Source organism: Cellulomonas sp. T2.31MG-18 (assembly GCF_964266755.1).
GTDB lineage: Bacteria > Actinomycetota > Actinomycetes > Actinomycetales > Cellulomonadaceae > Cellulomonas.
Genome location: NZ_CAXWGW010000003.1, coordinates 228072 through 285548, shown reverse-complemented (window position 1 = coordinate 285548; position 57477 = coordinate 228072). Strand labels below are relative to the sequence as shown.

Annotated in this window: 51 protein-coding genes, 4 tRNA genes and 1 pseudogene (2 of these 56 running past the window's edge); 27 read left to right on the top strand and 29 right to left on the bottom strand. The window is 71.7% G+C overall.

All coding sequences use genetic code 11. From position 1 onward, the window contains the following. The 12 genes from sigK to ACFQTY_RS13430 all read left to right on the top strand — a co-directional run. Window positions 1-537: the 3' portion of an ECF RNA polymerase sigma factor SigK gene (gene sigK, locus ACFQTY_RS13485; RefSeq protein ID WP_378101224.1), read on the top strand. Its footprint begins 57 nt before the window's first position; the window shows 537 of its 594 coding nt (coding positions 58-594); the start codon falls outside the window, past its left edge; it ends in the stop codon at window positions 535-537. Next, window positions 534-1298, top strand: a complete 765-nt coding sequence (locus ACFQTY_RS13480) for an anti-sigma factor domain-containing protein (protein ID WP_378101221.1) — start codon at window positions 534-536, stop codon at window positions 1296-1298. The genes sigK and ACFQTY_RS13480 overlap by 4 nt, the downstream gene beginning before the upstream one ends. Before the next feature lie 155 nt (window positions 1299-1453). Continuing rightward, window positions 1454-2464: a LacI family DNA-binding transcriptional regulator gene (locus ACFQTY_RS13475; RefSeq protein WP_378101218.1), complete on the top strand. Its 1011-nt coding sequence runs from the start codon at window positions 1454-1456 to the stop codon at window positions 2462-2464. Beyond that, window positions 2461-3399, top strand: coding sequence for a carbohydrate ABC transporter permease (locus tag ACFQTY_RS13470; RefSeq protein WP_378101215.1), 939 nt, complete (start codon window positions 2461-2463; stop codon window positions 3397-3399). Before ACFQTY_RS13475 ends, ACFQTY_RS13470 begins: the two co-directional genes overlap by 4 nt. Further along, window positions 3396-4232 (top strand): carbohydrate ABC transporter permease, encoded by an 837-nt coding sequence (locus ACFQTY_RS13465; protein ID WP_337972716.1) that lies wholly within the window; start codon window positions 3396-3398, stop codon window positions 4230-4232. Before ACFQTY_RS13470 ends, ACFQTY_RS13465 begins: the two co-directional genes overlap by 4 nt. An 82-nt stretch (window positions 4233-4314) precedes the next feature. Continuing rightward, entirely contained in the window at window positions 4315-5604 is a 1290-nt protein-coding gene (locus ACFQTY_RS13460) for an ABC transporter substrate-binding protein (protein WP_378101211.1), read from the top strand. A 72-nt stretch (window positions 5605-5676) separates the two neighbouring features. Further along, window positions 5677-6852, top strand: a complete 1176-nt coding sequence (locus ACFQTY_RS13455; protein ID WP_378101208.1) for an ADP-ribosylglycohydrolase family protein — start codon at window positions 5677-5679, stop codon at window positions 6850-6852. Beyond that, a complete protein-coding gene (locus tag ACFQTY_RS13450) occupies window positions 6849-8204 on the top strand; it encodes an ADP-ribosylglycohydrolase family protein (RefSeq protein WP_378101205.1) in 1356 nt (451 codons plus the stop codon). The genes ACFQTY_RS13455 and ACFQTY_RS13450 overlap by 4 nt, the downstream gene beginning before the upstream one ends. Continuing rightward, a complete protein-coding gene (locus tag ACFQTY_RS13445) occupies window positions 8201-9103 on the top strand; it encodes a ribokinase (protein WP_378101202.1) in 903 nt (300 codons plus the stop codon). Before ACFQTY_RS13450 ends, ACFQTY_RS13445 begins: the two co-directional genes overlap by 4 nt. Continuing rightward, window positions 9100-11127, top strand: a complete 2028-nt coding sequence (locus tag ACFQTY_RS13440) for an SUMF1/EgtB/PvdO family nonheme iron enzyme (RefSeq protein ID WP_378101199.1) — start codon at window positions 9100-9102, stop codon at window positions 11125-11127. Before ACFQTY_RS13445 ends, ACFQTY_RS13440 begins: the two co-directional genes overlap by 4 nt. Continuing rightward, on the top strand, window positions 11124-12332 hold the full coding sequence (locus tag ACFQTY_RS13435; protein WP_378101196.1) for a CaiB/BaiF CoA transferase family protein: 1209 nt from the start codon (window positions 11124-11126) through the stop codon (window positions 12330-12332). Before ACFQTY_RS13440 ends, ACFQTY_RS13435 begins: the two co-directional genes overlap by 4 nt. Then, entirely contained in the window at window positions 12329-13162 is an 834-nt protein-coding gene (locus tag ACFQTY_RS13430; protein WP_378101193.1) for an HpcH/HpaI aldolase/citrate lyase family protein, read from the top strand. The genes ACFQTY_RS13435 and ACFQTY_RS13430 overlap by 4 nt, the downstream gene beginning before the upstream one ends. 90 nt (window positions 13163-13252) lie before the next feature. Here the strand turns inward: ACFQTY_RS13430 and ACFQTY_RS13425 are convergent, their stop codons facing one another. Together ACFQTY_RS13425 and ACFQTY_RS13420 are read right to left on the bottom strand one after the other, a co-directional pair. Further along, complete coding sequence (locus ACFQTY_RS13425) at window positions 13253-14209, bottom strand: helix-turn-helix domain-containing protein (protein WP_378101190.1); 957 nt, start codon at window positions 14207-14209, stop codon at window positions 13253-13255. A 442-nt stretch (window positions 14210-14651) separates the two neighbouring features. Beyond that, entirely contained in the window at window positions 14652-15041 is a 390-nt protein-coding gene (locus tag ACFQTY_RS13420) for an HNH endonuclease (protein ID WP_378101187.1), read from the bottom strand. A 133-nt stretch (window positions 15042-15174) separates the two neighbouring features. On the opposite strand from ACFQTY_RS13420, the gene ACFQTY_RS13415 reads away from it, so the two are divergent. The 4 genes from ACFQTY_RS13415 (at window position 15175) to ACFQTY_RS13400 (ending at window position 18753) form a co-directional block, all read left to right on the top strand. After that, window positions 15175-15831, top strand: coding sequence for a DNA-3-methyladenine glycosylase (locus ACFQTY_RS13415; protein ID WP_378101184.1), 657 nt, complete (start codon window positions 15175-15177; stop codon window positions 15829-15831). A gap of 36 nt (window positions 15832-15867) precedes the next feature. After that, window positions 15868-16440 (top strand): DUF488 family protein, encoded by a 573-nt coding sequence (locus ACFQTY_RS13410; protein ID WP_378101181.1) that lies wholly within the window; start codon window positions 15868-15870, stop codon window positions 16438-16440. A 75-nt stretch (window positions 16441-16515) separates the two neighbouring features. Beyond that, the gene (locus ACFQTY_RS13405; RefSeq protein ID WP_378101178.1) at window positions 16516-17070 is read left to right on the top strand and encodes a PadR family transcriptional regulator; all 555 of its coding nucleotides are present in this window, start codon (window positions 16516-16518) and stop codon (window positions 17068-17070) included. Between the two features lie 3 nt (window positions 17071-17073). Beyond that, entirely contained in the window at window positions 17074-18753 is a 1680-nt protein-coding gene (locus ACFQTY_RS13400; protein ID WP_378101177.1) for an ABC1 kinase family protein, read from the top strand. Window positions 18754-18802: 49 nt separating this feature from the next. Here the strand turns inward: ACFQTY_RS13400 and ACFQTY_RS13395 are convergent, their stop codons facing one another. Continuing rightward, window positions 18803-19321 carry a hypothetical protein gene (locus ACFQTY_RS13395; RefSeq protein ID WP_378101175.1) on the bottom strand — a complete coding sequence of 173 codons (519 nt, stop codon included), beginning with the start codon at window positions 19319-19321 and terminating at the stop codon, window positions 18803-18805. A 592-nt stretch (window positions 19322-19913) separates the two neighbouring features. Between ACFQTY_RS13395 and ACFQTY_RS13390 the strand changes: the two genes are divergently transcribed. After that, window positions 19914-21119 (top strand): EAL domain-containing protein, encoded by a 1206-nt coding sequence (locus ACFQTY_RS13390; RefSeq protein ID WP_378101173.1) that lies wholly within the window; start codon window positions 19914-19916, stop codon window positions 21117-21119. Window positions 21120-21196: 77 nt separating this feature from the next. Here ACFQTY_RS13390 and ACFQTY_RS13385 read toward each other — a convergent pair whose 3' ends face one another. Together ACFQTY_RS13385 and ACFQTY_RS13380 are read right to left on the bottom strand one after the other, a co-directional pair. Beyond that, on the bottom strand, window positions 21197-22978 hold the full coding sequence (locus ACFQTY_RS13385; protein WP_378101171.1) for an oleate hydratase: 1782 nt from the start codon (window positions 22976-22978) through the stop codon (window positions 21197-21199). Between the two features lie 40 nt (window positions 22979-23018). Further along, window positions 23019-23669, bottom strand: a complete 651-nt coding sequence (locus tag ACFQTY_RS13380; RefSeq protein ID WP_378101169.1) for a helix-turn-helix domain-containing protein — start codon at window positions 23667-23669, stop codon at window positions 23019-23021. 214 nt (window positions 23670-23883) lie between these two features. Between ACFQTY_RS13380 and ACFQTY_RS13375 the strand changes: the two genes are divergently transcribed. The 3 genes from ACFQTY_RS13375 to ACFQTY_RS13365 all read left to right on the top strand — a co-directional run bounded on the left by ACFQTY_RS13375 (window position 23884) and on the right by ACFQTY_RS13365 (window position 26084). Next, window positions 23884-24393 (top strand): DUF1003 domain-containing protein, encoded by a 510-nt coding sequence (locus tag ACFQTY_RS13375; protein ID WP_378101167.1) that lies wholly within the window; start codon window positions 23884-23886, stop codon window positions 24391-24393. Between the two features lie 210 nt (window positions 24394-24603). Beyond that, window positions 24604-25188, top strand: coding sequence for a hypothetical protein (locus tag ACFQTY_RS13370; protein ID WP_378101165.1), 585 nt, complete (start codon window positions 24604-24606; stop codon window positions 25186-25188). 74 nt (window positions 25189-25262) lie between these two features. Beyond that, window positions 25263-26084, top strand: a complete 822-nt coding sequence (locus ACFQTY_RS13365; protein ID WP_378101163.1) for an alpha/beta hydrolase — start codon at window positions 25263-25265, stop codon at window positions 26082-26084. A gap of 18 nt (window positions 26085-26102) precedes the next feature. Here ACFQTY_RS13365 and rbsD read toward each other — a convergent pair whose 3' ends face one another. The 6 genes from rbsD to ACFQTY_RS13335 form a co-directional block, all read right to left on the bottom strand. Beyond that, the gene (gene rbsD / locus ACFQTY_RS13360; protein ID WP_378101161.1) at window positions 26103-26492 is read right to left on the bottom strand and encodes a D-ribose pyranase; all 390 of its coding nucleotides are present in this window, start codon (window positions 26490-26492) and stop codon (window positions 26103-26105) included. Beyond that, window positions 26489-27406 (bottom strand): ribokinase, encoded by a 918-nt coding sequence (locus ACFQTY_RS13355; RefSeq protein ID WP_378101159.1) that lies wholly within the window; start codon window positions 27404-27406, stop codon window positions 26489-26491. Before ACFQTY_RS13355 ends, rbsD begins: the two co-directional genes overlap by 4 nt. A 71-nt stretch (window positions 27407-27477) precedes the next feature. Continuing rightward, the gene (locus ACFQTY_RS13350) at window positions 27478-28455 is read right to left on the bottom strand and encodes a D-ribose ABC transporter substrate-binding protein (protein WP_378101157.1); all 978 of its coding nucleotides are present in this window, start codon (window positions 28453-28455) and stop codon (window positions 27478-27480) included. A gap of 64 nt (window positions 28456-28519) precedes the next feature. Next, complete coding sequence (locus ACFQTY_RS13345) at window positions 28520-29506, bottom strand: ABC transporter permease (RefSeq protein ID WP_378101155.1); 987 nt, start codon at window positions 29504-29506, stop codon at window positions 28520-28522. Then, window positions 29496-31010: a sugar ABC transporter ATP-binding protein gene (locus tag ACFQTY_RS13340; protein ID WP_378101153.1), complete on the bottom strand. Its 1515-nt coding sequence runs from the start codon at window positions 31008-31010 to the stop codon at window positions 29496-29498. The genes ACFQTY_RS13345 and ACFQTY_RS13340 overlap by 11 nt, the downstream gene beginning before the upstream one ends. Further along, complete coding sequence (locus tag ACFQTY_RS13335) at window positions 31000-32025, bottom strand: LacI family DNA-binding transcriptional regulator (protein ID WP_378101151.1); 1026 nt, start codon at window positions 32023-32025, stop codon at window positions 31000-31002. Before ACFQTY_RS13335 ends, ACFQTY_RS13340 begins: the two co-directional genes overlap by 11 nt. A gap of 308 nt (window positions 32026-32333) precedes the next feature. Here ACFQTY_RS13335 and ACFQTY_RS13330 point away from each other — a divergent pair, with 308 nt between their 5' ends. Next, window positions 32334-33356, top strand: a complete 1023-nt coding sequence (locus tag ACFQTY_RS13330; protein WP_378101149.1) for a glycosyltransferase family 4 protein — start codon at window positions 32334-32336, stop codon at window positions 33354-33356. 127 nt (window positions 33357-33483) lie between these two features. After that, a complete protein-coding gene (locus ACFQTY_RS13325; RefSeq protein ID WP_378101148.1) occupies window positions 33484-34161 on the top strand; it encodes a hemolysin III family protein in 678 nt (225 codons plus the stop codon). A 31-nt stretch (window positions 34162-34192) separates the two neighbouring features. Here ACFQTY_RS13325 and ACFQTY_RS13320 read toward each other — a convergent pair whose 3' ends face one another. The 16 genes and pseudogenes from ACFQTY_RS13320 to ACFQTY_RS13245 all read right to left on the bottom strand — a co-directional run bounded on the left by ACFQTY_RS13320 (window position 34193) and on the right by ACFQTY_RS13245 (window position 51098). Next, entirely contained in the window at window positions 34193-34621 is a 429-nt protein-coding gene (locus ACFQTY_RS13320; protein WP_378101146.1) for a hypothetical protein, read from the bottom strand. Further along, the gene (locus tag ACFQTY_RS13315) at window positions 34618-34989 is read right to left on the bottom strand and encodes a lipopolysaccharide assembly LapA domain-containing protein (RefSeq protein WP_378101144.1); all 372 of its coding nucleotides are present in this window, start codon (window positions 34987-34989) and stop codon (window positions 34618-34620) included. The genes ACFQTY_RS13320 and ACFQTY_RS13315 overlap by 4 nt, the downstream gene beginning before the upstream one ends. 66 nt (window positions 34990-35055) lie before the next feature. Then, window positions 35056-36546, bottom strand: coding sequence for a glycoside hydrolase family 130 protein (locus ACFQTY_RS13310; protein ID WP_378101142.1), 1491 nt, complete (start codon window positions 36544-36546; stop codon window positions 35056-35058). Between the two features lie 41 nt (window positions 36547-36587). Beyond that, window positions 36588-37604 carry a glycosyltransferase gene (locus ACFQTY_RS13305; RefSeq protein ID WP_378101140.1) on the bottom strand — a complete coding sequence of 339 codons (1017 nt, stop codon included), beginning with the start codon at window positions 37602-37604 and terminating at the stop codon, window positions 36588-36590. Next, window positions 37604-38728 carry a glycosyltransferase gene (locus tag ACFQTY_RS13300; RefSeq protein WP_378101138.1) on the bottom strand — a complete coding sequence of 375 codons (1125 nt, stop codon included), beginning with the start codon at window positions 38726-38728 and terminating at the stop codon, window positions 37604-37606. The genes ACFQTY_RS13305 and ACFQTY_RS13300 overlap by 1 nt, the downstream gene beginning before the upstream one ends. A 286-nt stretch (window positions 38729-39014) precedes the next feature. Further along, window positions 39015-40694 (bottom strand): amidohydrolase, encoded by a 1680-nt coding sequence (locus tag ACFQTY_RS13295; RefSeq protein WP_378101136.1) that lies wholly within the window; start codon window positions 40692-40694, stop codon window positions 39015-39017. A 65-nt stretch (window positions 40695-40759) separates the two neighbouring features. Further along, the gene (locus ACFQTY_RS13290; RefSeq protein WP_378101134.1) at window positions 40760-41770 is read right to left on the bottom strand and encodes a TIGR00341 family protein; all 1011 of its coding nucleotides are present in this window, start codon (window positions 41768-41770) and stop codon (window positions 40760-40762) included. Between the two features lie 333 nt (window positions 41771-42103). After that, complete coding sequence (locus tag ACFQTY_RS13285) at window positions 42104-44407, bottom strand: glycoside hydrolase family 3 N-terminal domain-containing protein (RefSeq protein WP_378101807.1); 2304 nt, start codon at window positions 44405-44407, stop codon at window positions 42104-42106. Between the two features lie 154 nt (window positions 44408-44561). Beyond that, entirely contained in the window at window positions 44562-45755 is a 1194-nt protein-coding gene (locus tag ACFQTY_RS13280; RefSeq protein ID WP_378101132.1) for a glycoside hydrolase family 1 protein, read from the bottom strand. 10 nt (window positions 45756-45765) lie between these two features. Next, window positions 45766-46620, bottom strand: coding sequence for a carbohydrate ABC transporter permease (locus ACFQTY_RS13275; protein ID WP_378101129.1), 855 nt, complete (start codon window positions 46618-46620; stop codon window positions 45766-45768). Window positions 46621-46630: 10 nt separating this feature from the next. Continuing rightward, window positions 46631-47598, bottom strand: a pseudogene (locus ACFQTY_RS13270) (carbohydrate ABC transporter permease). A 1-nt stretch (window position 47599) separates the two neighbouring features. Next, window positions 47600-48712, bottom strand: coding sequence for an extracellular solute-binding protein (locus ACFQTY_RS13265; RefSeq protein WP_378101127.1), 1113 nt, complete (start codon window positions 48710-48712; stop codon window positions 47600-47602). A gap of 299 nt (window positions 48713-49011) precedes the next feature. After that, complete coding sequence (locus tag ACFQTY_RS13260) at window positions 49012-50148, bottom strand: LacI family DNA-binding transcriptional regulator (protein WP_378101125.1); 1137 nt, start codon at window positions 50146-50148, stop codon at window positions 49012-49014. Between the two features lie 667 nt (window positions 50149-50815). After that, window positions 50816-50890, bottom strand: a tRNA-Val gene (locus ACFQTY_RS13255). Between the two features lie 15 nt (window positions 50891-50905). Beyond that, a tRNA-Cys gene (locus ACFQTY_RS13250) sits at window positions 50906-50976 on the bottom strand. A 49-nt stretch (window positions 50977-51025) separates the two neighbouring features. Next, window positions 51026-51098: transfer RNA gene (locus tag ACFQTY_RS13245), tRNA-Gly, on the bottom strand. 121 nt (window positions 51099-51219) lie between these two features. On the opposite strand from ACFQTY_RS13245, the gene ACFQTY_RS13240 reads away from it, so the two are divergent. Next, entirely contained in the window at window positions 51220-52299 is a 1080-nt protein-coding gene (locus tag ACFQTY_RS13240; RefSeq protein ID WP_378101123.1) for a chorismate-binding protein, read from the top strand. Window positions 52300-52359: 60 nt separating this feature from the next. Here the strand turns inward: ACFQTY_RS13240 and ACFQTY_RS13235 are convergent, their stop codons facing one another. Further along, window positions 52360-52788: an SsgA family sporulation/cell division regulator gene (locus ACFQTY_RS13235; protein WP_263730747.1), complete on the bottom strand. Its 429-nt coding sequence runs from the start codon at window positions 52786-52788 to the stop codon at window positions 52360-52362. Window positions 52789-53013: 225 nt separating this feature from the next. On the opposite strand from ACFQTY_RS13235, the gene ACFQTY_RS13230 reads away from it, so the two are divergent. After that, window positions 53014-53085 (top strand) — tRNA-Val (locus tag ACFQTY_RS13230). Between the two features lie 66 nt (window positions 53086-53151). Here ACFQTY_RS13230 and ACFQTY_RS13225 read toward each other — a convergent pair. Further along, complete coding sequence (locus ACFQTY_RS13225; RefSeq protein WP_378101121.1) at window positions 53152-54489, bottom strand: wax ester/triacylglycerol synthase domain-containing protein; 1338 nt, start codon at window positions 54487-54489, stop codon at window positions 53152-53154. Window positions 54490-54700: 211 nt separating this feature from the next. Between ACFQTY_RS13225 and thrS the strand changes: the two genes are divergently transcribed. The 3 genes in view from thrS to pgsA are tightly spaced (at most 4 nt apart) and all read left to right on the top strand, a layout consistent with a single transcriptional unit that may run on beyond the window. After that, window positions 54701-56701 (top strand): threonine--tRNA ligase, encoded by a 2001-nt coding sequence (gene thrS, locus ACFQTY_RS13220; protein ID WP_378101119.1) that lies wholly within the window; start codon window positions 54701-54703, stop codon window positions 56699-56701. 3 nt (window positions 56702-56704) lie between these two features. After that, window positions 56705-57280, top strand: a complete 576-nt coding sequence (locus tag ACFQTY_RS13215; RefSeq protein WP_378101117.1) for an HIT family protein — start codon at window positions 56705-56707, stop codon at window positions 57278-57280. 4 nt (window positions 57281-57284) lie between these two features. Continuing rightward, a protein-coding gene (gene pgsA / locus ACFQTY_RS13210) for a phosphatidylinositol phosphate synthase (RefSeq protein ID WP_378101115.1) crosses the window boundary here: on the top strand, window positions 57285-57477 show its beginning. The gene runs 419 nt beyond the window's last position; 193 of the gene's 612 nt are visible here — the first part of the coding sequence; it begins with the start codon at window positions 57285-57287; the stop codon falls past the right edge of the window.

Below are 57477 nucleotides of genomic sequence, written 5' to 3'. Positions count from 1 at the left end.
GTCGACGACCTGCTCGAGCGCGCCGCCGGGGGCGACCAGCAGGCCTTCGCCCAGGTGTACGACGCGCTGTCGTCCGGCGTCTTCGGCACGTGCCTGGCGGTGCTGCGGGACCGCGACCACGCCGCGGAGGTGACGCAGGAGGTGATGCTCGAGCTGTGGCGCACGGCCCCACGGTTCGATCGCCGACGCGGTTCGGCCCGGACCTGGGCGCTGACGCTGGCGCACCGACGGGCCGTGGACAGGGTCCGTTCCGTCCAGGCGGAGCGCGCCCGTGACCAACGGGTGATGGACACGCACCTCGAGCGACCGTTCGACGTGGTGGCGGAGGAGGTCGAGGGCACCATGGACCGTGCTCGGGTGCGCCAGTGCCTGGGTGGGCTGACCCCCACCCAGCACGAGGCCGTGGTGCTGGCGTACTACGGCGGGCGCACCTACCGCGAGGTTGCCGACCAGCTCGCCACCCCGGTGGCCACGGTCAAGACCCGGATCCGCGACGGCCTCATCCGCCTGCGCGACTGCTTGGGAGTGGAGCGATGACGACCCCGGACCCGCCCGACGGCACGAGCGACCCGCGCGACCTGCTCGCGGCCTACGCGCTCGACGCGGTCGACGACCTCGACCGTCGCCGGGTCGAGGACCTCGTCGCCGCCGACCCCGACGCGGCGCGCGAGCTGGAGACGCTGCGCGCGACCGCGGCCGTGCTCGGCGCGGCCACGTGCGCAGCACCACCGCCGGAGCTGCGCCGTTCCGTCCTCGACCGGATCTCGGAGGAGGGGCAGGTCACCGCGCCGGCCCCCGTCGTGGGGGAGCGCGGCACACCGCGACGCCGCCCCCGCCGCACGTTCTGGGTGGCGGCCGCTGCCGCAGCCCTGGTCGCGGTGGCGGTGCCCAGCGTGCTCGCCTGGCGTCAGACCCAGGAGGTCCACCGCGTCCAGGCGCAGCAGCAGGAGGTCGTCGACCTGCTCGCCGACCCGCTCGCCCAGGTTCGCCGAGCGGACGTGCCCGGAGGTGGCACGGTCGTCGGCGTGCTGTCCCGGGACCGGGCCCTGTTCACGGCGTCCGGGCTCCAGGAGCCGGGGCCCGGCAAGGTCTACCAGCTGTGGGTCGTCCGAGACGGTGTCCCGGTCCCCGACGCGGTGATGGCCGCCGGCGCCCGCATCGTGCGCGCGACCCCGGACGACTACGTCGTCCTCACCCACCGCTACGCGGCTGGAGACTCCCTCGCGGTGACCGTCGAGCCGACCGGGGGCTCCCTCAAGCCCACCACGAACCCGATCGTGGTGCTCGCGCCGGTCTGACCCCGCCGGTTCGAGCGGCCGCCCGCCGCCTCCCCGGCGCGCCCGCCGCCTCGCCGGCACGCCGGACCGGGCCGCCCCATTGACAACCTGCACCTCGTCTGGAAACGTATCCGCCAGCCGACGGAAACGTTTCCGTCTCGATGGAGAGGACGGCAATGAGTCGACGCCCGACGTTGCACGAGGTGGCCAACCTCGCCGGCGCGTCGCTGGCCTCGACCTCGCGGGCCCTGAACGGCATGGGCGCCAGCCCGGAGATGATCGAGAAGGTGCGGGCGGCGGCCGAGCAGCTCGGCTACCACCCGGATGCAGCGGGACGCTCGCTCCGGATGGGCCGCACGTTCCAGGTCGGCTTCGCCGTCGCCGACATCGGCAACCCCGTCTACGTGGACATGATGAAGGCGATCCACGAGGTGGTCGGGCCGCAGGGCTACCACGTCGTGGTGGCGACGACGGGCAACGACGTCGCGTCCACCGCGGACGTGATCCGTTCGCTGGCATCGGGCGTCGTCGACGGTCTGGTCATCAGCCCGCTGCGCTCCGACGACACGCTGGCCGCGCAGATGGAGCAGGCTCCCGTGCCGGTTGTCGTCGTCGGCCGGGTGCACCAGGACACCACCCTCGACTCGGTGTGGGCGGACTCCGCGGCCGGTATCGGCATGGCGGTCGACCAGCTCGTCGGTGTGGGACGGCGGCGGCTGCTGTTCCTCAACGGTCCGTTGGGGACCACCCCGGCCTCTCGCCGCCTGCAGGGTTTCGAGGACGCGCTGGCTCGCCATGACCTGACGGCGGCGGGGATGGTGGTCGCGGACGACTTCACCGTCGACGCGGGCACACGGGCGGTCGACGGTCTGCTCGACGACCCCGCTGCCGAACGTCCCGACGCCATCGTGGCGGCGAACGACCTCCTGGCGATCGGCTGCATCCAGGCGCTGCGCCGGCGGAACGTCCGCGTGCCCGACGACGTCGCGGTCACCGGCATGGACGACACGGAGATCGCAGCCGTGTTCTCGCCCAGCCTGACCAGCGTCGCCCTCGGGTCGAGGGAGCGTGGCCGGGCAGCCGCCGAGCTGCTGCTGTGCCGCATCGCGGGCGAGAGCGGGCCGGCGCAACGCGTGCACGTGGCCCCTCGGCTGGTGGTCCGCGAGTCCTCGGGCGGCCCGGTGTGAGCACGCTCACCGTCGGCGCGTCCGTCGACCGTCCCGTACGCCGACGGTCCGGGGCGGGCCGACGCCGGCAGAGCCGGGAGACGGCCGTGCTCGTCGCGCCGTCGGTCCTGCTCATCGTCGTGCTGTCGGTCGCCCCGCTGCTGGCCGGCGTCGCTCTTGCGTTCACCGACGCCAGGCTCGTGCACAACCCGCACTACTCGTTCGTCGGCGCGGCCAACTTCACCAAGCTCGCCGACAACACGATGTTCTGGTCGTCCTTCCGCATCGGCATCGTCTGGGCCGTCTCCGTCACGGTCCTGCAGCTGGTCGCCGCCATGGGTCTCGCGCTCCTGCTGAACGCCGACCTGCGGCTGCGGGGCCTGGCGCGCGTCCTGGCGCTGGTCCCGTGGGCGATGCCGCCCGTGGTCGTCTCGATCATGTGGCGGATGATCTACTCGCCCAACGCGGGACCGCTCAACGCGGTGCTCAGGGCCGTCGGGCTGCCGGGGGACACGAACTGGCTCGGCTCGTTCACCACCGCCCTGCCGGCGGTCATCGCGGTCGGTGTCTGGGTGGGGATGCCGCAGACCACCGTGACCCTGCTCGCCGGGCTGCAGCAGGTGCCGGTGGAGACCTACGAGGCCGCCGCGATCGACGGTGCCGGGGCGTGGCGGCGCTTCACGGCGGTCACGATGCCGAGCCTGCGCCCCATCGTCACGTCCATCACGTCGTTGAACTTCATCTGGAACTTCAACTCGTTCAGCCTGGTGTACGTCCTCACCGAGGGCGGCCCAGGCGGCAAGACGATGCTGCCGATGCTGTTCACCTACATCGAGGCTTTCCAGAACCGGAACATCGGCTACGCCGCCGCGATGGGCGTGGTGCTCGTCGTGGTGGTCGTCGCCCTCCTGGGCCTGTACCTGTGGTCCCAGCTGCGCAACGAGGACAAGCCGTGAGGGCGCGGGCACTCGTCCGGCCTGCGCAGTACGTCGCGCTGGCCTGCTACATCGCCTTCCTCGGGTTCCCGCTGCTCTGGCTCGTCTCGTCGTCCGTCAAGTCGTCGGGGGAGCTGAACTCCCTCACCGTCTCGTTGCTGCCGACGCGGGGCTGGGCCTGGGGCAACTACGCGGACGCGTTGGCACGGCAGGGCCTGATCCGGTCGGCGGGCAACTCGGCGGTGGTCGCCCTTGCGTCGACGGTGCTGGTGGTCCTGATCGGGATGCCCGCGGCCTACGCGCTGGCGCGGGTCCGTGGGGCGCTGCGCGCGGTCGGGACGGGCTGGATCCTGGTCAGCCAGGTCTTCCCGGTGATCCTGATCATCCTGCCGCTGTTCCTGGTCCTCCGGACGGTGGCCCTGACCGACTCGCTCGTCGGGCTGACCCTGGTGCACACCACGTACACGCTCCCGTTCGGGCTGTGGATGCTGCAGGGCTACGTGACGGCGATCCCACGCGACCTCGAGGAGGCCGGCGCGATCGACGGGGCCGGCCGGTTCACCGTGCTGCGGCACATCGTGCTGCCCCTGCTGATGCCCGGCGTCGCCGCGACGGCGATGTTCGCCTTCGTCTCCTCGTGGAACGAGTTCTTCTTCGCCCTCGTCCTGCTGCAGTCGCCGGCGCACTACACGCTGCCCATCGCGCTGAGCATGTTCGTCGGCGGCGAGGGCAAGGTCGCCCTCGGCCCCCTGGCGGCCGGCTCCGTGCTCGCCGCGATCCCCAGCATCGTCTTCTTCGTCCTGCTCCAGCGCCGCCTGGTGGGCGGGCTGATGTCCGGAGCCGTCAAGGGATAGGCCCGCGGCCCCCACTCGACAGGGCGTCGCAGCGCGCGACGCCGACCAACAGAAGGGAACGTCGATGAAGACAGTTCACCGCATGCCCCTCATCGCTGCCGCGGTGGCCGTGGTAGCCCTCGCCGGTTGTTCCAGCGGCGGCGGCAGCGCCACCGCGACCGGCTCCGGCACCTCCTCCGCCGCGGCGGCCGCACCGGTCACGCTCACGTTCCAGTCGCTCTCGGACCAGCCCGCCACCATCGCGGCGACCAAGAAGATCGTCGACAGCTGGAACGCCGCCAACCCGGACATCCAGGTCAACGTGGTCCAGGCGAGCTGGGACTCCGTCAACGACAAGCTGACCACGCAGTTCGCCGGGGGGACGGCGCCGGACATCATCCACGACGACGCCGCCTCGATCGTGTCCTTCGCCGCCGACGGCTACCTGGCGGACCTGACCGGCCAGATGTCGCAGGCCAAGAAGGACGACATCGGCAAGGGGCTGCTCGCCTCGGTGACGGTGGACGGGAAGGTCGTCGCCTACCCGACGGAGGTGCAGTCGTACATGGTGTTCGCCAACAAGACCCTCCTGGACCAGGCGGGCGTGACGATCCCCACCGGCGACTCGATGACGTGGGACCAGTTCCGGCAGATCGCGAAGGCCACCACCAAGAACGGGGTCGCGGGGGTCGGCTGGGGTCTGAAGAGCCCCGTGGCGACGTTCATGACCCTCGGCCTCGGGTCCGGCGGCACGTACTTCGACGGCACCGGCACCAAGGCGACGATCCACGTCGGGGACAACGAGCTGGCGCTGCCCAAGCTGGTGCACCAGATGGCGTACGACGACAAGTCGATCCTGCCGGTCACCCTGACCCAGTCCGGCTCCGAGGCCCTCGCCGCCTTCTACGGTGGCAAGGTGGCCATGACGGTCCAGGGCTCGTACCTGGCCGCCAGCATGGCCAAGGACGCGCCCTCCGGGTTCAGCTGGGTGGTCCTGCCGCCTCTGGCCGGCCCCCAAGGTGCGGCGCAGGCCGCGGACCCGCAGACGCTGTCCGTCAGCGCCGACTCCAAGCACGCCGCCCAGGCCGTCAAGTTCCTCGAGTACTTCACCTCCAGCGACAACCTGGAGGCCGTCAACGAGGCCGACGCGCTGATCCCGGCGACCACCTCGGCGCAGAAGGCGATGGCGACCAAGCTGGGCTCCCAGAACGGCTGGGACCAGATCCTCAAGAGCGGCAAGGACTTCCAGTCGGCACCGTTCCTGTTCGTGAACAAGTACTCCCAGTGGAAGAGCACGGTGGCGACGCCGGCGTTCCAGAAGTACCTGGCCAACCAGATCGACGACGCGGGCCTGACCGACGCGCTGACCAACGGCTGGAAGCAGCTGGGCTGAGGTGTCACCGGGGCGGCCGTGCCTGGTGGCCGCCCCGGTCCGAGCAGGGGGATCGTCGTGCGAGGAGGACGGGTGGACGGGCTGCAGGACCGCGTGACCGCGGTCATCACGGGGTCGGCCGTGGCCGACGCGCTCGGTGGGGCGACGGAGGGCTGGACGCCGCAGCAGATCGAGGAGCGCTACGGTGGCCGCGTCCGGGGCATCGTCGGGCCGTTCCACGAGAACTGGCGGGACGCGCGGCCGATCGCGCCGTACCACAAGGGCGACGGGCACGTGACCGACGACACCCTCATGACCAGGGCACTCGTGGAGGTGTACGCACGCAGGCGGGACCACCTCGACGCGTACGCGGTCGCCGAGGAGCTGGTCCCGCTGATGATCGGCGAACCCCGGTGGGTGCCGGAGCTGCAGGACACCGCCCTGCTGGTGCAGCGGGTGTTCCTCGCCGAGAAGTGGCTCGTGGCACGCCTGCACTACGGGCACGTCGACCCCCGGGAGGCGGGCGCGGGGAACATCGTCAACTGCGGCGCCGCGATGTTCATCGCCCCGGTCGGGCTGGCCAACCCCGGGGAGCCGGAGGCCGCCTACGCCGAGGCGATCGACGTCGCCGGGGCTCACCAGTCCAGCTACGGACGTGAGGCGGCCGGCGTCCTCGCAGCCGCGGTCGCGGCATCGGTGGCGCCCGACGCCACCGTCGACACCGTCCTGCAGGCCGCCCGCCGGCTCGCCCACGACGGCACCGCTGCGGCGATCGACGCGGTCCTCGACGCGGTCGCGGCCGTGCCGCCGCCGACGGACGACGACGACGAACGGGACCTGGCGCAGCGCGTGCGGGCGGCCGTCGCGCCTTTCGACACCGTCGGCGAGGACTACCGGGCACCGACGATGGACGCGCGACGACCCTCACGGACCAAGTCGATCGAAGAGCTTCCCGTCGCACTGGCGCTGCTCGCCGCGCACCGAGGGCAGTACCGCGCAGCGGTGCTGGCGGCCGTCAACTACGGCCGCGACGCCGACTCGATCGCGTCCATGGCCGGCGCGCTCGCCGCCGGCCTGGGCGGTAGCCCGGCCGTGCCGACCGAGTGGCTGGACCAGGTCGAGCAGGCCAGCCGGATCGACGTGCGGGCGACCGGTCGGCTCATGGCCGACGTCGTGACGGACCTGGTCGGTGTCGATGCCCGTCGAGCGTCCCAGCGTGCCGCGCGGCTGTCCGCGTTGGTGGAGCAGGCGGCGGGGGCGCGCCCGTGAGACTGACCTGGGCACAACCCGAGGACCTCCTCGCCCACGAGCTCGTCCAGTCGCGGGCCGAGGGCAAGGACGTGTCCGACGTGCGCGACCGCTGGGTGGCGGCCGGAGGCGACCCGAGCCCCTCCGTGTCCGGGGCTTCCGACGACCGGTCCACGCAGCGGTTGCGCTCGCTCGCCGGCGTCCTGCTCGACGAGCTGGACGCGACGCCCGCGGCCCTGGACCCGTCGCAGCCCGACGAGTGGGCCGACCTCGCAGAGATCCTGGGCCCGGTCGCCGACGAGCAGGCGGGCACCGACCTCGACGCCCGGCTGGCGGGAGCCTGGACGGGCCGGGCCGCCGGGTGCGTGCTCGGCAAGCCGGTGGAGAAGATCCCGCGGCAGGGCATCGAGGCGATCCTCCGGTCCACCGGCCGCTGGCCGCTGGACAGGTACTTCACGGCGGCGGGTCTGCCGGACGACGTGGCGGCTCGTTGGCCCTGGAACCGGCGCAGCGCGCCGACCAGCCTGGAGGAGAACATCGCCGGGGCGCCGGAGGACGACGACCTCAACTTCCCGATGCTGGCGCTGCTGCTCCTCGAGCAGCACGGCTCCGCCTTCACGACCGACGACGTGGCACAGCTGTGGCTCGACCACCTTCCCGCCGGACGCGTGTTCACCGCGGAGCGGGCGGCCTACCGCAACCTCCTCGAGGCGTACCCGGTGCCCGAGACGGCCCGACGGCGCAACCCGTTCCGGGAGTGGATCGGTGCGCTGATCCGCGCCGACGTGTACGGCTGGACGAGCCCGGGACGACCGCTGCACGCCGCCGAGCTCGCCTGGCGCGACGCCCGGCTCAGCCACACGCGCAACGGCCTGTACGGCGCGATGTGGGCGGCGGCGCTCGCGTCCGCCTCCATGGTGGCCGACTCGGTGGGGTCCGTCCTGGACACCGCCTCCCGCGTCGTCCCGCCGGCGAGCGCGCTGGCGGAGGCGATCGACCTCGGTCGCCGGGCCGGCCGTGACCCGGGCACGCTCGCCGAGGGGCTCGACCGGCTGCACGTTCGTTACGACCGGCTGCACTGGGTGCACGTGCTGCCCAACGCCGCGACCATCGCGTTCGCGCTCGAGCGCGGCCGGGGGCGCTTCGGCGACAGCGTCTGCGCCGCGGTGACCGCGGGGTGGGACACCGACTCCGTCGGGGCGACCGTCGGCGGCGTCATCGGTGCCCTGGTCGGCGTGCAGGGGATCGGTGAGCGGTGGACGGCGCCGATCGACGGGCGGATCGCGACGTCGTTGCCCGGGGGCGAGCAGCGGATCGAGGACCTCGTCGCCCGGACCGCGCGGCTCGCCGAGGACGCCGGGAGCGGTCGATGAGCGGACGGGTCGTGGTGGTCGGCTCGGCGAACGTCGACCTCGTGGTCGACGTGGCACGGCACCCGTCGCCGGGGGAGACCGTGCTGGGTGGGGACCTGCGGCGCAGCCCCGGGGGCAAGGGCGCCAACCAGGCGGTCGCCGCCGCCCGCGCGGGAGGCGCGACGACCTCGTTCGTCGGCGCGCTCGGTCACGACGACGCGGCCGAGCTCCTGCTCGAGTCGCTGCGGGCCGCGGGCGTGAGCACCGATACGGTCGAGCGGGTCGACGTACCGACCGGCACGGCCCTGATCACCGTCACGCCGGACGGGGAGAACACGATCGTCGTCGCGCCCGGCGCGAACGCCCGCGTCACGGTGACCTCCGCCGCCACCGCTGCCGTTGGGGAGGCGGACGTGATCCTGGCCCAGCTGGAGATCCCGCTCGAGGCGGTCCTCTCGGCGGCCGCGGCGCGCCGGCCCGGGTGCCTGCTGATCGTCAACGCGGCACCGTCGCGTCCGTTGCCCGACCAGCTGTGGGCGGCGATCGACGTGCTGGTGGTCAACGAGCACGAGGCCGTCGACCTCGGCCGGCACGACGGCGACGTCGACACCGCCGTGGAGCTCCTGCTCGCGAAGGTGCCGACGGTCGTGGTCACGATGGGCGAGCGCGGCGCGCTCGTTGCGCGACGCGGCACCTCGGTGGTGCGCGTGCCCTCGATCGAGGTCGAGCCCGTCGACGCCACAGGTGCGGGCGACACCTTCTGCGGCGTCCTGGCCGCGCGCCTCGCCGACGGTGACGACGTCGTCGCCGCGGCCCGGGCGGCCACGCTGGCCGGAGCCCTGGCCGTGACCCGCCGCGGTGCGCAGCCGGGAGTGCCGGCGGCGGCCGAGGTCGACGCGACCCTGGCGGCACTCGCATGAGCGACACCCTCGACCCGCTGGTCCCGCGACCGATCGACCTGCCGACCGTCGTCGACCTGCACGGACCGCTCACCGCGGAGCTGGTCGACCGGATGGACGACGCCAAGATCTTCGCCGCGCCCGACCGGGAGGACGAGGTCCAGGCGTGGCGGGCCCGCCTGACCGAGTGGCGTGCGGCGTCGCGTGCCCGGATCGGCTACGACGGGCGGATCTACGACCAGCCGGACGCCGCGTGGGCGGCCCGCTGCCACGCGGTCGCCCAGGTGTGGCTGTGGGACGAGCTGCTCTACGACGCCGAGCGGGCCACGTTCACCCCTGACCGGTTCCTCGCCGACGCGCGGGAGCGGTTCGGTGGGCTCGACGCCGTCGTGCTGTGGCACGCCTACCCGGTGATCGGCGTCGACGAGCGCAACCAGTGGGACTGGTACCGCGACGTCCCCGGCCTGCGGACCCTGGTGAACCAGCTGCACGACGCCGGCATGCGCGTCTTCGTGGACTACAACCCGTGGGACGTCGGGACGCGTCGGGCCGGTGATGACGTCGACGAGCTCGCCTCGCTGGTCGCCGACCTGGACGCCGACGGCGTGTTCCTGGACACCCTCCGGAAGGCCGAACCCGAGCTGGTGGCGGCGCTGCGCGCCGTGCGACCCGGGATCGTGCTGGAGGGCGAGTCGAAGCTGGCGGTGGAGCGGATCGGTGACCACGCGACGTCGTGGGCCCAGTTCTTCGCCGACTCGGCCGTGCCCGGGGTGCTGCGCGCGCACTGGTTCGAACGGCGCCACATGCAGCACCACACGCGCCGCTGGCACCGGGACCACGCCGAGGAGCTGCAGTCGGCCTGGTTCAACGGCGTCGGGGTGATGGTCTGGGAGGTCGTGTTCGGCGTCTGGGTGGGATGGAACCCGCGCGACGCCGCCACCGCTCGCCGGATGCTCACGGTGCAGCGCGCGGCGGACGACCTCCTGCTGCGCGGCGACTGGACCCCGCTGGCGCCGCTCGCGCCGCAGCTCCCGGGCGTGCACGCCTCGCGGTTCGCCCTCGACGGCGTCGAGCTGTGGGCGCTGGTCAACCGGAGCGGGAGCGACGTCACCGGGGCAGTGCTGCCCGCCGGGACCGTCGGCACGGTCGTGGACCTCACCGCCGCTCCGGACCAGGACCAGACGGCCGGCGGTGAGCACGTGCACGTGCCGGCCCAGGGCATCGCCGCGGTCCTGGTCCTTCGGCCGGGCGCACCGGAGCCGTCATGGCTACCGGACCTGCGCGCGGCGATGCGAGGGCTCGAGCACGTGCGCGACGCCGGGTTCCGCCACCGCGTCGCCGTCCGGGTCGGGACGACGGCGCCACGGGTCACGGACCGCGCGGCGATCGAGGGGGAGACGGTGGTGGTCCCGGCAGGCCCGTGGGCACTGACCGTCCGGTACCGGGCGCGGGAGACGGGGATGTACCAGGGCGCGCCGTACGTCGACGAGTGGAAGCCGCTGCCACCCCGCCTGCACGACCCGCGGACCCTGCAGCGGGACGGCGTCCAGACCGCACCCGTCGCGGTGGGTGCCGACGAGGTGAGCAACGGGCAGTTCGCCCAGTTCCTCGAGGCGACCGGCTACCGGCCGGCCACGCCGAACCGGTTCCTGCTCCACTGGTCCGACGGTCGGCCCGTCCCCGGCCATGAGGACGATCCGGTGGTGCACGTCGACCTGGCCGACGCGCGTGCCTACTGCGCGTGGCGAGGCGGTCGGTTGCCGACGGAGGACGAGTGGCAGCTCGCGGCGCAGACCGGCCGGCTGCGGCGGCGGGCGCCCTTCGTGTGGAACTGGACGGACAGCGAGCACACGGACGGGCGTACCCGGTTCGCGATGCTGAAGGGCGGCTCGGAACACCTCGCGCACGGCTCCGACTGGTACTTCGACGGGGGACCGCAGCCGCCGGAGCTCACGGCGAAGCTCCTGCTGCCCGGCCTGGGCCTGGCCCGGAGCCGGTGGATCGGCTTTCGTTGTGCCTGGGTGATCGAGGAGGAGCGACCATGAGCGCGCCGCACGACCGTCCGAGGGGACCGTTGTCGGACCTGCGCGTGGTCGACGCCTCCACCTTGTTCGCCGGCCCCATGGCGGCCATGCACCTGGGTGACATGGGTGCCGAGGTGGTCAAGGTCGAGCATCCGCGCAAGCCGGACCCGTCCCGCGGCCACGGGGTCGCCAAGGACGGCGTCAACCTCTGGTGGAAGACCCTGGGCCGTAACAAGGCGACGGTCACCGCGGACCTGTCCCGGCCCGGCGGCCGTGAGGTCTTCCTCGCCCTGGCCCGCACCTCGGACGTCGTCATCGAGAACTTCCGACCCGGCACGCTCGAACGCTGGGACCTCGGGTACGACGTGCTCTCGGCGGCGAACCCACGCCTCGTCCTCGCGAGGGTGACCGGCTTCGGCCAGGTAGGCCCCTACCGCAACCGGCCCGGCTTCGGCACGCTGGCGGAGGCGATGTCCGGTTTCGCCGCGCTGACCGGCGAGCCCGACGGACCGCCGACACTCCCGCCGTTCGGCCTGGCCGACGGCATCGCGTCGTTGGCCTGCGCCTACGCCGTCATGGTGGCCCTGCACGACCGCGAACGGACGGGCCGTGGCCAGCAGGTCGACCTGGCGATCATCGAGCCCATCCTGGCGATGCTCGGTCCGCAGATCACCCGCTGGGACCAGCTCGGAACGGTCCAGGCGCGCACCGGCAACCGGTCGTCCAACAACGCGCCACGCAACACCTACCGGACGGCGGACGGTCGTTGGGTGGCGGTCTCCACGTCGGCGCAGTCCGTCGCGGAGCGGGTGGTGCGGCTGGTCGGCCACCCGGAGCTCGCAGCGCAGCCGTGGTTCGCGTCGGGCGCGTCCCGCGCGGAGCACGCGGGCGAGCTGGACGCGGTGGTCGGACGCTGGATCGGGCAGCGGACCCGTGACGAGGTCGCCGCGGCCTTCGAGGCGGCCGATGCCGCGGTCGCACCGATCTACGACGCGCACGACATCGTCGACGACCCCCAGTTCGGCGCCCTCGGCACGATCCACGAGATCGACGACCCGGAGCTGGGAAGGATGAAGATGCAGGGCCCGCTGTTCCGGCTGTCGGACGCGGACGCCGTGATCGCCCACACCGGACGGCCGCACGGCGCGGACACCGATGCGGTGCTCCGCGACCTCGGCTTCACCGACGGGCGCATCGCCGAGCTGCGTTCGGACGGCGCGATATGACCGGCGTCGTGGTGACGCTCCTCTACGCGCCTGCCGATCGGCCGGACCTCGTCACCAAGGCGCTGCGCTCGGCTGCCGACGTCGTCGTGCTCGACCTGGAGGACGCCGTCGCGCCGGCCCACAAGGCAGCCGCGCGGGACACGGTGCGGGAGGCGGTGGCGAGCGCCGACCGTTCGATCCAGGTACGTGTGAACGCGCCGGGCACGCCGTGGTACGAGGGCGACATCGAGCTGCTGGGCTCGCTGCGGGCCGACCTCGGGGTGCGACTGCCCAAGATCGAGGTCCCCGAGCAGGTGGCCGACGCGGCCCGCCGCCTGCCAGCCCGACCCTTGCACCTGCTCGTCGAGACCGCGCTCGGCGTCGAACGCGCCTTCGACGTGGCACGCGCCGACCCAGCGGTGGCCTCGCTCGGCCTGGGCGAGGCAGACCTGCGCTCTGACCTGCGCTGCACCTCCGACGAGGGTCTTGCCCTCGCCCGCGCACGCGTCGTGCTGGCTGCGCGCGCCGCCGGTCTGCCGTCCCCCGCCATGTCGGTGTACCCGCACGTCCGCGACCTCGAAGGCCTGCATGAGTCGTGCACGGCGGGCCGGCGGCTCGGCTTCTGCGGTCGGGCGGCGATCCACCCCGCGCAGCTCGACGTGATCCGGAGCGCCTTCGCCCCGACGCCGGAGGAGGTCGCGCAGGCGCAGCGGGTGGTCGACCGGATCGGGACCGCGACGGCCGCCGGCGTCGGCGCGCTGGTCCTGGCGGACGGCACGTTCCTCGACGTCGCGATGGTCGAGCAGGCCAGGTTCGTGCTCGCGCTGGCGACCGCGACCGCGCACGAGTAGCGCTCCACGGATGAGCGGACGAAGCTGGGCGGCCATGCCGCGGAGCGTCTGGGCCCGTTCCCGGCGGGGGCGGCGACATCCGCCCCTGGGCTACGCGACCGGGCGCCGTCGGGCGGCGAACGTGGCGCGGTAGTCCTGGGGCGGTACGCCGACCGCCGCTCGGAAGTGGTGCCGCAGCAGCGAACCTGAACCGAAGCCGCATGCGCGAGCCACCGCCTCGACGTCCTGGTCCGTCTCCTCGAGCAGCTCCCGAGCCCGCTGGACGCGTTGGGCGGTCAGCCACCGCGCCGGCGTGGTGCCCGTCTGCGCCACGAAGCGCCGGGCGAACGTTCGGGGAGACGCCAGGGCGCGCGCCGCCAGGGACGCGACGCTGTGCGGCTCGGCGAGGTTGGCCTCGGCCCACGCCAGCACGTCGCGGAGCGCGTCGTCGTCGCACTCCGGGACGGGAGCCACGATGTACTGGCGTTGTCCGCCGTCACGTTGGGGCGGGACCACCATGCGGCGCGCGATCGTGTTGGCGACGCCGGCGCCGAGCTCCTGGCGCACCACGTGCAGGCACGCGTCGATACCGGCCGCTGTGCCGGCGCTGGTCACCACCTGGCCGTCGTCCACGTAGAGCACGTCCGGGTCCACGTCGACCGTCGGGTACCGCTCGGCGAGCTCTCGGGCGTACCTCCAGTGCGTGGTGGCGCGCCGACCGTCGAGGACGCCGGCCGCGGCGAGCACGAACACCCCCGAGCAGACGGACAGCAGACGGGTGCCGCGCGCATGCGCGGCTCGGACCGTCCGGAGCGCCCTCTCGTCGTAGTGGCCGATCGTGGCGGCCGGGATCGTCAGCAGGTCGACGTCCTCGAGCTCGGCCAGGCTGTGGGTGACCTCCACCCGCACGCCGACCGCAGCGTCGACGCGGGGCCGGGCGGCGGCGATCCGCAGGTCGAACGACGGAACTCCGTCGTCGGTGCGGTCGATGCCGAACACCTCGCAGACCACCCCGAACTCGAACATCGCCAGTCCGTCGACCAGCAGCACACCAACGGTACGGAGCATCCGGCGATGCTATCCGTGCTGGCAGGATGTTGCGGAACACTGACGTTTCTGCCACTGTCGCGGACCTGGCCCTGCGACCACGGTGGAGACATGTCACTCCTCCCCGTCCTCCTGTTCCTGGCTCTCCTCGTGGCGCCGCTCGTCGCCCTCGTCCGCGGGCCCGGCTGGCCGACGGCCGGCCCGAGCCACCCCGATTCCGACCGGCTGCACACGGAGCGGCTCGCCGTGCAGGCGCGATGGGGCGAGGCTCACGATGGCGACCGCAGTCCGGCCCGATCGTCGAAGGGCCGTGCGGGAAGCCAGCGCGCGGCACGTCCCTCGGCGCACGGCCGGACGACTCGCCTCGGGCGCCCGCTCAGGCGCCGATCGGCCTGACGCGTCCTGGGCAGCCGCGGCGCCGAACCTCCGACCACGTCGGTCCTACCGACGCCCGGCGGCGAGGTCAGCCTGCCTCCGGGACCGCCGGCCTCGAGCCGCCTTCCACGGCGAACCGCTGCACGAGGGCCGCGGTGATCTCGAGATGGCGCAGCAGGAAGGCGCTCTCGTCGAGCCGCTTGCGCCGCAGCCAGCCCGTGACCTCGTCGTTGCACTTGCTGGCGTTGCACGAGCGGCATGCCGGCGCGATGTTGTCCAGCGTGTAGCGGCCGCCACGAGACAGGGGGAGCACGCAGTCGCGCTGCAGCGGCGTCCCGACCGCTCCGCAGTAGGCGCAGCCGCCCCAGGCAGCCTGGATCGCCACCCACTGGGCGTCGGTCAGGTCGTGCTCGACGCTGTCCATCCGCCGCTTGCGCCGGCGAGCCGCTCTGGCCTTCCGGGTGCGCGCGACCGCCATGCGGGCAAACGTAGGCGCCCGCGGCTCGCGTCACTGCGCGACACGGGCGCAGGGACGGGCGACGATGGCAGACCGGTGCGCCACCTCGGCCAGGTGGCCGGCCACGACGGGACGTGGCCTGGAGGGAGACGATGTGCCGCTCGACGGGGTGACGCGAGACTTCTTCGCCCGGCCGGTCCTGCAGGTCGCACGCGAGCTCCTCGGCTGCACCGTCTCGCACGCGGGCGTCACGGTCCGTCTGACCGAGGTGGAGGCGTACGACGGGTCCAACGACCCCGGGTCGCACGCCTTCAGAGGCGTGACCGCGCGCACGCGCGTGATGTTCGGCGAGCCCGGGCACCTGTACGTCTACTTCACCTACGGGATGCACTGGTGCGCCAACCTCGTGTGCGGTCCGTCAGGCGTCGCCAGCGGTGTGCTGATGCGGGCGGGTGAGGTGGTCGACGGGCTCGACCTCGCCCGTTCACGCAGGGCCGGCGTCCGCGACCGGGACCTGGCCAGGGGGCCTGCGCGGCTGGCGAAGACCCTGGCGCTCGGCCGCGACGACAACGGTGTCGACGTCTGCTCGCCCGGCAGCGCCTTCGTGGTGCGGGCGCCGTTCCGTGATCCGCCGACCGGCTCGTCCGGCGCCCGCGTGAGGACGGGCCCTCGCGTGGGTATCAGCGGGCTCGGCGGTGACGCCGCGGCGTACCCCTGGCGATTCTGGCTCGAGGGCGAAGCGACCGTGTCGGTCTACCGGGAGGGTGCGGTCAGACGGCCACGGGCTGTCGACCAGCCGACCGGTCGGTAGGGCCGTCCACCGTTCGCGCTGTCGAGGAGCTCGGGGATGACAGAGATCTGGACGATCGGGCACTGGACGTGCCCGGAGCAGACGTTCGTCGCCAGGCTCGCCGCCAACGGCATCGACCTGCTCGCGGACGTCCGCGCTTACCCCGGCTCGCGGACCAGCCCGCAGTTCAGCCGCGATCTCATGCCGGGGTGGCTGGCGCAGGCGTCCGTCGGCTACGTGCACCTCGAGAAGCTCGGTGGCCGTCGTGCCAAGCAGGACGTCGACCGCCGCATCAACGCGGGCTGGCAGAACGCCAGCTTCAAGAACTACGCCGACTACACGCTGCTGCCGGCGTACCAGGAGGGGATCGACGAGCTGCTGCAGCTGGCCACCGAGCGCCGCGTCGCCGTCATGTGTGCCGAGCCGATGCCGTGGCGCTGCCATCGACTGCTCATCTCGAACACCCTGACGGCCCGCGGCTGGACCGTGCGGCACATCGTCGGCGACTCCGAGCGGCGGGTGCACCGGCTCGGACAGTGGGGCGCGACGCCGGTGGTCGGCGCCGACGGTCGCCTGACGTACCCCGGTCCGATGCGTGACGAGGCGAGCGGGGGACCCGGGACCGGGTGACGATGCCACCCGCGTCGAGTCTGTGCGATGCTTAGCGATATATCGTCGAGTATCGCGATCGAGAGGAGTCGGACCATGTACCACCACAGCGGCAAGGCAGCCTTCGGTCCCGACCTGGGCAGCTTCGCCCGCAACATCGCCGGCTTCGGCATGGGCGGACCCGGCCCGCGCTTCCCGTACCCCGGGCGCGCACGGCGCGGGGACATCCGCACCGCGGTGCTGCGGGTGCTGGCGGACGAGCCGATGCACGGCTACCAGATCATCCAGGAGCTGTCCGCACGCAGCGGCGGCACCTGGAACCCGAGCGCGGGCTCGGTGTACCCCACCTTGCAGCTGCTCGCGGACGAGGGACTGGTCGTCGCCGCGGAGAGCGGTGGCAAGCGGGTCTTCTCGCTCACCGACGCCGGCCGGGCGGCCGTTGCCGACCTGACCGACGAGCCGGCGCCGTGGGACGTGGCGGCCGCCCACTCCGACGTCACCGGCTACGCCGCGCTGCGGGAGGCCGGGATGCGCCTGGCCGCGGCGGTGGTGCAGATCGGCAAGTCCGGCGACAAGACTCAGATCATGTCGACCATCGAGATCCTCAACGGCGCGCGGAAGCAGGTCTACACGCTGCTCGCCCAGGACTGAGACGTGACGGAGTCGCCCCGGCTGCGCGCCCGGTACCGGCGGATCGTCACCTTCTTCGCCGGGGTGACGGCGAGCTTCATCCTCTGGGAGATCGTCCTGCCCCGGTTGGGGCTGCAGCGGTGGTCGGACTCCAGCCGGGCGCACCGGAACCGTCGCACGGCGGTGCGGTTCCGGGCGCTCGCCCTGGCCATGGGCGGCCTGATGATCAAGGTCGGTCAGTTCCTCTCGGCACGGCTGGACGTGCTCCCGGCCGAGATCACCGAGGAGCTGGCGGGTCTGCAGGACGAGGTGCCGCCTGCCGCGTTCGCCGACATCCGGCGGTGCGCCGAGCAGGAGCTCGGGTGCACCTTGGCCGAGGCCTTCCGGACGTTCGACGAGGCGCCGCTGGCTGCCGCCTCGCTGGGCCAGGCCCACCGGGCGGTGCTCCGGGACGCCGACGCGGCCGAGACGGGGTTCGCGCAGGTCGTCGTGAAGGTCCAGCGGCCGGACATCGACCGGATCGTCGCCGTCGACCTCGCAGCCCTGCGCCGGGTGGGTCGCTGGTTGACCCGGTACCGGCCGGTCAGCAGCCGCGCCGACGTCCCGGCACTCGTGGAGGAGTTCGCGACCACGACGCTGGAGGAGCTCGACTACACCGCCGAGGCGCGCAACGCCGAGCACTTCCGCTGGGTCTTCGAGAACGACGACCGGGTCGGCGTGCCGCGGGTGGCCTGGGAGCACTCACGGCTGCGCGTGCTGACCCTCGAGGACGTCTCGGCGATCCGGCTCGGCGACTACGACGCGATCACCGCCGCGGGGATCGACCGCGCACAGGTCGCCGAGAAGCTGGTGGAGACCTACCTGCAGCAGATCTTCGACGACGGGGTGTTCCACGCCGACCCGCATCCCGGGAACCTCTTCGTCTCGCCCGTCGACGGGCACCCCGGGCAGTTCCGCCTCACGTTCATCGACTTCGGGATGGTCGGACGGGTGCCCGACACGCTGCGCACCTCGTTGCGGGAGGCGTTGATCGCCGTCGGCACCCAGGACTCCGCCCGGCTGGTGGCCGCCTTCACGTCCATGGGCGTGCTGCTGCCCACCGCCGACACCAAGGCGATGGACCTCGCCGTGGCCCAGGTCTTCGACCGCTTCGGCGGCATGGCGATGAGCGACCTGCGCAACATCAGCCACAAGGAGATGGCCGAGATCGGCCTGCAGTTCCGTGAGCTGCTGGTCAGCATGCCGTTCCAGCTGCCCGAGAACCTCCTGCTGCTCGGCCGGACGCTGGCGGTCCTGTCGGGGATGTGCGCCGGGCTGAACCCCGACTTCAACCTGTGGACGTCGATCACGCCGTACGCCACCACGCTGGTCTCCGGAGAGGCCGGCGAGGGCGGTCTGTGGAGCACGATCACCACGGAGGGCGCCAAGATCGCCCAGTCGCTCGTGGCGCTCCCCGCGCGCACCGACCGGATCCTGACCCTCGTCGAGCGCGGTGACCTCTCGGTGAAGACGCCGCTGCTCGAGCTGCGGGTCCGGCAGCTGGACCGCTCGGTGCGGCAGATCCCGATGGCGATCGTCTTCGCGGCGCTCCTGCTGGCCGGCGCCGTGCTCTACGCGGCCGAGCCGACATTCGCCAAGGTGCTCATGGGCGTGTCGGTGCTGCCCCTCGTCGGCGCCCTGCGGCGTGGACGTCGGCACCGGTAGCGTCGACACCCGCCGCCCAACCACGCTTGCGTCAGGCAACCCGGAGATCTCACCAGCGATGGGCGACATCGACGACGAGACGCGACCCACTACCGGGACCATCGAGCGTGAAGACCCGGAAGGGCAGACGCGCGCGCACATCGAGGCTGATCCCGCTGTTCTTCATGAGCCCACCGCCGCGCACGGCACGGAAGGTGCGGTACTTGGAGAAGCCGGTCAGCACGAAGTTGTTGTCGGAGCCGAACGTGAAATTCCCCGCCGGGTCGATCATCGCGGCGTCCACGGTGATCTGCAGGTGCGCGAACTCCGCCTTCGAGGTCGTCCGCTTCGGTAGGTACTGAACCTCGTAGCCGTCGACCTTGCCTGCGACGTCGATCACGAGCCGGTCGTAGCAGGCGTGCCGCCCGGCACGCACACCGGTGATCGAGCCGATCGACGTGGCAGCCGAGTACTTCTGGAGCGAACCCCAGGCAATGCCGCAGTACGGGGTTGCCTCGGCCGGCGCGGCGAGGGCCAACCCTGTGGTAGCGAGCAGGATGACGAGCAGGACTCTCGCGAACCGCTTCATCGCGGCACCCTCATTCGATTGAGTTGCAGTCCGTACGACGGATCGCGCCCGACGGCCGACGCGGTCGGCGCAGGCGTCCAGGCGTCGCCGTGCTGCCCTGCCAGGCTATCGCCGACGTGTCGCCATATCACTCGCGACCTGGCTCTCACGACGCAGACGACGGCCCACGAGCGCTCGAAGCCGCCGCTGATGGCTCCGATGGCCTCGGTGAAGAGCCGTTGCCCGACGCTCGTGAAGACGCCGACGCTCCAGCTGCGGGTCCGGCAGGCGTACCGGCATGGCCGGGTCGGTGCTGCCCCTCGTCGGCGCCCTGCGGCGTGGACGTCGGCACCGCTAGGGCATTCCACCCGCGTGCGCCAGCACGAGGACCGTACGCGGGGAGCTTCTCCACCCGGCCTGAGGGCTCAGACCGGGCCCTCGCCGGTCGATGCTCTGGTATGCACGCAGAGGTGCCTCGCCTGGCGACCGCCAGCCGGATGCCCGACGACTCCGGGGGAGCTGTGGCCGGTCTCAGCTGCACGGCCGCGGCCGGGAGCCAGGCGCGGACCCACCACGTCCGGCACCCGGCGACCTCGGTCGCGGGGGAGTCCTCGTGAAGCTCCCCGGCGGCGTGGGCGAGACCGCGCAGGCCGGGATGTCGCCGCACACGCGCGAACGCCTCGGGCACGTCCTGGACACGTCGACTCGAACGCGCCCCGCATTCGCCGCGGCGCTGATCGTCCTGACGGTCGCCGCGGCCTGGCTCGGCACGTATGCAGCCGGGGGAACGAAGTCCGTGCTGCCCCAGATGTTCTACCTGCCGATCATCTTCGCTGCCGGTCGCTTCGGGTGGGCCGGTGCGGTCGCTACCGCGGGCCTCTCCGGGATCGTGACCGGGCCTCTGATGCCGCTCGACGTGGCGGCGGGACTGGCTCAGACCCCGGAGGCGTGGGTCGCACGCCTGATCGCCTTCCTGACGGTCGGGGTCGTCGTGGCCTGGCTGACCGGGGAGTCGCGCGTCTCCGTCATCGACTTCGCTCGCGACGCCCGTGCCGCGCGAGTCCTCCTGCGCGGCCTCGAGCGCGGCGACTTCACGGTCCGCTACCAACCGGTGGTCGACCTGAGCACCGGCCGGACCACCGGATTCGAAGCGCTGTGCCGCTGGGACGGGGCACCGCTCGGCTCGGCGGCCCCTTCGGTGTTCATCCCCCTCGCCGAACGGACCGGAACCGTGGGCCCGATCGGGCGGTTCGTGCTGCGCGGCGCACTGCGGCAAGGTGCGGCGTGGCAGAGCGACGGGTGCGACGTGCTCATGGCGGTGAACGTCTCGGCGCACCAGCTGAGCGACCCCGACCTCTTCTCCCAGGTGCGCGCCGCGCTCCTGGGAGAAGGTCTGCGGCCCGAGAACCTGTGCATCGAGATCACCGAGACAGCCATCGTCCGGGACCGCCCCACAGCGCTCGGTCACCTCCAGGCCCTGCACGACCTCGGGGTCACGATCGCTCTGGACGACTTTGGCAGCGGGCACGCCTCGCTGGCCTACCTGCTCGACTTCCCCATCGACATCCTGAAGATCGACGTGGCGTTCGTCAGCACGGTGGACTCGGACGTCAAGAGCGCGGCGCTCGTGAGCGGCATCGTCCAGCTGGCCCGGGCACTGGGCGCGAAGACGATCGCCGAGGGCATCGAGCGGCCCGAACAGCTCGACACGCTGCGCGCGATCGGCTGCGACTACGGCCAGGGCTACCTCCTGGGCCGCCCGGGGCCGGCGCCCTCCGGCTCGGCGCTGCGCGAGCCGGACCTCCCGGCGGTGACGTAGAGACGTCGAGGCACCGACGGAGCACTCGACCCGCTCGACCGAGCCGGTGCGCCGGGTCGAGCGGGTCGGGACGGCGGTCAGCCGCGGACGAGACCGTGCTCGGCGAGCAGCTTGCCGATCTGCGTGCCGCCCACCAGGCCGTTCAGCACCTGCCGGCCGAGCGGCCCGCCCGGGATGTCGAGCGGCGCACCGTCCCGCAGGTCGCTCGTCGCCTGCAGCAGCGTGCGGATGTCGTAGGTGGAACCGAACACCTCGGGGATGCCGCGATCGATGTCGAGCAGCGTGTAGACGGCCTCCATCGGCGTCCGCACGGAGTACTCGACGGTGAAGATGATGTCCCGCTGCTTGGTCTCGGCGAACTGGCCGATGAAGGCGAAGTTGACCGATCCGTCGGGCACGACGTTCGGCCGGTCGCCGGCCTGCCGAGGCATGAAGAACGCCGTGACGTACGGCATCATCACCGGGACGGTCTTGGCGCCCGTGGCTGCCAGCTCGGGGATCTCCTCCACCGGAACACCCATGTGGTACAGCCACTCCTGGGTGATCTCCTCACCGGTGCACTCCTGCATCGGCTTCTTCACGAAGTCGCCGGGCCGGTCGACGAACAGCGCGTAGACCCACGCCACGATCTCGTCCGGCTTCTGCTGCTTGAAGTGCGGCTGGCGGTTCACGGTCCACGACAGCAGCCAGCTGGAGTCCCGCGCGGTGACGATGCCGCCGGTGACCACCTTGCCGGCGAAGGGGTCGCGGCCGGCGATCTTCTCGATGTAGCGGGGGATCCGCTCGTCGAGCGTGGTGACGGTCGCCGACTCCCACTTGCTCTCGGGGATGTGCGAGCCGAACACGTCCGGGTGCCCGAACGACGGGTCCTTGGCGGCGATCCGTCGCCACAGGTCCCAGGCCGGTGCCGGCCCCTCGTCCAGCCGTGCCGGCGTGTGGTGGTCGCCGTTGTCGGAGTTCTCGGTGAGCGACCCGATGGTCATGAAGAGCAGGTCGTTCTCGGACAGGTCGACGCCGTCGCCGGGGGCACCCTTCTCGCCCGACACCCAGTGGATCCGGGTGGCCTGCTTGCGACCGGTGGCGGGGTCGATGTCGAAGTCGACGTCGGTGACCTCGGTCTCGAACCGGAACACGACCCCCTGGTCCAGCAGCCAGGTGTACAGCGGCAGCACGAAGGACTCGTACTGGTTGTACTTGCTGAACTGCAGGGCGCTCATGTCGCCCAAGCCACCCATGTGGTGGATGAAGCGGTGCAGGTAGAGCTTCATCTCCAGGGCGGAGTGCCACTCCTCGAACGCGAGCATGGTCCGCCAGTACAGCCAGAAGTTGCTGGCGAAGAACTCGGGGGAGAAGACCTCGTTGATCCGCTTGTTCTCCAGCTGCTCACGGGTGGCGAGGAAGACCTTGATGAGCTCCCTCTGGGCCTTCTCCGACATGTCGAACTTCGCGTCCGTGCGGGCGTCCTGACCCTGCTTCTCGGTGACCCGCAGCAGGCTGTAGTTCGGGTCGTCCTTGTTCAACCAGTAGAACTCGTCGAGCACGCTCGCCCCCTCGATCTCGAGGGAGGGGATCGACCGGAACAGCTCCCAGAGCAGCTCGTAGTGGCTCTCGAGCTCACGTCCGCCGCGGATCACGAAGCCCTTCTCCGGCTCCTTGATGCCGTCGAGCGCACCGCCCGGCAGACGCAGCCGCTCGAGGATCGTGATCCGCGAGCCCGGCATCTGCCCGTCGCGGATGAGGAAGGCGGCACCGGCGAGCGAGGCGAGCCCCGCACCCACGAACCACGCCGTCTTGTCGTCCACGCCGGCAGGCTTGCGGGGACGCGCGAACGCCTCGTAGTTGCCGCTGCTGTAGTACATCGCCTTGCCTTTCGCAGTAGTCGTCCCGGGGGCCGGATGGCTAGCGGGAGGAGTCCTCGACGGACGACGCCAGGAATCCCTGGACGATCTGGGCCACCTGCTCGCGCAGCTCCTCGGCGGTGTCCGCACCCGGGTGCGCCCCGGTCAACGGCTGGGCGAGCAGCAGGTTGAGCACCGCGAAGACGCTCCTGGCGGCACGGGCGGCGCCGACGGCGTGGGCGCGCTCGTGCCGGCGCCCGGCGTCGACGGCGTCGAGCAGGCGGGCCGCGACGAGGTCCTCTAGCCGACCGACCAGGGCCAGCCCCTCGCCGCGGTACTTCTCGGTGGGACCACCGAACAGGAGCTCGCGCTGGTACACCGCCGCGTTGCGCAGGTCGTGCGCGCCGCTCAGCACCGTCCCGACGAGCGCGTTCACCGCCGCCGTCACGTCGGGCTCCGTCGCCGCCCTGCGGTCGCCCTCGTCGATCGCGGTGCGCAGCTGCTCGTTGTAGACCATGAGGAACAGCTCGCCCTTGGTCGCCGCGTAGCGGAACAGCGTGCCGGCGCCCACGTCTGCACGTTCGGCGATCTCCTGGGTGGTCACGCCGTCGAACCCGTGCTCGGAGAACAGCGCCGACGCGGCCTCGAAGATGCGCGTGTACTTCTCGCGGGCGTTGCGCTCACGCCGCCCGGGTGCTGGCGGGTTGGTCACGGATCCTCCGGTGGGCGGGGTCGTCGGCGGGCGTCCTCACCGACTAATTACGGAGCGTACTCCGTTTCGAGTGCACTCGGAAATCGTGGTCGCGCCGCGCACCTCTCCATGCCGGCGCCGCGCGCAGGTCCCTCCGCGGGCTGATCGGGCTCGGGCTCTAGCCTCGGTCGCAGACCGGCGGGATCGGCTCGCCGCGCACCGCGGAGACAAGCCCATGAGCAGCGCAGCAGGCGCCCCGACCAGCCCCCGGAAGCACCCGATCCCGCATCTGCGGCCTCGCACGCTGCTGAAGCGAGCCGATCTGGCACTGGTTCATCCGACGGTGCTCGCCGAGGCGGAGCATCGCGCCGCGAGCCTTCAGCTGCGGGTCGCCGACGCCATCACGTCGTTCGCCGGCTCGATGTGGTTCGTCTATCTCCACATCCTGCTGTTCGCCGTCTGGATGTCGTGGTTCGAGCAGTCACCGTGGCCGACGTTGACCCTCATCGTGTCGCTCGAGGCGATCTTCCTGTCGACCTTCGTCATGATCGGGCAGAACAGGCAGGCAGCGTTCCAGCAGGCCAAGGCCGACCATGACTACCAGGAGCAGGAGTCGCTCCTGAAGGAGAACACCGAGCTCACCCGGCTGATCCACGCCCTGTCCGAGGAGATCCACGCGCGCGTGCTCGCTGAGGTGCAGGCCGGTTTGGCGGCCAAGGCGGAGCCCGGAGAACCGCCGCACTGACCGCCGCCGTGCAGCGGCCCAGCCTGGGTGGGGGGTGTCGTCCCGGAACGCGCTGCGCTCGGGGAGACCCGCCTCGCCCTCGTGCGTGGTCCCGGACCTTCGGCCCTGGCGGCGCCCCTGTCAGCGCGGTCGATTCGTACCGACACCGCATGGGCGCCTCCGGGCGCTCCGTCAGGGAGCCCGCGTCCGCGGCGCAGAGCGAAGGTTGCCATGCGTGGCCGCTCGGGGACCGACAACAGCCAGGACCGCCACCGTGGGCGGCCGAGCGCGCAGCGGGTGGTGGCCGCCACGGCTGCCGCACTGGCGGTCCTCGGCGTGGGCCTGGCCGGCTGCAGCGGGCCACGAACCCCGCGGCTCGACCTGGGCTCGTGCGGGGTGGACGGCCCCGACCACCCCGAGAGGTGCGCCGTGCTGCAGGTGCCCGTCGACTGGGCAGATCCGCACGGCCTCCGGATGGGGCTTCAGGTGCTCGTGGTACCGGCGCGGTCCGACGACCCCGCTCCGGATCCGCTCTTCTACCTCGCAGGTTTCGGCAGCTCGGCCATCGGGGACGCGGAGTGGGCGTACCGGACGTTCGCGCCCCTCGAGGATCGGCACGACCTGGTGTTCGTCGAGCAGCGGGGCACCGGTGCCACGGCGGAGACCTGCTCGCTGCCCCCCGAGGGCGACGGCGACCTGGCGACGATCGCCCCCGCGGTGACGCAGTGCCTCGCCTCACTCGAGCGGGACCCCCGTCATGACACGACGGCCGCGGCGGTGCGTGACCTCGATGCGGCTCGCGAGGCGCTCGGCTAGAGACCGTCGACCTCTACGGCATCTCCTACGGCGTCACGACGGGGCTCGCCTACCTGCAGGCCCACCCTGAGCGGGTGCGCACGGCCGTCCTGGACTCCGGTTCGCTGCTCGATGTGCGCCTGTGGCAGCGGGTGCCGACGAGCGCCCAACAGGCCTTCGACGCGCTGGTGCGTGACTGCTCCGCCTCGCCCGCCTGCTCGGCCGGTTTCGACCCGGCCGCGGACCTCAGGACCCTGGTCGATCGGCTGTCCGCGGCGCCGGAGGTGGTCGACCTCGGCGACGGGCACACCATGACGGTCGACACGGCCGGTCTGACAGGCGCCGTCATCGACGCCTACCTCGCGACGCCCGAGACCGCGGTGCTGCTGCCGCGAGACCTGCAGGCGATGGTCCGGGGCGAGTGGAGGGACGTGCTGCGTGCCCGGGGCCTGCTGCCCGCGGCGGTGAAGGCGGAGGCCGCGCTCGCGCAGGCACAGACGCTCACGATCCGGTGCAGCGACGAGTGGGCGCAGATGGCTCCCGACGCCGTCGCTGCGCAGGAGGGGTCGCTGTTCACGCCGAACACGCTGGCCCGGGCCCGGTGGCAGGAAGCGCTCTGCGCCGCCTGGCCGCACGACGACGGCGTCGGCGGCGTGGTCCGGGCGTCCGCACCGGTCGTGTTCCTCAACGGCGAGCACGACCCCGCCGACCCGCCGGAGAACGTCGCGCCGGCATCCCGGACCATGACGGCTTCGCTGGCCGTCATGGTCCCCGGCGGTGCGCACGGAGTCATGGACGGATGCATCGCCGACCAGGTGATGACCTTCATCGAGGCCGGCACCGCGCCGGATCCGGCGGCATGGGAGGCGTGCACAGACACGCTCCGAGACGTGGCGCCGGACTTCCCGACGGGCTAGGACGACTGGCGGCTGCGTCTAGAACGGCACCCCGCAGCGGAGCACCACGTTGGCGAACGGCGTGGCCTCGCCGGTGCGGACGAAGAGGCGCGCAGAGCCGGACATCGCCTTGAGCTGCTCGTGCACCACCCACTCCGGTTCGCCGAAGAGCGAACGGACGAGCGCCACCACGCCGGCGTTCGCCGTCCGGGCCTCGTCGGCCATCGTGACCTGCTCCACGGTGAGCTCGTCGGCCAGTGCGCGGACGACGTCCGAGAAGCTCGGAACGCCCAGCACCAGGGCGAGGTCGACGACGGGAACCCCGGCCGGCCGGGGGAGTCCGGCGTCCCCGACCACGACCAGGTCGGTGTGACCGAGCTCGGCCAGCCGGGCGGACAGGGGGGCGTTGAGCACGCCGTGGCGCTTCATCGTTCGACCGTCACTTCGTCGGGGGTGGGGTAGGACGCTTGGGCGCCGAGACGTGTCACGGCGACGGCTGCGACGGCGGTGGCTCGTTCGACCGCTCCGGGAAGGTCCGAGCCGCCTGCGAGCGCGACCGCGAGTGCGCCGACGTATGCGTCTCCGGCCCCGGTGGTGTCGAGCGCCCGAACGCGCAGGGCCGGCCGGCGACCGGAGCTCACGGAGCCGCCGTCGCCCCGCACGCACCAGACCGACCCCTCGGAACCGAGGGTGAGGACGACGGCCCGGGGCCCGAGGTCCAGCAGCGCACGCGCGACGTCAGCTGGGTCGTCGGGGGGCCGTTCGGCCAGCAGGGTCGCGGCCTCGGACTGGTTGACGACGAGCGGGTCGGCGGCCGAGAGGGTCGCACGATCGAGGACGGCGGCCGGAGCTGCGTTGAGGATGAGGCGTGTGCCGTGCTCGAGGGCGCGCCGAGCGACATGGGCGACGGTGGCCAGCGGCACCTCGAGCTGGACCACGACGAGCCTGGTGGTGTCCCACTCGACGGCGCGGTCCACGGCCTCCGGGCTCACCAGGGCGTTCGCGCCCGGCGAGACGATGATCGAGTTCTCCGCGTCGGGGGTGAGCACGATGACGGCCGAACCCGTGGCGGCGGGCACCGTCGCCAGCCCGGCAGTCTCGACGCCGGCGCCGGTGAGCGAGTCACGCAGGAGCTCGCCGTTGTCGTCCTGCCCGACGCACCCGACGAAAGCGACACGACCACCGAGCCGCCCCGCGGCCACCGCCTGATTGGCTCCCTTGCCGCCCGGCATGACGACGAGGTCGGAGCCGAGCACTGTCTCACCGCCCGCCGGACGATGGTCGACGTGGATCACCAGGTCGGCGTTGGCGGAGCCGACGACGACGATGCGCCCCCGATGCACTGCTTCTCCCCTCCGGGGCGCCGCCGCCCTGACGGACCGCGGCGCCCCGAACGAATCTCGAGCGGACGAGATCAGAGCGAGTCCTTCGTCAGGACGACGACCGGGACGGCGACGGTCTTCTCGACGGTCTGACCGTGGACCAGCTTCACGGCCGCGTCGACGGCGGACTTGCCGAGCTGCTCGGGCTGCTGCGCGACGGAGGCGACCATGGTGCCCGCCTTGATCGCCGCCTGACCGTCGGACGTGCCGTCGAAGCCGACGACGAACACGCTCTTGCCGGCCTTGTCGCCGAGGGCCTGGACGGCACCCAGCGCCATCTCGTCGTTGGCGGCGAAGATGCCGACCGCGTCGGGGTGGGCCTGCAGGAGGTTGGTCGCGACGTCGAGGCCCTTGGTGCGGTCGAAGTCCGCGGGCTGCGACGCGACGACCTTGATGTTCGGGTAGGCCGCGATGCCCTGGGTGAAGCCCTTGTTGCGGTCGTTCGCCGCCGAGGTGCCCGCCGTGCCCTCCAGGACGATGACCGACCCCTTCTCGCCGATCGCCTTGGCGAGAGCGTCGGCGGCCATCTTGCCGCCCTGGACGTTGTCCGAGGCGATGAAGGAGTTGACGTCGGCGCCGGTGACGGCGCGGTCGACGGCGATCACGGGCACCTTGGCCGCGATCAACGGCGCGACGATGGGGCCGGCCGCCGTCGAGTCGACGGCGTTGATGATGACGGACTGCAGCTGCTGAGCCTGGAAGTTCTGGATCTGGTTGGCCTGCGTGGTCGCGTCGTTCTGCGCGTCCGTCACGGTGAGCTTGGCACCCAGCGCGTCCGCCTCCTTCTGCGCACCGTCGCGCACGGAGACGAAGAACGGGTTGTTGAGGGTGGACAGTGACAGGCCGATGGTCACGCCGGGGCCTGACGCCTGGGCGGTGGATGCCGAGGTCTGCCCTCCGGCCGCCGGCGTCGTCGCCGAGCCTCCGGTGGAGCCGTTGGAGGAGCACCCGGCGAGCGCGAGCGCCCCCGTCGCCGCAGCGACGGCAACGGCGAGGAATCGCTTGTTCATGGGACGGTCCCTTCCTGAATTCCTTGGGTGGATGGTGCGGTTCGTGCTGAGGGCCGAGGCCCGATCACGTCCGTCGGCGCCGCAGGGTGTCCGTCAGCACGGCGAGGGCGATGACGACGCCGATGACGATCTGCTGCCAGAAGGACGAGACGTTGAGGAGGTTCAAGCCGTTGCGGATCACGGCCAGGACCAGAGCTCCGACGAAGGTGCCGAAGATCCCGCCGGAGCCACCGGCGAGGCTCGCACCGCCGATGACGACCGCTGCGATGGAGTCGAGCTCGTAGCCGCTGGCCGCCTGCGGCTGCCCGGAGACGAGCCGCCCGGCGAGGACCAGGCCGGCGACCGCGGCGAAGGCGCCGGACAGGGCGTACGTCACCAGCTGCTGACGACGGACGTTGATGCCCGAGAGGCGCGCGGCTTCCTCGTTGCCCCCGATGGCGTACATCGCGCGGCCGGCATACGTCCGGTTGAGGATGAAGGAAGCCACGAGGCCGAGCACGAGCATCACGAGGAGCGGGACCGGCAACCAACCGCCGATCGTCTTGCCGAACCACGCCACCTGGTGCGGCTGCGGCAGGGGCCGCCCACCGGAGATCACGAGCGCGAACCCGCGGGCGACGGACAGCATGGCCATCGTCGCGATGAAGGCCGGCAGGCGGCCGTAGGCGATCATCGTGGCGCTGACCAACCCGGTGACGACGCCCGAGAGCAGACCCAGGAGGAGCGCCAGCAGAGGGTTGAGCCCCATCGTGGACGAGGTGTAGCCCACGACGATGCCTGAGAGGGCGGCCACCGAGCCCACCGACAGGTCGATGCCCGACGTGATGATCACGAAGGTCTGCCCGAACGCCAGGATCGCCACGACGGCTGCCTGGACGCCGACGTTGAGCAGGTTCTGCGGCGTGAGGAACACCCGTGACAGCGCCGTCATCACCGCGCCGAGCAGGATGAGCGCGACGAAGGCACCGTTGCGGCCGAGGACCTGGTTCGCTCGCTGCTGCCAGAGGGTCGCGGTCGACGGCATGGCCGCCCGAGAGGTGTCAGATGGCACGGCTGGACTCCACTTCCTTCACGGCCAGGGCCATGACGGCGTCCTGGGTGGCTTGACTGTGGTCGAGCTCACCGACGAGCCGGCCGCGGGACATGACGAGCACGCGATCGCAGATGCCGATCACCTCGGGCAGCTCCGACGAGACGAGCAGCACGCCGCGACCGTCCGCGGTGAGGGCGTTGATCAGCTCGTAGATCTCGACCTTCGCGCCGACGTCGATCCCTCGCGTCGGCTCGTCGAGCAGCAGCACCGCGGGGTTGGCGGTGAGCCACTTGCCGATGACGACCTTCTGCTGGTTGCCGCCCGACAAGGTCCGCATCGTGGTGCGGGCTGACGGTGTGCGGATGCCCAGCCGGCGGATCATCTCCGCGGCCGCGGCCCGCAGCCGGCCGAAGTCGACCACCCCCCAGCGTGTCGCCGAGCGGAGCGTCACCAGGCTGAGGTTCTCCTGGACGGAGGCCCCGAGCACGAGTCCTTGCGCCTTGCGGTCCTCCGGCACCAGTCCGATGCCGGCGTCGACCGCCGCGTGCACGCTGCCACCGCGCACCCTGGTCCCTCGGACCCGGACGGTCCCTGACGCGTAGCGGTCGACGCCTGCGATGGCGCGGAGCACCTCGGTGCGACCGGCGCCGACCAGACCGGCGAGGCCGACCACCTCGCCGGCGCGCACCGCCATCCCGACCGACTCGAAGCGGCCGGCCGCCGTGAGCCCGTCGACCTCGAGCAGCACCTCGCCCGGCGGCACGCGCCTGCGGGGGTACTGGGCCTCGATGGTTCGGCCGACCATCATCCGCACCAGCTCGTCCTGGTCGGCGGTCGCCGGCAGCATCCCCACCGACCGCCCATCCCGCAGGACGGTCACACGGTCACCGATGCGTCCGATCTCTTCGAGGTGGTGGGAGATGAAGATCATGCCGACGCCGCGCTCGCGCAGCTCGCGCATGAGACCGAGGAGCCGGTCGACCTCGTCGTCCGTCAGAGCGGCGGTCGGCTCGTCGAGGATGAGCACCCGCGCGTCGAGCGACAGGGCCTTGGCGATCTCGACCAGCTGCTGGCGTGCGATCCCCAGCTCGCGCACGGGGGTCGCCGGGTCGATGTCGAGGCCGACCCTGGCGAGCGCGGCCGCGGCCTGCCGGCGCGCTGCTCTCCGGTCGATGAGGCCGAGACGCCGCGGCGGGCGGCCGAGCAGCACGTTCTCCGCGACGGACAGTCCCGGGACGAGGTTGAGCTCCTGGTGGATCGTGGCGATGCCGAGGCGCTCGGCGTCTCGCGCCGTGTGCAGGTGGCGCGGTTCGCCGTCGACGAGCACCCGTCCCGCGTCCGGCTGGTACACACCGGCCAGACACTTGATGAGCGTCGACTTGCCGGCGCCGTTCTCGCCCAGGAGCACGTGCACCTCGCCGGGCCGCACGTCGAACGAGACGCCGTCGAGCGCCACGACGCCGGGGAACTCCTTGCGCAGCCCTTCGACAGCGAGCAGTGGTGTGGGCGCCTCAGTGGGCATCGGCGGGACTCCCTTCCGTGGACTGACGCAGCACGAGCCGGCACGCCAGGCGAACGTCCTGCGCGGGCTGCCCGGCGATCTGGGCGAGCAGCAGCTTCATGGCGGAACGGCCGACCTCCGCCGTCGGCTGCTCGATCGCCGTCAGGGTCGGGCGGAGCAGCTGGAAGAACGGCATGTCGTCGAAGACCGCCACCGCGAGGTCGTCGGGCACCCGCAGCTCACCGGCACGCTCCTGGAGCACCGAGACGGCGCCGAGGGCCATCGCCCCGTTCGAGACCAGCACCGCATCGGGCCGGCGCGGACCGTCGAGCAGCTGCGCCATCGCCTCCGCCCCCGAGCGCGATCGAAAGTCGCCGTGCACGACCGCCACGCCGGGCACCTCGAGGCCGCGCCGCGCGGCGGCACCGCGGAACGCATGGAGCCGCTCCCGCGACGAGCCTGCGTGCTCAGGGCCGGCGATGACGGCGAGCCTGCGTCGACCGTGGGCGGCCAGGTGCGCCACGAGATCGTCGATCGCCGGGCCACCGTCGGCGGAGACCAACGGTGCGGCGACGTCCTCCGCGGAGCGGTCGACGAGGACCAGGTGGTGACCGGTGGCCGCCGCCTCCCGCAGCAGCGGAGACGTCTCCACGGTGGGAACGACCACGAGACCGTCGACCTGCCGCTCGAGCAGGATCCGGACGTAGTGGTCCTGCTGGGACGGGTTCTCGTCGGCGTTGCCCACGATGACGGCGTAGCCGGCCTCACGAGCCGTGTCCTCGACGGCGCGGGCCAGCTCGGTGAAGTACGGGTTGAGCAGGTCCGAGACGACGAGACCGACCGTGCGGGTGCCCGTGGAGCGCAGTGACCGCGCCACTGCGTTGGGCCGGAAGCTGAGCTCGCTCGCCGCCGCCATCACGCGGTCACGGGTCGCCGGAGACGCGGAGACTCCTGCCAGCACGCGCGAGACCGTCGCAGTAGAGACGCCTGCGCGCTGCGCCACGTCCTTGATCGTCGCCATCGACGGCCATCCCATCGCCACGGTTTGTAATCGATTACATGCAATCGATTACGGGGACGTTACCTCGCTGCGTCGGGAACGCGCAAGGGCCCCAGCCGTCATCAGTCGCTGGGCGAGGTGGCCAGGCGGGCCGGCGGCCCGGGGGCGACTCGGCCGCAGCGGGCGCGACCTCCGACGCGGTCTTGACGGACGACCGGGGGAGTGCGAGCCGATCGGCGACCGGCGGGTCGGGGTGCAGAGCATCTGACAGAGCGGCGCCTCAGCCCGCAGGAGCTCCGGCGTACGCTCGGCCCCGACACCGGGAGGTCATCGTCAGGGTCGCCGTGCTCGCCTCGATCGCCCACCGTGTCCCGCCGCGTTCCTACGGGCCGTGGGAACAGGTCGCCGCCACGATCGCCGAAGGCCTCGTCGCGCGGGGCCACGACGTCACGCTGTTCGCGACAGCGGACTCGGTGACCTCGGGTCGGCTGCACGCCGAGGCGCCCGCCGGGTACGAGGAGGACCCGTCGGTCGACGCGAAGGTGTACGAGGCGCTGCACATCGCTGCCGTGTTCGAACGTGCTCACGAGTTCGACGTGATCAGCAACCAGTTCGACTTCCTGCCGCTGGTCTTCAGTCGGCTGACGTCGACGCCGGTCGTGACGACCATCCACGGCTTCTCCTCGGAGCGCATCGTGCCCGTCTACCGCGCGTACGACGACGTCGCGCACTACGTCGCCATCAGCGCGGCCGACCGCCACCCGGACCTGACGTACGCCGCGACGATCCACCACGGCATCGACACCTCCGCCTTCCATCTCGGCTCCGGCGACGGCGGCTACCTGCTGTTCCTCGGACGCATCCACCCGGACAAGGGAACGGCGACGGCCGTCGAGGTGGCCCGCCGGGCCGGGCTGCCCCTGGTCGTCGCCGGGGTGATCCAGGACGACGACTACTTCCACCGGGAGGTGGAGCCGCACGTCGACGGCACGCGGGTCACCTACGTGGGCGCCGTGGCCCCTCCCGAGCGTGACCGGCTCCTCGGCGGGGCGCTCGCGCTGCTGCACCTCATCGACTTCGACGAACCCTTCGGGCTGTCGGTCGTCGAGGCGATGGCTGCCGGTACCCCCGTCATCGCCTACCGGCGAGGCTCGATGCCGGAGCTCGTCGCGCCCGGCGTCTCCGGCTTCCTGGTCGGCGACGTCGCCGAGGCCGTCGCAGCCGTCTCCGTGGTCGAGGCCCTCGACCGGGAGGCGTGCCGTGCCGACGCGATCGCCCGGTTCTCCTCCGAGCGGATGGTCGACGACTACGAGCGGCTGTTCCTGCGCGTGATCGCCGAGGGCGGCTCCGTGAGGCGGCGCCGCTGACCGCTCGTCGCCGGAGGCGGGGCCTACCGGTCCGGCCGGGCCGGTGCGCTCGGTAGCCTGGGACGTGCGGGCTCGGGCGCATCCGGACCGCGGCAGGCCGGCGCCCGGCGCCGCGGGAAGGCGACCGGTGGAGACCGTTCAACGCAGCAGGGACGGCAGCGTCCACGTCACCGACGAGCGGTTCAACACCGTCTCGCACCTGTTCGCCGCCTGTTTCGCCGTGGCGGGCGCGGCGCTGCTGATCGTGCAGGCGGCGGAGCAGCGCGATGCCTGGAAGGTCGTCGGGTTCAGCCTCTACGGGCTGTCGGTGGTGACCCTCTTCGTGGCCAGCACGCTGCACCACGGCATCGACGGCGGCGCCCGGGTGAACGACGTTCTCCGGACGCTCGACTACGACTCCGTGTTCCTGCTGATCGCCGGGTCGACCACGCCGATGGTGCTGGTGCTCTTCCGGACCACCTACGGCTGGACCGTGCTGGGTGCGGTCTGGGTGATCGCGGCGGCCGGGATCGTGCTGCGGTCGCTGCTGCGCCAGCTACCGAAGTACGTGACGAACACTCTCTACATCGCACTGGGGTGGATGCCGGTGCTGCTGGTGGGCTCGGGCGCGTCGGTGCCGGGCGGGGCGATGCTGCTGATGGCAGCCGGCGGCCTGCTGTACAGCGCCGGCTTCGTGGTGTTCGTGATCGAGCGGCCCAACCCGTGGCCGGGGGTGTTCGGCTTCCACGAGATCTGGCACGCGATGGTCGTCGTCGCCGCCGTCCTGCACTACCTGCTCATGTACCTCTACGTCCTGCCGGCCTAGCGACCCCAAGCGCGGGCGGCAGGCACACCGGTCACTCGAACCGGATCTGCGCCGCCTCGCGGGCGACCGCCTCCGCACGTTCCTGCTCCTGCAGGTCACGCCGACTGGCGGCGTCCTCGCGGGCCGACTGCTCCGCATCCAGCTGCTGGTCGAGGTCACGCAGCGCCGCGGCCAGTGCTGCGGCCAACCCGTCGCGGAGCTCGGCCAGGCACGTGTTCTTCACCAGCAGACGACGGTCGGAGACGACGAGCTCGATCCCGCCACCGAGGTGCTCGCTGAGCCGCTGCGCCAGTGCGGGGTTCTCGATGCGGTCACGCTCCTCGGGCGTCACCTGCCGCGAGAAGACCACGGGCACCGTGTAGCGGTCCGGCGCCGCCGCGGTCCCGAGCTCGGGGGGCAGGGCGGAGGTCAGCACCGAGGTCAACCGGAGGGGCCCCGGGGACGGGTCGGCCGCGCTCATCGTCGACCTGCTTCGCGGACGCGGCCCTCGACGCCGAGCCGGTGCCGCAGCTGACCGATGCGGATGCTGCCCACCACCAGCGCGACGACCCCGACCCCGATCCCCGCGATGAGCAGCGTCAGGGCCAGCGGTGCGGTCCCGCGCATGCCGAGGAAGGTGACCTGCACGGGGGCGGTGTTCTGGAGCATGAAGACGATCAGCGCGACGAGCACGAGTGCGCCGACGACGAGGCCGACCCACGCGGCACCGATCCGGCTGCGTCGTGGTGCCGGGGTGGTCGTGCCCTGGATAGGTGCGGGACGGGACGCTGCGCGCCGGTCGTCCGGGAGGGAGGGCGAGGTACCTGGGGTCGTGTTCTGGCTGGGCATGATGCCCTCTTCCGCAGTGCCGGATGGTGGACCCTCACAGCGGGGGTCCGCGTTCCCGGGACTGGGTCAATGGTAGGTCCGCCTCACCGGGTTCTCGCGGCGAGGACGCTGCGGTGCACCACGAAGGAGCTCGCCCACCAGCGCGTCCAGGTCGACCAGCGCCATCCGCGTCACGGTGTCGCTGCACCCGTAGGGCAGGACGAGCGTGCGGCCGTGCCGCAAGGCCCCGCAGGAGTAGACGACGTTCGGCACGTAGCCGGAGCGCTCGTCGTCGGCCGGTGTGAGCAGCGGGCGCTCCAGGGCACCCAGGACCCGCGTCGGGTCGTCGAGGTCCAGCAGCAGTGCGCCGATGCTGTAGCGACGCATCGGCCCCACCCCGTGGGTGAGCGCCACCCAGCCGGCATCGGTCTCGATCGGCGGTCCGCAGTTGCCCAGCTGCAGCAGCTCCCACGGCTGACGCGGTGCTTGCACCCGCACCGGTTCCTCCCAGTGCAGCAGGTCGCTCGACGTGGACACGGCGTTGCTCTCGCGGTCGGCCCGGGACAGCGCCACGTAGCGCCCCTCGATCTGCCGGGGGAAGAGCGCCAGCCCCTTGTCCTGGGCACCGGGACCGCTGGCGGGTGCCGTCGACCAGGTGGAGAGGTCCTCCGTGCGGAGCACGCGAACCCGGACGTGACGGCCGTCGTAGCCCGTGTAGGTGCCGACGCACTGCGCCCCGGAGCCGTTCCCGGCGTCGAGCCGTACCAGCCGGACGTCCTCCATCCCGCGGCTCTCGGTGGCGGCGCGGGGCATCAGCACCCGCTCCTGAACGGCGGAGTCGGCTGGGAACGCCACGGTGTAGCTGGACGCCGCTATCGCCTCGAACCGCTCCACCGTGCGGGTGGTGGTCGCGCGGGTCAGGCGCTCCGCACGGAGCTGACCGAGAGCGCCGTCCAGCTCCGTGCGAGTGAACCGCGCCGGCAGGGACGCCAGCACGAAGTCGGAGTCGGCCTGGTCACCGCCGAGGTCCTCGAGCGCGTGCTCGAACGTGGCTCGCGAGTACCCGGCGCGTCGTTCGGTCGGCAGCACGGCGACCTGCGGCGGCGGGTCGAGCAGCACGTGGTCGTCGGCGTCCACGACACCGGTGCGCAGCTCGACGCTCGACAGGTGCCCCTCGCCGACCGCGCGCAGGCTCATCACGAAGCGCTGGGCGCCGGGCGGCAGGCCCGTCTGGTCGAGGTGGGGCACCATCGACGGGTTCATCAGGGCGGCACCTTCGATGGCCAGCTCCTGCGTGAAGCAGGCACCGACCAGCCGTTGCCGCGCTGCCGAGACCCGACCGCCACCGTGGACCCGGTGGCGGACCAGCTCGAAGTGCTGCTGCCACGTCGTGCTCAGGTCACGGTGCCGTCCCTCGAACCTCGACTCGAGCGCGGCGAGCTCGGTCTCCACCTGGTCCGCCGACAGTGCCAGCACGCGCTCGACGACGGCGCCGGACCGGGACCCGCCGGACGCCGACGGCTCCTGACCGGGCAGGAACAGCGCGGTCACCACCCGTGCCGGGTCGGGCCGGAGCACGACGTCCGTCCTGCGGACCCAAGGCGGGTCCTGGGAACGCGTCACCGGACCGCCGGGAACCGGCACGCGTCCGCGACCTGGGCCGTCGCGAGCCATGCCAGCGTCGACTCGGCGCCCTGGTTCAGGTTCACCGAACCGTCCTCGAGACCGTCGAAGCCGGCACCGGTCACCACGTCGCGCACCGGGACCAGGCTGTCGTTGTCGCCCTCGAACCACGCGACGCATCGGCCCAGCACCCGCAGCCACCGCTCGTCCCCGGTCGCCTCCCACGCGGTCGCGCACGCCTCCGCCAACGTGGCCACCTCGATCGGCTGCTGGTCGAACGCCGGGGTGCGCGCGTCTCCGGCCGCCCGGCCGCCTGTCGCGACCGGGGACAGGTGCGTGCCGGTGGTCTGCTGGTCGACCAGCCAGCGCAGCAGGGTCAGCCCGTCCTGCTGCAGCTCGGGGTCGCTCAGCGTGGAGCCGATCGCGATCATCGCCTCGGGCAGCACGGGGCTGGCGTAGGTGAGCCGGCCGTAGGGCCAGGGCCAGGACGGGTCGGTGCTCAACGGGAGCAGGGCCCGCCGCGCATCGAGCAGCAGGGCGTACGCGGCGAGCTCATCGGGCGCGACGGTCAGCAGCAGAGCCGCACCCAGAGCGGCGTAGGCGGTGGCCCGCGGGTGCCCGGACCGGGCGCGGAGGGCCATCTCGGCCCCTCGTCGGGCCTCACCCGCCAGCTCGGAGTCGGTCGCCCGGGCCGCGGTGACGCCGAACGCCCAGAGCGCTCGTCCCCAGTGGTCGTCGGTCGACGGCATGTCGAGCCACGTCCCGGCGTCGTCACGACGGTTGTGCATGGTGCCGTCGTCCCGTTGTGCCGCGCGCAGGAAGCGCAGCGCAGTCCAGGCGAGGGCGACCACCTCCGGTGCCGGGTGGGGATCTCGTGCCGCCACGACGAGGGCGCGTGCGACGTCGTCGACGCACATGCCGTGCTCGGTGCGCGGGACCGGTCCGCGGGCGTGCTCGTACACGCCGAGAGGAGTGCTCAGGCGCAGCAGGTGGTCGAACGGGGCCGTCGGCATCAGACGCCGGTCGGCACGGCCGCGCCGACCAGGCTCTGGCTGAGCTCGAGGTAGCGCGTCGCCACGGCGGGCCAGAGCAGCGACGACGCGAGCCGTCGTGACGTGGCGGCCATCCTGCCGGCCGCACCCGGCGTGGTCAGGAGCTGCTCCAGGGCTGCCGCGATCGCGACCGGGTCGCGCTGCGGGACGAGGATGCCGGCCCCGCCGGACAACAGCTCGACCGCGTGCGGGAAGCCGGTGGAGATCACGGGCTTGCCCGCGACGACCGCCTCGGTCAGCACGCCCGAGGTGACCTGGTCGCGTGAGTCGTACGGAAGCAGGATCACGTCGGCCTCACGCACCACCTGCCGCAGGGCCGGCCCGGACAGGTACCGGCCGTCGAAGCTGACGGTCCGGGTGAGGTCGAGGTCGCGCGCCAGTGCCATCAGGCTCTCCCGGTACGCCTCACCGTCCCGCTCGAGCACGCGCGGATGCGTCTGGCCGACGATCCGGTAGTCCGGCAGCGCCGTCGTCTCACGCAGGATCGACAGTCCCCGCAGGGCCCATTCGATGCCCTTGCCCTCCGACAGCAGTCCCCAGGTGAGCACCGTCGGGCGCGCAGGAAGGACGTCCGTCGATGCGGACCTGTTGTCCGTGGCCCCGTGCGGGATCACCACCACGCGTGACGGTTCCACCCCCCACCCGGCGATCAGCCGGTCACGTGCCGTCTGCGTCATCGTCACCAGGACCGTGGAGAACTCGACCAGCCACTCCATCACACGGCGCTGGTTCGCGCTCGGCGCCGTGAGGACGGTGTGCAGGATGCTCACCACCGGCACCGTCAGCTGCGGCAGTACCCGCAGGAGTGCCTCGCCGTCCGGCCCGGGGAAGATCCCGTACTCGTGCTGGATGACGGCGACGTCGTAGCCGTTGAGCGCGTCGACGACCCCGTCCACGGCGCCGTTCGCGCCCGCGACCCACTCGTGCACCACGGGCGGACGGCGCACCTGCGGGTCGTCGACCAGGCGCACGACCCCCACCTCCGCGCCGGCGCCCTGCAGGTGGGTGACGAGGGCCTCGCAGAACGTGGCGATGCCGCACTGGGTGGACGGGTAGGTGGACAGGAAACCGAGACGAACGGCCACGAGGCCCTCACTTGCGTCACTTGCCGCAGCACAGGCGCTGCCGTACGCGGAGGAAGAGGCCGCAACCTTGGCGACTGCCCGACGATGCTGCGGCGGAATGCCGGCTCGTCGGCCGCGCTCATGACCGGAGAACATGTCCGATCCTCAGGTTCACCAGGCTACCAGTCCGGCCCGACTGCCCGACCGTCGTCCCCGAGCGGATGCCTCCGCCGACCCGAGCTCGAGGGCAGCAACGGACAGGTCGCCGGGGGAGGCGTTCGGGAGACTGGCCGGCCTCGGCAGCCGCTCATGCGGTCGGGAGCGGGGCGTGGGCACCGGCGGCGGCGAGGAACTGAGGCAGGTCGATCCGGTGCCCGCCGAGCCAGGTCCCCAGCACCTTCACGCTCTTCGCCAGGGTGCTCGGCTCGACCGTGTAGGGATCGGCACTGAGCTCGACAAGGTCGGCGAGCTTTCCCGGCTGCAGGGAACCGACCAGGTGGTCGCGCTTCAGGGTGCGTGCGGCGTCGATCGTGTGGGCGCGCAGCGCGTCGTCCAGGCCGATGCGCTGCGCCGGACCGTGCACGCGGCCGCTGCGCGTCCGGCGGGTGACGGCGGTCTGCACGTTGAGCAGGGGCGTCGGCGGGGAGACCGAACCGTCGTTGTGCAGGGACACGCAGGCGCCGGAGGCGACGGCGTCGCCGAGCGCTTGCCAGCGTGAGCCGTGCTCGTCGTCGAACATCTCGCCGGCGAGCAGGTCGCCCCAGAAGTAGTACTGGAACGGAGCCATCGACAGGTGCACCCCCAGTGCGGCCGCCCGCTCGAACTGGACCTTCGTGCCGGCGCCGACATGCTCGAGGCGCCAACGGTGGTCGGTGCCGAGCAGGCCGTGCCGCGTCAGCGCCGCCTCGTAGGCGTCGAGGGCGAAGTCGATGGCCAGGTCGCCGTTTGCGTGGAACGCCATCTGCCAGCCGCGCGGTGCGCAGGTGTCGAGGATGGTGTCCACCTCGGCGCGGTCGTAGTTCATCGAGCCGATGCCACCCGCCGTCGCCGGGTCGATGCCGGCGCGCCGGGTCACCTCGGTGTCCAGGTAGGGGAACGACAGGGCGACGTTGCCGATCCACGGCGAGCCGTCGGTCCACAGCTTCACGCCCTGCTTGACGAGCATCGTCTCGTCGGCCTCGAAGCTCACGGCGTCTGCGTAGCCGGGTGCGGTGGAGACCTGCCACATGCTGACCCGGAGCGGAGCGCTCGGCAGCGCGGCGAGCGCGTCGTAGCCCGCGGCCAGCCCGCCGGCGAAAGCCATGTCGGAGGTCGACGTGATGCCGCCCTCCGCCATCAGCGCCAGGTACATCGCCGCGCTCGCGAGGGCGTTGCCGCCCAGCTCCTCCAGGGCGGGACCCAGCACCAGGGCACCGGCCGGCACCTCGTACGCCACCCCCGTCAAGGCGCCGGTGGGCGTGCGCCCGAAGTGGCCGCCGACCGGGTCGGAGGGCACCGCCGTGTCCCAGTGGTTCCGCTTCATCAGGGCCGAGGTGAAGTAGACCGCGTGCCCGGAGTTGTCGCAGACGACGACCGCCCGGTCGCCGAAGATCGCGTCCAGCTCTGGTGCCGTCAGCGCGGGGTGGGCGTGCAGCAGGGCGTCGAAACCGGTGAAGACGAGGGGCCGGGCCGGGTCGCGGGCGGCCGCGCCGTCGGTGAAGGTCTGCAGGACGTCGGCCCATGTGGGCGCGAGCCACGGCGCTATCGCGATGGCAGGGGCCTGTGTGGCGACGCCGCTGAGGAAGGGGTGGCTGTGGGGGTCGATGAAACCCGGCATGAGAACCGCGGCACCGGTGGGGACCAGGGTTGCCGCAGGGAACGCCGTCCGGCACTCGGCCAGCGAGCCCACGGCGAGGATGGTGTCGCCCTCGACCACGAGGGCCTCCGCGCGGGGCCTGGCCGGGTCCATCGTGAGGACGGCGCCCGCGGTCAGGATCGTGGTGGTCATGACGAGCCTCTCGTCGCCTGCCCGGGCGTCACGACGGCGTCCGGGGTGCAGCTGCTGCGGGCGGCCTAACGGCCGACCACCAGGGAACCCTCGTCCTGCCCGACCAGAGCCGTCACCACGACCGTGAGTCCGTTCGGCACCTGCCCACGCAGGTCCTCCATCAACCCGCCGACGGGCGGCAGGTCGCCAGGGGCTCGCACATGGATGTAGAAGGTGCCGGAGAGCCGTTCGACCCCGTCGATGCGGCCGCCCGGTGTCGCCGCGATCCACCGCTCGGCGGTGACCTGCACCCGTTGCGTCCAGATCGCCACGGCGTAGGTGAATGCGGTGTTGGCCGCCAGGGGGATCAGCACCAGCACCAGGAGGGTGCCGATCACGACGTAGGCGCGTCGGTAGGACAGCCGTGAGCTGCCGGCGCTCTCGGACGCGTACCCGGCCGCGGTGAACACCACGGTCCCGATGAGCACGAGGGCGACGAGGTTCGACAGGAACAGCACCAGTGCCCCGAGCGCCAGGACGAACGAACCCTGACCGAGACACACGCCGACCACGACGAGCGGCGGCACCAACGAGATGGCGATCGCCACGCCGGGCAGGACGGCCGCGACGTCGCGTCGGGTGAGTGCGACGGAGCCGGCCACCCCGGTGGCCACCGCTGCGACCAGGTCGAGCAGGCCGGGAGACGTCCGCGCGGCGACCTGGCTGTCGGTGAACAGGTTCACGTCGCCGGGCACCACGAGCGCGAACGCGACGCCGATCACCACCACGAGACCGCCGCCGAGCGCGACGTAGCGGACGGCACGCCGGGTGAGGCGGGCGTCGCGGAGCACCACGCCCAGCGCAGTGCCCATGATCGGTGTGGACAACGGGGCGATGATCATCGCCCCGATGACGGTCGCCGTGGAGTCGGACATCACGCCCGCAGCGGCGATGACGGCCGAGACCACCAGCATCGTCCAGAACCCCGAGCGCCGGGACTCCGCATCGTCCGCGCCCAGGTCGAGGTCGGCCCTGAGCTCGTCGAGCGTGCGGCGCTGCACCGCCGGGAGGATGTGCTTGCTGAGCTGACCACGCACGACGACCTCCGGACCGGTCCCGACGGGGTACCAACGGCGACCTGACGACGTTCGTGGCTAGCTCAGCGCCCGCGCCTTGAGCAGGTCGAACTCGCAGCACCGGCCGGTCCGGGCGCAGCGCCTCGATCAGCACAACAGCTGGGCCACCGCGTCGTCCGTCGTTCCGCCACCGGCCTGGCCGGTATAGCCCCAGCCGTCGCTGTACGACCATGCGTCATCGGGCCGATCGCTGGCGACACCGGGCCTCAGCCGTGCGCTCCGCAGAGGGCATCGCGCTTCGACGTCCTGTCGCCGGCGATCTCGTGCCGACCGGAGCGATGGCCGATGCTGCGGTCACCCGAGCCGGTGGGCGGTGTCCTCATCCACCGTGAACGGTGCCCGGAGGAGCACCTCGGTGCGGCTCGACGGGCCGACGAGCAGTTCGAAGTCGCCAGGTTCAACCACACGGCGCTCGTTCGCGTCGACGATCGAGCACGCGGAAAGCGGGAGCTCGAGGGCAACGGTGCGGGACTCGCCGGGGGCGAGGTCGACCTGGCGGTACGCCTTGAGTTCCCGGTCGGCCCAGCTGGCCGACGTGACGAGGTCGCGCACGTAGACCTGGACGGTCTCCCGGGCTGGCCGGGTCCCGGTGTTGTGCACCGTGACCTCGGCCCGCACGGTGTCGGTGACAGGCACGTCGAGCAGTCGAAGGTCGGTGTACGTGACGGTGGTGTAGGAGAGCCCGTCGCCGAACGCGAACGCGGGCATCTGTGTCAGGTCGGCGTAGCGCTCACCGTGCTGCCCGCGGACCTGGTTGTAGAAGGTCGGCTGCTGCCCGGCGTGCCGGGCGAACGAGATCGGAAGGCGCCCCGCGGGTTCGATCCGCCCCAGGAGGAGCTCGGCGATCGCCTGGCCGCCGCGCATGCCCGGGTTGGCGGCCCACACCACGGCCGAGGCTCCCAGCGCGGACGGGGGGAGCACGAGGGGCTTGGAGGCGAGGAGCACCACGACCATCGGGGTGCCCGTCGCGGCCACCGCGTCAAGCAGGGCCACCTGTCCGCCGACGAGCTCGAGTGTCGCGGTGGAGCGCCCTTCGCCCATGAGCTCGATCCGGTCCCCGACCACCACGACGGCGACGTCGGCGGAACGGGCCTGCGCGACCGCGTCGTCGAGGAGCAGGCGGTCCGGGGGGCATGGCACCACGACCGGCGGTCTCGGCTGGCCGTCGGGGAAGGTAGCGCCGCTGGCGTCGGTGGCGAGCGTGAGGATGTCCGCGCCCCGTGCGTACGTGACCGCCCACCCTTCCGGAACCGTCGCGCGCAACCCGTCAAGGACCGTGGTGATCAGGTGGCGCGGCTGCCCGTCGGGTAGCCAGTCGGCCTGGCCGGAGCTGCCCGCCCAGTCTCCCAGCTGGGTCTGCGCGTCGTCGGCCAGCGGTCCCAGCACGGCGACGGTGCGCGGTGGCCGACGGCAGCCGTCTGCGGCTCCGTCGGCCGGTCGGGCGGGTTCGTCGTCGAGGGGGAGGACCCCGTCGTTGCGCAGCAGCACGAGCGAGCGCCGCGAGACCTCGAGGTTGAGCGCGGTGTGGCTCGCACGGCCGACCACGTCGCACCGAAGGCCGGCGTCGGGGCGGCGGGGGTCCTCGAACAGTCCGAGCTCGAGCTTGAGCGTGAGGATGCGCGCCACTGCGCGGTCGATGTCCGCCTCGTCGAGCAGCCCGCGCGCGACTGCCTCCTGGGCGCCGGCGAAGAACTGCGGCGTCGTCATCACGAGGTCGTTGCCCGCGCGGACGGCCGCCGCGGCGGCGTGAACGTGGTCCGGCTGGACCTGTTGCTCCCAGACCATCCGCCCGACGTTGTCCCAGTCCGTGACGAGCGAACCGGTGTAGCCCCACTCGCCTCGCAGCACGTCGTCGAGCAGCCACGAGTTGACCGTGATCGGGACGCCGTCCATCGTGTGGTAGCCGAGCATGAACGTCCGGCAGCCTTCTCGTGCGACGCGCTCGAACGGTGGCAGGAACCACGAGCGGAGCTTGCGCCGCGAGATGTCGGCCTCGCTGGCGTCCCGCCCGCCCTGCGTCTCCGAGTAGCCGGCGAAGTGCTTGGCGGTGGCGAGGATCGCGGTCGGGTCGGCCAGGCCGTCGCCCTGGTAGCCGCGCACCATCGCGGAGGCGAGCTCGCCGATCAGGAACGGGTCCTCGCCGAACGTCTCGCCGACGCGTCCCCACCGCAGGTCACGGGCGATGCAGAGCACGGGGGAGAAGGTCCAGTGCACCCCCGTCGCGGACGCCTCGACGGCCGTCGCCCGGGCCACCCGCTCGATGAGCTCGGCGTCCCAGGTGGCCGCCATACCCAGCTGGGTGGGGAAGATCGTCGCGCCCTCGAGGAAGGAGTGGCCGTGGATGCAGTCGTCGCCAACCAGGATCGGGATGCGCAGCCGCGTCTGCTCGACGAGGCGGTGCGCGAGCTCCAAGCGCTCGGGCGAGGCATGGAGCAACGACCCCGCGTGCATGAGCGTCAGGTGCTCTTCGACGCTGTCGCTCGCATCGAGCTGCATCATCTGCCCGACCTTCTCCGGCAGGGTCATCCGGCCTAGCAGGTCCGCCACGCGGTCGGGGATCGAGACGGCCGGGTCCCGGTCGGGAAAGGGGTCGCCCATCGGCATGACTCCAATGTCAGTGGGCGACGGGTGAGCAGTAGTCGCCGTGTGGGGATGGTGAGGGTGCGACGACGCGCGCCCGAGGTGGTGCCGCCGCCGACTGACGCCCCGGAGACCTCCGGCGCTCACTCGAACCCGACGCTCGTGGCCAGCTTCAGCAGGACGACTCGACCACTGGCCGCATGAGGGTGCCGGTCCGGGCCACCTCACCGAGCCAGCGGCCTGAGGCCTTGACCGAGCGCGTGAACGTCTCACGGTCCACGGAGATCAGGCCGAAGGTCGGTCGGTAGGACCCCCACTCGTAGTTGTCCAGGGCCGACCAGTGCAGGTAGCCGCGCACATCGATGCCGTCCGTCATCGCCTCGTGCAGTCCGACGAGCGCGTCGTGCGTGTAGTCGATGCGTCTGGCGTCATCCGCGGTCGCGATGCCGTTCTCCGTCACGAGCACCGGAACGTGGCCCGTCACCTCCCACGCGTGCCGCGTCGCGATGCCGAGTGCGGGCGGGAAGTACTCCCAACCGGTGAGCGTCGTCTCGACACCCTCGGCAACCGGCAGCGGACCGTCCTTGCCGATGAAGGTGCGCAGGTACGCCTGCACCCCGATGAAGTCGTCCCCGCGGGCGGCCTCGAGGAACACGTCCTCGCGCGGGTAGGCGTACGCCTGCGTCTCTGCCTCGCAGCCGGGCACCGCATGGAACGCCTGGCCGGCCACGGTCCATCCGGTGCGAGCGGGCACGAGGCTGCCTAGGACGTCGCGGGCGCGGTGGTGGGCCTCGATCAGCCGGACCGTGACGGTGGGGTCCGGGTCGGGCAGGGTGGCTGCTGCCAGCTCGCCACGACGGCCGCCGGCCAGCATCGCCACGATGTTCGGCTCATTGACGGTGCAGACCCACGGAACGTCCGTCAGGATGCGGGATGCCGTGGCGACGTACCGGCCGAAGACGTCTGCGGCGTCAGAGCGGCGCCAGCCCCCGCTTGCCGCGAACCACCGCGGGCTCGTGAAGTGGTGCAGCGTGACGACCGGCGTGAGCCCGAGCTCGAGAGCGCAGTCGATCATGCGCCGGTAGTGCGCCAGCTCAGCCCGCGAGACCCACCCTTCCTCGGGCTCGATGCGTGCCCACTCCACCGAGAACCGGTATGCGTTGAGTCCGAGTCCGGCCAGCAGCTGCATGTCCTCGGGGTACCGGTGGTAGCTGTCGGCCGCGTCGCCGCTCGGCTCGGCCACCTGTGCCGGCCTCGCATGCTCGCGGACCCACCAGTCGGTGTTGATGTTGTTCCCCTCGACCTGGTGCGCCGCGGTTGAGGCGCCCCAGAGGAAGTCCGACGGGAAGGTGATGCGGTTGTGCATTCGTGGTTCCTTACTTAAGGCCGGCCGTGGCCACGCCCTGGATGAAGTAGCGCTGCAGGAGGACGAAGAGGAGAAGAATTGGTGTGACGACGAGCACGGACCCGGCAAGGAGCAGGCCGTAGTGGGTCTGGTTCTGACCCGTCGAGTAGAGCGACAGCGCGACCGGGAGCGTGTACATCGTCTCGGACTGAGCTGCCACGAGAGGCCAGAGGAAGTTGTTCCACGAGCCGAGGAACGTCAAGATCCCGAGGGTCGCCAATGGCGGCCCGGACAGCGGGAGCACAACCTGGACGAAAGTTCGCACCTCACCTGCACCGTCGATTCGAGCGGCCTCGAGGAGCGCATCGGGGATGCCGATCATGAACTGGCGCATGAGGAACACGCCCACCGGAGTGGTGAGGAACGGAAGTATCAGGGCTGCGTAGCTGTTCAGCAGGCCCATCTTGGCGACCATCACGAACAACGGAACGAAAGTCACGACGCCCGGCACCATCAACGTCGTCATGACGGCACCGAAGAGGATCCGTTTGCCGGGGAACTGCATCTTGGCCAGCGCGTAGCCGACCATGGAGCAGAAGACCAGGTTCCCCAGGACGGTCGCGACGGCGACGATCAGCGAGGTCGAGAAGAAGTGGCCGAAGCCGATGTCGACGAACCACGAGTGGAAGTTCGCCACGGTCGGAGCCTTGGGCCACCAGGTAGGAGGCCGACGCAGGATCTCGCCCTGTGTCTTGACGGAGCCGAGCAGCATCCAGGCGAACGGCGCAATCCACGCGACGAGGCCGATGACGAGCACCACCAAGGTGAGCTGGCGACCGGTGACGCGGTGCCGGCGCGGTGTCGCGCGGGTCGGTGCGATGGGCATCTGGATCCCCTCAGTCCTGCGTCCGGAGTACTCGGAACTGGATGAGGCTCAGGGCCACGATGATCGCGAACAGGACGTAGCTCGACGCCGACGCCAGGCTGAAGTCGCCGAACCCGAACTGGTTGTAGGTGTAGTAGGCGATCGACGTGGTTGAGCCGAGCGGGCCGCCCTGAGTCATGACGAATGGCTCTTCGAAGAACTGGAGATACCCCACGGAGATGAGGACCGCGCCGAGGAGAATCGTCGGACGCAGGAGCGGCAGCGTGATCGACCTGAGCCGGCGCCATGGGCCGGCCCCGTCGATCATCGCGCTTCCAGGACCTCCTCGGGGATCCCTTGCAGCCCTGCCAGGAAGATGATCATGAGCGTGCCGGTGTTGCGCCACACGGCCATGAGCGTCAGCGCCGGAAGGGCCAAGGTCGTCGAGTGCAGCCAGTCGGGACCGTGGATCCCCACCCAGCTCAGCGCGGTGTTGATGAGCCCGTCCGGCTGAAGGATGTACCGCCAGACGACCGCCACCGCCACGATGCTCGTGACCACGGGCGCGTAGAAGCCGACCCGGAAGAACGCGCGCAAGCGGGTGACCCCGGAGTTGAGAGCCACAGCCAGCGCGAGGCCCAGGGCGATCGTGGCGGGAATGCCCATGACGACAAATCCGCCCGTCACGCCCAGTGCCCTACGGAACATCGGGTCGGCGAACAGCTTCAGGTACTGCTGCACGCCGACGAAGCTCACCGCGAACGGGTGGGTGACGTCGCGCGCCCCGAAATCGGTGAAGGACATCGCCAGCGACGATGCGATCGGAACGAGCATGAAGGTCCCGAAGACCAGGACGAACGGGAGGGCGAACATCCAGGCCACCAGGCCCTGGCGCCGCCGCCGAGCCGCCCCGGGACCTGGCTCGAGACCACGTCGGGTGCCCCGGCCGGGGCGGTGGCCGGGGCGCACGGCCCCGGCCACCGTCACGGTGCTGGTCATGTCAGCCCACGCCGATCTGGTCCGCCTGCTTCTGCAGGTTGGCGAGGGCGGTGGCCGGGTCGACTCCTCCTCGGGTCATCGACTCGAGCGCGGCGTCCGCGGCTGCCGAGACATGGGTCCAGGTCGCCACGTTGGGCGGCGACTTGACGTCCTTGAGCTGCGCGCCGAACGCTGCCAGCTTGGGGTCGCTGGCGAGCGCCGGGTCCTTCCAGGCGGACTGCACGGCCGGCAGGTCGCCGGTCAGCTTGAAGAAGTCCGCCTGGACCTTCGGGTCGGTGAGCCACTTCGCGAGGGCCCACGCGGCACCGGGGTTCTTCGCCCCCTTGTAGACGACGAGGTTCGAGCCGCCGGCGAACGCGGTGCTCGACGCCTTGGTCGGAAGCACCGCCGTGGCGTACTTGCTGGCGAAGTCGGCGCCGCCCGTGTCCTTCAGTCCGCCGATGTTCCAGGGCCCGTCGATGAACATCCCGAGAGCGCCCGAGACGAAGTCCGCCTGGGTGTTCGCGCCGTCGTAGTTGGCGTCAGCGCTGCCGTCGGCGAAGAAGCTCTCCAGGTACTTGTAGGCGTCGACCATCTGTGGGCTGTCGAGGGTCCACTTCGTACCATCGGCGTTCATCACGTCGGCGCCGTTCGACCAGGGCATCCACAGGGTGGCCTGGAACGAGTCGGAGCCCGCGGCGGGCAGGTTGATGCCGACCTTGGCGCCTCCCTTGGTCTTCATGTCCGAGGCCATCTGCTTGAGCTCGTCCCAGGTGGTCGGAGCCTTCGTCCAGCCAGCCTTCGCCGCGATGTCCGTGCGGTAGTAGAGCAGCCGGGTGTCGATGTACCAGGGGAGCCCGAGGTTGGCGCCCTTGACCTTGCCGTTGGCCAAGGCACCCGGGAAGAAGTCAGCGCTGGTCAAGCCGGCCGGCACCGCGGCGAACGAGTCCGCGAAGTCGGTCATCCAGGTAGTGCCCATCATGGAGATGTCGGGGGTGGTCCCGCCTGCGATGGCGGTCTGGATCTTGTCGTGCGCCGCGTTCCAGGGGATGGACGTCACGTTGACCGTCACTCCGGGATTCGCGGACTCGAACGCCTTGACGAAGGCGCCGAGCTTGTCCCCCTCAGCGCCCATGGCCCACATCGTTACGGTGCCCGTGGCGGTGGCTGCGACGGTCGAGCTGGGCTGACCGGTCGCAGCAGGAGCGTCGGCGCGACCACAGGCGGACAACAGCAGGGCGGCGGCAGCTCCCACCACGAGCAAGCGCCCAGGAAGTGATCTCATGTGTTCCTCCTCGAACGCGCAACGGCCCTTCCTTGGGACGTATCTATGCGCTTAACACGAGGCTAGCATGCCGCCCTCGCGCCGAACGTCTCGATTCAGTAACGCCCCACGACCTCGACTAGACCGTCGATGAGACGCGGTACCGGTGCTCAGTCCCGCCGCAGCGCGCGGGCCGGGGCCCCGCACCCACAGCTGCCGCGAGGGAGCAGCCGCGGCTCCAGCCGGTACGTCGCGAAGGGGGCATCAGCGCTGTGGTCGACGAGCAACCTTGCCGCGAGTCGGCCCATCGCCTCCATCGGTTGGCGGACGGTGGTCAGCGTCGGGTTCGACAATCGCCCTGCGAGCACGCCGTCGAAGCCGGTCACGAGGACGTCGCCCGGCACGTCGACACCGAGCTCGGCCAGCGTGTCGAGAGCCTGGAGCGCCACCTGGTCGGAACCGCACACCAACGCCTCCGGGAGGCGCCCGGTCGATGCGAGGTCTATCAGCATGCTCAACGGCCGGCCGTCGGAGGCGTCGGAGTCGTCGAGCACCACGGGCGCCGCGATGCCCGCACGCTCCGCACCGCTCCGCAGCGCCTCGAACCGCTCGGCGAAGTCGGCTACCGCCAGCGACCCCACGTAACCGATCGACCTGGTCCGGTGCTCCACGAGGAGATGCTCCAGGACCTGACGCATCCCGGAGGCGTTGTCCACGAGCACGCGGTTGCACGGCAGGCCTTCGTCATGCCGGCTCAGGAGGACGATCGGGATCCGTCGCGCAACCTGCTCCAGCGCGGCCAGCGACACGTCGCCAGGGAACACGGCGAGGCCGTCCACCCGGCCGGCCGACTCCGTCAGGTCGATCCGGGGATCCGTGCCGCTCGACAGCAACAGGGCTCTGCCAGCGCGCCAGCACTCGAGCTCGAAGCCGCGCTGCACCTCGTCGACGTACAGCGGGAAGGCACGAGGGTCCGACATACGGTCGTCGTAGCCGTCCTCCCAGGCGATTCTGGCGACCCCCGACGCATCGGGTGTGACGAGGTCGGGCCCGAGTGACGGCGTGCGGCCTCCGCCAGGGGTCTCGAGCAAGAAGTCGAACGCGTGAAGCCCGAGCGCACCCGTGCGTCCTCTGGCGAGGTCCCGCGCGCTCGCCCGTGGTACGTACCCGATCTGGTCCGCGGCGGCGAGCACCTGGGCACGAGTATCGGGACGAACACGCTCGGGCTTGGAGTAGGTGAACGAGACCGTCGCGGTCGAAACGCCCGCGAGCCGTGCGACGTCGTACACCGTCGGGCGCTTGCTCACCCCAGGAGTCTATGCGCTATGAATCGACGCATGCTGGATTGGGGAAAAGATTCAGGAAGCCGCCGGGAACCCGATGGCATCTCCGGCGCCTGATCGTGAGAGCGCGGCGGGGGCACCCTGGAGGCGGAGGCACTGGTCGGCGCGCGGCGGCGCCCGTCGCGCCGGGACACGGGTACGCGCTGCGCTCAAGATCGTGGCTCTCCAGGTCGACAGATCGGTGATGCGGTCGAAGAAGCGGAGCTCCGGGTGACGATCATCCACCAAGTCCCCGAACCGGTCCGGGCGGCCGTTGGGGTGTCCGTCCTTGCGGTGGTCGTGTTCCTGGCCGCTGCCCCGCAGCAGCGGCTGTGGCTTCTCGTCGTCGCCCCGCTCGCTTCGGGCGCCACAGTCATCGTCTCGGTCGCGAGGTCCCGGCCGGCGCGATCTTCCCGACCGCGCGCACGGAAGCCGTCAGCCACACGGGCCACACGGTGTACGGATCAAGTGTTGATCCGCAAAGACACGGACGCGCTGGCTCAACCGCGCCTGCTCGGCCGCCGCGTCCACCGACGTCCACCGACGTCTGCGTTGTTACCGCGTTGCTACACGCGTTCCTACATTTCGTCCCATGAGTGGCCGAAAGGCCGCCCCGGATGCCTCCGGAACGGCCTGTGACCTGCGGTGATGCTGGTGGGCGATACTGGGATCGAACCAGTGACCTCTTCCGTGTCAGGGAAGCGCGCTCCCGCTGCGCCAATCGCCCGTCGGGTGTGAACCGAGGTGGAGACGGGATTCGAACCCGTGTATACGGCTTTGCAGGCCGCTGCCTCGCCTCTCGGCCACTCCACCGGTGAGACCGCAGTCCCCAGCGGCTGTGAGCCGATGTGGAGAGCCTCCGAGCGGACGACGGGATTCGAACCCGCGACCCTCACCTTGGCAAGGTGATGCTCTACCAACTGAGCCACGTCCGCGCTGTCGACGTCCCCGGAGGGGCGCCGTGTGCGTCCCAGACTCTAACCGAGGTTCGCGACGAGAGTCCAACCGGTCGGCCGGCCGGCGCGTCCGCGCGGTCCGGCTCGCTAGCGTGAGCCCGTGCTGGAGCCCTCCGCGACCGCCTGGTTCGGCGGGGTGCAGGCGAACGGGGTGCTCGAGGCGGTCGACCTCGCGCAGGAGCCCGATGCGCTGTCGCGGCCGGGCTGGTGGGCCGTGGTGGGGGAGTTCGAGGGCCGGGTCCGAGCGTGGCGCTTCGCCGACGTCCACGTCGGACGCGCCACCACCGTGCCGCAGCGGCCCCACGGTCGCTGGGACGGGCCCGCGGCGGACGCCTGGTCGAGCTCGATGGGCGAGGCGGCGTACCGGGCGGGGGTGGAGACGATCCGGACGCGGATCCGCGGGGGCGAGGTGTACCAGGTCAACCTCTGCCGCGTCCTCGCAGCCCCTCTGCCTGCGGAGCCTCGCGGCCCGGACGCTGCAGCTCTGGGCCGACGGCTCGTCGCAGGCAACCCGGCGCCGTACCAGGGCGGGGTCCAGGTCGGGCCCACCAGCGACGACCCCGGAGTCTGGGTCGTCAGCGCCTCGCCGGAGCTCTTCCTCTCGGTCGACGGGGGCAGTATCAGCAGCGGTCCCATCAAGGGCACGGCCGCGCACTCCGCCGGTCTGTCACCCAAGGACCGCGCCGAGAACGTGATGATCACGGACCTCGTGCGCAACGACCTGCAGCGGGTGTGCCTCCCGGGCTCCGTCGAGGTCACCACCCTGCTGGGCGAGGAGCAGCACCCCGGCCTGGTCCACCTGGTGTCGACCGTCACCGGCCGCCTCGACCCCGAGGTGGCACGCGCCGCCGATGCCTACCGGCAGGTGCTCGAGGCGACGTACCCACCGGGTTCCGTCTCCGGGGCGCCGAAGTCGTCGGCGCTGCGCCTCATCCGTGAGCTGGAGCCCGTCCCGCGCGGTCCCTACTGCGGCACGGTGGGCTGGGTCCACGTCGCGGACGACGGCTCCGTGAGGGCGCGGCTAGCCGTGTCGATCCGGACCTTCTGGTGGTCGGACGGCATGCTGCGCTTCGGCACCGGCGCGGGCATCACGTGGGGGAGCGACCCTGCCGCCGAGTGGGCCGAGACCGAGCTGAAGGCGGCGCGGCTCGTCGGACTGGCGTCCCGCAGAACGACGTGAAGCACGTGGCAGTGCCGGCCGACGGGGCGCAGGGCGCCCGACGCGGGATCGGCCGGACGGTCAGGCGGTGAGCAGCGCCGCGATCAGGGCGCTGATCTCGCCCTCCATGCGGTCGCTCTCGGCACCGAGCGGTACCAGCGACTCCGTCGCCGCAAGGAAGCGGAGCACGGGCTCGGTCGGTGCGGCGAGGAGGGCGCTGCCCTCGACCCCGGACAGCGAGATGAGGGTGTAGTCCGGGTCCTCGTCCCGCCAGATCTGCACGTCACCCGTGCCGGCCGGCTCCTCCGAGCTGGCGTGCATGCCCTGCACCAGCAGCTCGCGGCCGAGCAGCCACGTCGAGGACGACTGGCCGCCGGTGAACACGGCGCGGACGGTGTAGGGATCGGTCGTCCGGAACGCCAGCTGGGTGCTCACCGGGACGACGCTCGCGTCGGAGCCGATGAGCTGCATCGCGACGACTTCGACGACGTCGTACGACGAGTTCGTCATCGGGTCCTCCACTGGGCGGGCTCATCGGACAGTCACATCATGGCAGCGGACCGCCGGATCTGGCGTGGTGGGTCGGCACCTTTCACCCGACCGCAGCAACCGAAGCCTGCCCGGTCACTTCCGTCGCCAGCCGAACGGGCGTATACGGGCATCCGGTTGCCGGTTCGGTGATCAGGCCAGCGTTGGGTAGCATCCTCTCGACGCCCGCTACGGTGGGTGCTCGTCGGGCGATTGGCTCAGTGGTAGAGCGCCTCGTTCACACCGAGGAGGTCACTGGTTCGAACCCAGTATCGCCCACCGTCCGAAGGGGCCCCACAACTGCGGGGCCCCTTCGTCGTTCCCGGCCCGGCACACCCGCCTCCGTCACAGCACGCACCCGCCGAGCTCGGTCGCGAGCAGACCGGCGAGCTCGCTCGGCTCGTGGAGCAGCTGCGGATCCGCGACGACCGTGAGCAGCAACCGCCCCGCGTACGAGATCACGTCGAACGACACCCCGACGTTGCCGGGGTTCGTGGCCACCGGCAGCACCGCCGCGATGCGGTGCCCGGCGAGCTGCAGCGGCTCCGCCGGCCCCCGCACGTTGGTCTCGAACGTGTGCACCAGTCGCTGGTGCTCGACGAACAGCCGGAACACGCCCAGCCGCCCGAGCAGCCGGAAGGCCGCACCCAGCGGCGCTGCAGAGGACCCACGACGATCGCCCCGCCTCGCCGCCGTCGCGGCGGCGACCGCGGCGAGCCTCGCGGTCGGGTCCGCACCGGTGGAGACATGGACCGGGAGCACGCCGGTGTGGTTGCCCGTCCCGCCCTCGCCGGGAGCGCGGGACGAGATCGGAACCGACACCACCAGCGTTCGCGGGTGCTCACCACGGCGGTCCAGCAGCGTCTCCAGGGCGCCGACGACGGCGGCCACCACGACGTCGTTGACGGTCGCCCCGGCCCCGTGGGCGCGCTCGACCACGTCTGCGAGAGCCACGTGCACCACCGCGAGCCGCCGCTGAGCACCTGTTGGCCGGTTGAGCGAGGTGCGTGCCGCCAGGGCGGGCCTGCGGCCGCCGAGACCAAGCTCACGGATCCCGTGGACGGTGCGGCGCAGCGATCGCGAGAGGGAGCGGGTGGCGGCGATGCGGCGCCGGAGCGCGTCGCGGTGCAGGTCCCGGGGCGACGGCACAGCCGCCGCACCGTCTCCGTCCCGCTGCGTCGGCTCGACGCGGGGCGCCGCGCCGTCAGCGAGCCGGGCCAGCAGCAGCAGTCCTCCGAGGCCGTCGACGAGCACGTGGTGCAGCACGACCACCAGGGCGCCGCGGCATGCCGGGGTTGGGTCCCAGCCGGTGATCCACACGGCGCGCCACAGCGGCGCCTCACGGCTCAAGGGTGTGCACACCGCGTCGGCGGCGGCGTCCAGCATCGTCTGCCACCCGCTGCCGACCGGCAGCACCAGGCGGCCGACGTGCCCGCGCAGGTCGACCACCGGGTCCTCCACCCAGTAGGGGCGCCCGCCTCCGAGCGGTGTGCGTCGCAGCCGTTGCCGCAGGCGCTGCACCGTCGCCGCGCGGGCCACCAGCGCGTCCGGCACCCCGTCGTCGTCGGCCGCACCATCGAGCACGAGGAGGGCACCGAGGTGCATCGGCGCGGGCCCTCGGTCCGTCGCGAGCAGCGTGAGGTCGGCCGCGCTGATGCGGTCGACCTCCTCACCGAGTGACACGTCCACCCCCACGCGGGAAGCCCTGGCGCGAGTGTGGCACCCGCCAGGCACCGTCGGACGGGACCGGGAGCGAGGCGAGGCGAAAAGCCGCAGGCGCTCTCGGTAGCATCGAGGCACGCCTGTCCTGGCAGCGGTCCGCCGCGACACTCTCCGGGCTGGCGTTCCCGCTGTCGACCAGCGGCAGCCGACCCACTCCTGAGGAGCGTCTTCCGTGTCCGAGCCCATCAGTCTGACCGTCGACGGAGTCGAGACCACGGTCGAGGCGGGCACGACGGGCACCGACCTGTTCGCCGACCGTCGGGACGTCGTCGTCGTCCGCGTGGACGGCGAGCTGCGCGACCTGCACCTCCCGCTTCCGTCGGGCGCCACCGTGGAAGGGGTCACCATCGGGTCGCCGGACGGGCTGGCGGTCCTCCGGCACTCCACCGCGCACGTCCTCGCCCAGGCAGTCCAGGACGTCAACCCGAAGGCGCGCCTGGGCATCGGCCCGCCGATCACCGACGGCTTCTACTACGACTTCGACGTCGAGACGCCCTTCACCCCCGAGGACCTGCGTGCGCTCGAGAAGTCGATGGCGCGCATCGTCAAGGAGGGTCAGACCTTCCGCCGGGTGGACGTCACCGAGGCGCAGGCGCGCGAGATCGAGGCGGACGAGCCCTACAAGCTCGAGCTGATCGGCCTCAAGGGCGACGCCTCCGACGACGACGGGGCGTCCGTCGAGGTCGGCCTCGGCGGCCTGACGATGTACCAGAACGTCCGCCGCGACGGCTCCGTCGCCTGGCAGGACCTGTGCCGCGGTCCGCACCTGCCCAGCACCCGCCTGATCGGCAACGGCTTCCAGCTGACCCGGTCCGCCGCGGCGTACTGGCGCGGCAGCGAGAAGAACCCGCAGCTGCAGCGCGTCTACGGCACCGCATGGCCCACGAAGGACGAACTGCGGGCGTACCTCGACCGGCTCGCGGAGGCGGAGCGGCGCGACCACCGCCGGCTCGGCTCCGAGCTCGACCTGTTCTCCTTCCCGGACGAGATCGGCTCCGGCCTGGCGGTGTTCCACCCCAAGGGCGGCATCGTCCGGATGGAGATGGAGGAGTACAGCCGCCGGCGGCACGTCGAGGCGGGCTACTCGTTCGTCAACACCCCGCACATCACCAAGGCGCAGCTGTTCCACACGTCGCGGCACCTCGACTGGTACGCCGACGGCATGTACCCGCCCATGCGGCTGGACACCGAGTACCACGAGGACGGCACGGTCAAGCGCGAGGGGCAGGACTACTACCTCAAGCCGATGAACTGCCCGATGCACAACCTCGTGTACCGCTCCCGCGGGCGCAGCTACCGCGAGCTGCCGCTGCGGCTGTTCGAGTTCGGCACCGTCTACCGCTACGAGAAGTCGGGCGTGGTGCACGGCATGACCCGTGCACGCGGGTTCACCCAGGACGACTCGCACATCTACTGCACCCGCGAGCAGATGCGCGACGAGCTCGCGTCGCTGCTGACCTTCGTGCTGGACCTGCTGCGCGACTACGGGCTCAACGAGTTCTACCTCGAGCTGTCCACCCGCGACCCGAAGAAGTCGGTCGGCGACGACGCGACGTGGGAGGAGGCCACCGAGACCCTTCGGGAGGTCGCCACCGAGTCGGGGCTGCAGCTCGTGGACGACCCGGGCGGCGCCGCGTTCTACGGCCCCAAGATCTCCGTCCAGGCGAAGGACGCGATCGGCCGGACCTGGCAGCTGTCGACCATCCAGCTGGACTTCTTCGAGCCGGAGCTGTTCGAGCTGGAGTACACGGCGCCGGACGGCTCGCGGCAGCGGCCGGTGATGATCCACCGTGCGCTGTTCGGCTCGATCGAGCGGTTCTTCGCGATCCTCGTCGAGCACTACGCCGGAGCGTTCCCGGCGTGGCTGGCGCCGGTCCAGGCGCTCGCCGTGCCGGTGGCGGAGACCTTCCAGCCGTACCTGGAGGACGTCGTCGCCCAGCTGCGTGCTCGAGGTATCCGGGCCGAGCTGGACGCGTCGGACGACCGCTTCGGCAAGAAGATCCGCAACGCCGCCACGCAGAAGGTGCCGTTCGTGCTGATCGCGGGCGGTGAGGACGTCGAGGCCGGCGCGGTGTCGTTCCGCTACCGCGACGGGCGCCAGGAGAACGGTGTGCCGATCGCTGAAGCGATCGAGCGTGTCGTCGCCGCGGTGCGCGACCGCGTCCAGGTCTGAGCGGTGGCGTACGACGACGCCCACGGGCCGACCGTCGAGGTCCCCGGCGACTTCGCCGGGGACCCCGACGGCTACCAGCGCCTGTGGACGCCGCACCGGATGGCGTACATCGGCGGGGCCGACAAGCCGACCGACGACCTGCCCGGACCCGGCTGCCCGTTCTGCCGCGCCCCGGGCCTGCCCGACGAGCAGGGTCTCGTCGTGGCGCGTGGTGAGGCGGCGTACGTCGTGCTCAACCTCTACCCGTACAACTCCGGTCACCTCCTGGTCTGCCCCTACCGCCACGTGTCCGACTTCACCGACCTGACCGCCGCGGAGACGGCAGAGGTCACCGAGCTGACGCAGCAGGCCATGCGAGTGATCCGCACCGTCATGGCGCCGCAGGGCTTCAACCTCGGCATGAACCAGGGTGAGGTGGCGGGAGCCGGGATCGCGGCGCACCTGCACCAGCACGTGGTGCCCCGCTGGCGCGGCGACTCCAACTTCCTTCCCATCGTCGCGCACAGCCGTGCGCTACCCGAGCTGCTCGCGGACACCCGCGCGCGGCTCGCCGCGGCGTGGCCCGTCCGGGGGGAGTGAGCAGGTGCTGCACGGACTGCGCGGCGCGATGACGCGGCTCTTCACCCCCGTGGCCCGGGTGCTGCTGCGGGCCGGCATCAGCCCGGACGCCGTGACGGCCACCGGCACCCTGGCCGTCGTGGTGATCGGTCTCTGGGCCTTCCCGACCGGTCACCTGCTGCTCGGGGCGGTGCTGATCGGCCTCAGCGCGCTGACCG

Coding starts and splice junctions, on each gene's coding strand:
- ACFQTY_RS13375 (WP_378101167.1), top strand. CDS start 23,884: ATGAGCAGCGCAGCAGGCGCCCCGACCAGCCCCCGGAAGCACCCGATC.
- ACFQTY_RS13305 (WP_378101140.1), bottom strand. CDS start 37,604: ATGCCGACGGCCCCGTTCGACCACCTGCTGCGCCTGAGCACTCCTCTC.
- ACFQTY_RS13405 (WP_378101178.1), top strand. CDS start 16,516: ATGTACCACCACAGCGGCAAGGCAGCCTTCGGTCCCGACCTGGGCAGC.
- ACFQTY_RS13265 (WP_378101127.1), bottom strand. CDS start 48,712: ATGGGCGCTGAGGGGGACAAGCTCGGCGCCTTCGTCAAGGCGTTCGAG.
- ACFQTY_RS13315 (WP_378101144.1), bottom strand. CDS start 34,989: ATGCCCAGCCAGAACACGACCCCAGGTACCTCGCCCTCCCTCCCGGAC.
- ACFQTY_RS13430 (WP_378101193.1), top strand. CDS start 12,329: ATGACCGGCGTCGTGGTGACGCTCCTCTACGCGCCTGCCGATCGGCCG.
- ACFQTY_RS13425 (WP_378101190.1), bottom strand. CDS start 14,209: ATGCTCCGTACCGTTGGTGTGCTGCTGGTCGACGGACTGGCGATGTTC.
- ACFQTY_RS13475 (WP_378101218.1), top strand. CDS start 1,454: ATGAGTCGACGCCCGACGTTGCACGAGGTGGCCAACCTCGCCGGCGCG.
- ACFQTY_RS13480 (WP_378101221.1), top strand. CDS start 534: ATGACGACCCCGGACCCGCCCGACGGCACGAGCGACCCGCGCGACCTG.
- ACFQTY_RS13445 (WP_378101202.1), top strand. CDS start 8,201: ATGAGCGGACGGGTCGTGGTGGTCGGCTCGGCGAACGTCGACCTCGTG.
- ACFQTY_RS13320 (WP_378101146.1), bottom strand. CDS start 34,621: ATGAGCGCGGCCGACCCGTCCCCGGGGCCCCTCCGGTTGACCTCGGTG.
- ACFQTY_RS13460 (WP_378101211.1), top strand. CDS start 4,315: ATGCCCCTCATCGCTGCCGCGGTGGCCGTGGTAGCCCTCGCCGGTTGT.
- ACFQTY_RS13280 (WP_378101132.1), bottom strand. CDS start 45,755: ATGCACAACCGCATCACCTTCCCGTCGGACTTCCTCTGGGGCGCCTCA.
- ACFQTY_RS13395 (WP_378101175.1), bottom strand. CDS start 19,321: ATGAAGCGGTTCGCGAGAGTCCTGCTCGTCATCCTGCTCGCTACCACA.
- ACFQTY_RS13295 (WP_378101136.1), bottom strand. CDS start 40,694: ATGACCACCACGATCCTGACCGCGGGCGCCGTCCTCACGATGGACCCG.
- ACFQTY_RS13440 (WP_378101199.1), top strand. CDS start 9,100: ATGAGCGACACCCTCGACCCGCTGGTCCCGCGACCGATCGACCTGCCG.
- rbsD (WP_378101161.1), bottom strand. CDS start 26,492: ATGAAGCGCCACGGCGTGCTCAACGCCCCCCTGTCCGCCCGGCTGGCC.
- ACFQTY_RS13420 (WP_378101187.1), bottom strand. CDS start 15,041: ATGGCGGTCGCGCGCACCCGGAAGGCCAGAGCGGCTCGCCGGCGCAAG.
- ACFQTY_RS13235 (WP_263730747.1), bottom strand. CDS start 52,788: ATGACGAACTCGTCGTACGACGTCGTCGAAGTCGTCGCGATGCAGCTC.
- ACFQTY_RS13275 (WP_378101129.1), bottom strand. CDS start 46,620: ATGCCCATCGCACCGACCCGCGCGACACCGCGCCGGCACCGCGTCACC.
- ACFQTY_RS13285 (WP_378101807.1), bottom strand. CDS start 44,407: ATGGGCGACCCCTTTCCCGACCGGGACCCGGCCGTCTCGATCCCCGAC.
- ACFQTY_RS13340 (WP_378101153.1), bottom strand. CDS start 31,010: ATGCCCACTGAGGCGCCCACACCACTGCTCGCTGTCGAAGGGCTGCGC.
- ACFQTY_RS13350 (WP_378101157.1), bottom strand. CDS start 28,455: ATGAACAAGCGATTCCTCGCCGTTGCCGTCGCTGCGGCGACGGGGGCG.
- ACFQTY_RS13335 (WP_378101151.1), bottom strand. CDS start 32,025: ATGGGATGGCCGTCGATGGCGACGATCAAGGACGTGGCGCAGCGCGCA.
- ACFQTY_RS13385 (WP_378101171.1), bottom strand. CDS start 22,978: ATGTACTACAGCAGCGGCAACTACGAGGCGTTCGCGCGTCCCCGCAAG.
- ACFQTY_RS13435 (WP_378101196.1), top strand. CDS start 11,124: ATGAGCGCGCCGCACGACCGTCCGAGGGGACCGTTGTCGGACCTGCGC.
- ACFQTY_RS13370 (WP_378101165.1), top strand. CDS start 24,604: ATGCGTGGCCGCTCGGGGACCGACAACAGCCAGGACCGCCACCGTGGG.
- ACFQTY_RS13410 (WP_378101181.1), top strand. CDS start 15,868: ATGACAGAGATCTGGACGATCGGGCACTGGACGTGCCCGGAGCAGACG.